Origin of the sequence: Micromonospora sp. DT15 (assembly GCF_049841475.1) — a bacterium.
Taxonomy (GTDB): Bacteria; Actinomycetota; Actinomycetes; order Mycobacteriales; family Micromonosporaceae; genus Micromonospora.
The window spans coordinates 188,825-243,508 of record NZ_JBNCKJ010000008.1 but is presented as its reverse complement, the minus strand read 5'-3'; the positions used below and the strand labels follow the sequence as shown (position 1 = coordinate 243,508).

The window sequence follows — 54,684 nt, the reverse complement described above, 5'->3', positions numbered from 1 at the left end:
GCGGTTCTCCCACTTCGTGGAGAGCGCGATGGCGGTACGGGTGGAGGCCACCCCCGGCGTCCGGTTCAACCGCACGATCAACTGCTCCAGCTCGGCGATCGTGCCGACCCGTGCCTTGAGCAGGAACGACTCCACGCCGGCCATGAAGTAGCAGGACTCGATCTCGGGCAGCACCCGCAGCGACTCCAGCATGTCGTCGCTGTCGGCACCGGAGTCCTCGACGATGCCGATCAGCGCCGTGACACCCAACCCGATCGACTCCGGGGCCACATCCGCGCGGTAACCCCGGACGACGCCGCTGCTCTCCAGCTTGCCGACCCGCTCGTGCACGGCCGGCGCCGAGAGACCCACCTGACGGGCCAACTCGGCGTACGAGAGGCGGGCGTTGCCGCGCAGCAGGTCGACGAGGCTCAGGTCGATGGCATCCACAGAGAGTCACCTTAACCGCTGACGCGTAACGTGCGGCCTTCGGCACCCGTTGGACTGAGCGGTGAGTCACTGTTCATAAACCGCCGGTCAGGGCCGAGGTAGCACCAGTAACATTACTAACTCCCCACTCAGTGCATTTTTCGCGTTTGGGCGGACAGGCCATGTCCCTGGTGCTGTAATTGCCATACGTCCCTCATGACGGCTCTGGGCTACGCACCAGCCGGGGGCAGTGTGTTCAGCCGGGGGCTTCGTCGACGCGAGGAGGGGGCTGTGGACACTGGAGATCGCCTGCTGACACCGGGTGAGGTCGCCGCGCTGTTTCGGGTAGACCCGAAAACTGTGACGAGATGGGCGGCGGCCGGCCGGATAGGAAGCATCCGGACTCCAGGCGGGCATCGCCGGTTTCGGGAATCCGAGGTGCGAGCCCTGCTTGAGGGGGAGGGCATGCTGGACGAAGTGGATGAGGTCGGTAAGCCACGCAATGTGGGGCCGGCAGCATCCACGGGGCCGGGTCCGGCCAACGCCGGCATGTACTGAACTGGTGCGGACAACGCCACGCGGACCGGACACCAGTCCGGTCCGCGTCCCGCTTCGGCCAACCGCCGGGCGGCAACACCGCTCGTGCTGAGCAGCACAACCATGCCCAGCGCGAGCGGGACGGAACAGCACGACGGGACAGCTCAGCTCCGGGCTGCGCCGAGCTGGCCGGACCACCGCCGGAACAGGGTGTGCGGGACGCCGAGCGCGTCCAGCACCTTGCCGGCCACGAAGTCGACCAGTTGCTGCGCGCTGGCCGCCGCCCCGGCGCCGTAGAAGCCGGGGCTGGCCGGCAGCACCACCGCGCCCGCGTCGTGCAGGGCGATGAGGTGCTCCAGGTGGCTGCGGGTCACCGGTGTCTCCCGGGGGACCAGCACCACGGGACGGCGTTCCTTGAGGTTGACCTCAGCGGCACGCTGCAACAGATCCTTGGAGAGCCCGATCGCGATGCCCGCGCAGGCGGCAGTGCTGGCCGGGACCACTGCCATTCCGCGTACCCGGTAGGAGCCGCTGCTCGGCCCGGCGGCCAGGTCGCCGGCCGGCCAGTGCCGTACATCCGCCGCGGTCAGGTCCCGATCCAGCCACGCGGCGAGGTCCTCGGCCCAGTGCCCGTCACGGAAGGGGCGGCCGGTCTCGTCGAGCACTGTGAGTCGCGCCGCCCGGGACACGATCAGGTCCACCGGCTCGCCCGCGTCGAGCAGTCCGCCGATGACGGCCGCCGCGTACGGCGTGCCAGAGGCACCGGAGACCCCGACCACCCATGGTTCCCGCATGCCCCCAGCCTGCCTGGTCCGGCTGATCCGCTGGTGGGCACCCCCGTGGTTGGTCCGGTCCGACATGTCGGGCGGGGCACCGGCGCAACCGGCCGATCTGACATGCTGCCGCTGGCGATTCGCACCGGCTCCATCTCGAGGAGGAGGCATCGGTGACGACCGGCGAGATCCTCCGGGCGCTGCGTGCCGAATGTCCGATCCCGCCCCGGCTTCCACCACCACACGTCGATCGTGTGCAGGACTGGCTGCTCGATCTGCTGCCCGAGCTTGGCCTTCCACTGGACGACGCCGCGCTGCGCCGGCTGTCCCAGGGCGCCTTCGCCCGGTACGCCGCGCGGCTCTACCCGGCGGCGACCGAAGCCGACCTGCGGGTGCTGGCCGCGATGTTCACCTGGTTCTTTCTGGTCGATGACGCCTGCGACGGGCCGGACCGGTTGACGCCGGAGCAGATCCGGGCGCTGCGCAACGGCACCCTGGCGCTCCTGCACGACGGCACCCGGCTACGGCAGGCCGGGCTGACCGGCCCGCTGCGCCGACTGCTGGTGCTGGCCTGGCGGGAGCCGCGCCGCCGGATGCCGGCACGGTGGCGGCAGCGTTTCGCCGACGCGGTGGCCCGGCACCTCGACGGCACCTGGCAGGAAGCCGTCAGCAAGGAGACCGGCCGCCGTCCGAGCGTGGACGAGTACGTCGAGCTACGTCGGTCGACCTCGGCGGCGGAGGTGTCGTACCCGCTCGTGGAGTTCGTCAGCGGCCGACCGTTGCCCGACCCGGTCTACCACCACCCGCTGCTGCGTCAGATCGCCCGCACCGGCAACGACCTGCTCTCCTGGTACAACGACCTGGCCTCGCTGAAACGGGACCGGGTGACCGCTGGCGGGCACAACCTGGTCCTCGCCATCGAGGCCGAACTGGGCGTTACGGAGGCGGAGGCGGCCGAGCGGGCTGCCGAGCACTGGCGGGAGGCGATGGGGCGCTTCGTCGCGTTGCGAGCCGCGGTGCCCTCGTTCGGCCCGGCGTTGGACGAGACGGTCGCCGACCATCTCGACGGGATCGCGAACGCCGTGCGCGGGACCATCGACTGGACCTTCGAGAGCGCCCGCTACCCGGTCAGCACCAGCCCGCCGACCTCAGGGCCGTAGGCCGAGCCGGATCACCAGGTCGAGCAGGGCGAAGAAGAACAGCGCGATGCCGACGAACCCGTTTGCGGTGAAGAACGCCCGGTTGACCTTGCTGAGGTCGGTCGGGGTGACCACCAGGTGCTGGTAGGCGAACGCCACTGCGGTCAACGCCAGCCCGATCCACCAGAGCCAACCGAGACCGATCAGCGCACCGAACCAGACGAACAGCGCGAAGGTCACCACGTGCGCGACAGAGGAGGCGTGCAGCGCGAAGCGCCGACCGTACCGGGCGGGCACGCTGTGCACGCCGATCTCCCGGTCGATCTCGGAGTCCTGGCAGGCGTAGATCAGGTCGAAGCCGCCGATCCACAGCCCCACCGCCGCGCCGAGCAGCCAGGCCGGCCCGGACCCGTCCAGGGTGCCGGTGACCGCCAGCCAGGCGCCGACCGGGCCGACCGCCTGGGCGATACCGAGGATGGCGTGCGGCCAGTTGGTGAACCGCTTGGCGTAGGGGTAGACGACCAGCGGCACCACGGCGAGCGGCGCGAGGACCAGGCAGAGCGGGTTGAGCAGGGCGGCGGCGACGAGGAAGACCACGAGTGCGACGGCCGCGCCGGTCCAGGCCGTCCGCACGCTCACCGCTCCGGTGACCAGTTCCCGACCGGCGGTACGCGGGTTCCGCGCGTCGATCTTGCGATCGAGGATCCGGTTGGCGGCCATCGCGAACGTCCGCGCCCCGACCATTGCCACGGTGATCAGCAGCAGGTCGAGCCACCGTACCCGGCCGCCGTTGATCTGCATGGCGGCCAGCGCGGAGAGGAACGCGAACGGCAGCGCGAAGACGGAGTGCTCGACGGCGACGAGCTTCAGGAAGGACTTGGTCCGGCCCGGCTTCGCCGCCGGTGCGTCGATGACGGCCATCAGATTCCGTACTCCTTCCAGCGCTTGTCGACCAGGGACGTGACCTCGGGACTCATGCTCATCCCCTCCGGCCAGCCGCGGGTGTAGCCCTCGGTGGGTAGCTTGCGGGTCGCGTCGACGCCCGCCTTGCCGCCCCAGAACTGCTGGTACGACGCGTGGTCGAGGTGGTCCACCGGGCCCTCGGTGAGCAGCAGGTCGCGCGAGTAGTCGACGTTGCCGAAGGCGCGGAAGGCCACCTCGTTGTAGTCGTGCACGTCGCAGTCCTCGTCGACGATCACGATCAGCTTGGTCAGCGACATCATGTGCGCGCCCCAGATCGCGTTCATCACCTTCTGGGCGTGCTTCGGGTAGCGCTTACGGATCGACACGATCGCGCAGTTGTGGAAGACCCCGGCGGCGGGCAGGTTGTAATCGACGATGTCCGGGATCAGGAAGCGCAGCAGTGGCGCGAAGATCCGCTCGGTGGCCTTGCCGAGGCCGTGGTCCTCCTGCGGCGGCTGCGACGTGACGATCGAGTGGTAGACGGGGTTTCGCTGCATGGTCATCGCTTCGATGTGCATCACCGGGAACGGCTCGACCGGCGTGTAGAAGCCGGTGTGGTCGCCGAACGGGCCTTCCGGCAGTCGCTCGCCCGGCTCGATGTAACCCTCCAGCACGATCTGCGCGTGCGCCGGCACCTGTAGCGGCACGGTCAGGCAGTCGACCATCTCCACCCGCTCGCCGCTCAGGAAACCGGCGAACAGGTACTCGTCGATGTCCGCTGGCAGTGGCGCGCTGGCCGAGTAGGCGACCGCGGGGTCGGCACCGATGGCGATCGCGACCGGCAGGCGCTGCCCGAGCCGCTCGGCGACCGCGTGGTGCGCCGTGGAGTTCTTGTGGATCTGCCAGTGCATGCCGATGGTGTTGTGCGAGTGCTGCTGGAGGCGGTAGAGCCCGAGGTTGCGCTTGCCCGTCTCGGGGTGCTTGGTGTGGGTCAGCCCGAAGTTGTGGAAGATCCCGCCGTCGCCCGGCCAGACCTGCAGCCCGGGCAACCGGTTGAGGTCGACGTCGTCGCCGCGGTAGACCACCTGCTGGCAGGGGGCCGTCTTGACCTTCTTCGGCGGCATGGACTTGAGCTGCATGACCTTGCCGAGCCCGCCCATCATGCCCGAGAAGCCCTGCGGCAGTTCCGGCTTGAGCATCTCGCCGATCCGCGCGCCGATCTCGTCGAGGTTCTCCACCCCGAGTGCCATCGCCATCCGCTTCTCGGTGCCGAACAGGTTGATCGCCACCGGCATCTCGCCCCGGGTCGGACGCTCGAAGAGCAGCGCCGGGCCGCCGGCCCGCACCGTCCGGGTGACCACCTCGCTGATCTCCAGGGTCGGATCGACCGGGACGTCGACCCGGCGCAACTCCCCCGCGCGCTCCAGCGCCGCGAGGAAGTCCTTGAGATCGGTGTACGGGAAGCCACGAGCCGCCATGTCACCCAGTCTCCCGCACGGGCTCCCGAACGGCCCAAGCCGGGTGCTGTGACGCTCGCGATCGCCCCCCTGTCAGCGGCGGGCGGCGGGCGGCGCGCCTAGATCGACTCGGCTTTCAGGACGTCGCGGTGTCCCAGGCCGCCGGACACCGCGACTTCAAGGAAGGCGAGTGGATCAACCGGCAGAACCCGAACCTCGCGGGCATGGCGGGCGGTTGAGCGGGTAGCCGGGCAGACGGACGGCGGGCGGAGGCGGCGATGGGCGTGGAACGGGTTCCGGCGGGGTTCACCGAGCAGCGGGCTCGGGTCGGCCAGATCACCATGAACTACGTTCGTGGCGGCGCCGGCCCGCCGCTGGTGCTGCTGCACGGGTACCCGCAGTGCTGGTACATGTGGCGGCACCTGCTGCCCGAGTTGGGGCGCTCCTTCGACGTGGTAGCGCCCGACCTGCGCGGCTTCGGGGGCAGCGACGCCCCGGACACCGGGTACGACAAGAAGACGGTCGCCGCCGACCTGCACGGCCTACTCGACCAGCTCGGCCTGGTCAGTGACCTTCGACTGGTCGGACACGACCTGGGGACCATGGTGGCGTACGCGTACGCCGCCGCCCATCCGCAGCGGGTGAGCCGGCTGGCGCTCACCGAGGCGCCGATCCCCGACGAGAGCATCTACACGTTCCCCGCGCTCACCTCGGCCGGGCCCGGGGTGTGGAACTTCGGCTACTTCTCTCTCGGCAACGGGCTTCCGGAGGCACTGGTCAACGGGCGGGAGTCGCTCTGGGTGGACAGGTTCACCGACGCGCTGATGGTGCGCAAGGGCAGCATCAGCGCACCCGACATCGAGGAGTTCGCCAGCCATCTGCACGATCCGGCACATCTGCGGGCCAGCTTCGCCTACTTCCGGGCGTTCGAGCAGGACATCGCGGCCAACGCTGCGTACCGAGGCACGAAGCTGACCATGCCGGTGCTGGCCGTCGGATCGGCGGCCAGCCTTGGTGGGCAGGTCGCCGAGCAGGTCCGCCGGTACGCCGACACGGTCCGCGGCGAGGTGATCGAGGACTGCGGGCACTGGCTGTACGAGGAGCGTCCGGACGAGATGCTCGCCCTGCTGCGTGACTTCCTCCAGGCGGCCTGAGCAGGGGTCCGCAGGTGTCAGCGATCAGGCGGCGGGCGTCCAGGCGTGGGCGGCCAGTGGCGGGTCGAGCGGTGCCCGGGTGAGCCGGTTGGCGAAGGTGGACATGGTGTACGCACCGACGCCGAGCACCACGTCCAGCGCGTGCCGGGGCTGGTAGCCGGCGGCCAGGAGGTCGTCCAGTTCGTCGTCCGGCACTGCGCCCCGGTGGTCGAGCACGGCCAGTGTGAACCGACGCAACGCCTCCAGGCGTGGTTCGGGCAGCGCCGAGCCGGCACGCAGCGCGGTGATCAGCTCGGCGGTCGCGCCGAGTTGGGTGAGCTTGCCGCTGTGCAGGGCGACGCAAAATTGGCATTCGTGACTGGTGGAGACCGTCAGGATGACCACCTCCCGCTCCAACGGGGCGAGGTCGGTCTGCTCGAAGCCCGCGCTGGCGGTGAGGAAGCCGGTGAGCAACTGCGGCGAGTCGGCTATCAGCGCCACTGCGCTGGGCAGCCAGCCGAACCGGCCGTGTACGCCCTCGATGGCTCGTCGGGCGGCGGCTGGCGCGGTCCCGGCGGTGTGAGCGGTGAATACGGGCATGGTTACCTACCTTCCACAGTGCAGTAGGATGGTCAACGTGGTTGACGAAATAGTAAACGTGGTTGTCGAACATGGCAAGCGCTGATCCCGCGCGCCCCGGCTTCGCGCTGCCGCTGTTGCTGCTGGCCGGCTTCCGGACGCTGATCGACGATCTGCACGCCGAGCTGGCCCGTGAGGGGCATCCGGAGCTGCGACCGCTGCACGGGTTCGTGCTCCAGGCGGTCGGCGCGGAGGGCACCACCGCCACCGAGCTGGGCCAGCGGCTGGGCATCTCCAAACAGGCCGCCGGCAAGACCGTCGACCGGTTGGTGGCCGTCGGCTACCTGGAACGGGTCGACGACCCCACCGACGCCCGACGGCGGCTGGTCCGGGTGACCCCGCGCGGCGCCGACGGGCTACGCCGCTCGGCCGAGATCTTCGACCGGCTGCGTGCACAGTGGGCGGACACGCTCGGCCCGGAACGGGTCACCGCGATGGAAGACGACCTCGGCACGATGGCCTCGGCCAACTGGTTCCGGCTCGACGTGCCCGGCTGGTTCGGCGGCTGATCGTCGGCTGCCGATCGGCTGCGCGTGGTTGGCGGCTGATCGCGGGCCGCCGCGCGACTGCGTGGTTGGCGGCTGATCGCGGGCCGCCGCGCGACTGCGTGGTTGGCGGCTGATCGCGGGCCGACGACCGGCTGCGCTGCTCGGCGGGCAGTCAGTGGGTGCGGGCCAGCTCGACGAAGGCCCGCCACGCGGCCGGGCTGAAGGTCAGCAGGTCGCCGTCGCGGTCCTTGGAATCGCGGACGTGCACCCGGCCGGGCAGGTTGTCGGCGACCTCGACGCACGCGCCGGCGTCGTTGCCGCTCCGGGTGGACTTGCGCCAGCGGGCTCCGGTCAGATCCATGGCTTCACGATCTCCTCGAGCAGGTCGATCGACTGCTGCCGGGGCAGCGCGTCACTGCGCAGACTCTCCCACCTTCCGAGCAGGGTCGCCACCTCGAAGATGTCGTCCACGGCGGTGCCGCCGGTCTGGTTGTCGAGGAAGCCGAGCCAACTGCCGTCGACGGTGCGGCCGAGGATGAACGGCCCGAAGAGGCCGGCGTGCAGGCCCACACCCTGCGGCAGCACGTGCACCCTGATGTGCGGGCGGCGGGCGCACGCCACCAGGTGCCGGAGCTGCCCGGCCAGCACCCCGGCGCAGCCCTCCGCGAAGCGCTGTAGCGCGGCCTCGTCGATCACAGCGGTGAGCTGCGGCGGGTGCTCCCGGTCGAGGATCGTCTGCCGCTCCAGCCGGGCCGCCACCAACTCCTCCACCCGGTCGGCGGTCAGCCCCAGGTCGAGCCGGAACACCGCCCGGGCGTAGTCGGCGGTCTGCAACAGCCCGGGAATCATCGTCGCGCCGAAGCAGCGCAGCTGGGTGGCGACCCGTTCGACCTCCAGCCAGGGGCGGAACCAGATCGGCTCGCCGTCGCGCCGACCCAGCTCGCGCAGCGAGGTCAGCAGGCCGCCAGTGTCGAGCACCTCGTCGGCCCGGGTCAGGTACGCCTCGTTGGGCGCCGTGTGCCCCAGCTCGACGGCCGACACCATGGACGGCGAGTAGTGCGCGCGTTTGCCGTACTCCTCCTGGGTCAGCCCGGCCGCGAGCCGGGACCGCCGGAGCTGCTCCCGGATCAGCGCTGCCGTGGACACCACTGTGGTCACCGCACCCCACCTTCCGCCGCAATTGTCGGGTCGTGCGACCCACCTGCCGCACGGTAGCGAGCACTCAACGCTGCGTCATGCCGTGACGCGCATATCGGGGTAACGCGAGCTGCGACCCGCCCCGGGGTGGCCGGCAAGCACAAGATCCACTCGGGTTTCGCGAAGTCGCGGTGTCCCGGGCCGCAGGACACCCCGACTTCCTGAAAGCCGAGTGGATCAATGGGTGACCAGGCGCGGGCCACCGCCACCTCGCCGCCCAGGGCCGGGTCAAGCCCGGCAGACACATCTCACCGTGCCTGGCCGGACGGCGGGACGCAGGAGCAGAGTGGATTCATGTCGGACGCGTACGTCGTCGGCGACCCGGACGGGTTGTCGCCCCTGCTGGTCGAGCTTCGTGACGCCGTCGCTCGGGAGCTGCACGCCCAACTGGCGATGCGCGGTGAGCGGATCGAGTTGGCTGATCTACCGGAGGTGTCCTACCAGGTCACCGTCCAGGTCGAGCGGGCCACGCGGGCCTGGCGACCCACCCCGTAGACGCGGGCCGGTCACTGACGGAATCCGTGATCGGCCCGCGCTCCACGTCCAGATCAGTCCAGCCCGCCGTACGAGTGCAGGCCGGTGAAGAAGATGTTCACGCCGAACAGGTTCATCAGCACGGTGAGGAAGCCGAGCACCGCGATCCAGGTGGCCACGTTGCGCTTCACGCTGGGCGTCGCGCGGGCGTGCAGGTAGCCGGCGTAGACCACCCAGGAGATGAACGCCCAGGTCTCCTTCGGGTCCCAGCCCCACGGCCGACCCCAGGCTGCCTCGGCCCAGATGGCACCGGCGATCACCGCGAAGGTGAAGATCGGGAACGCGAAGGCGTGCAGCGCGAAGGTCAGCCGCTCCAGGCCGGCCGCACCGGGCAGCCGCTTCGCCAGGATGTACGGGAAACTCCGCTTGCCCTGCTCGTACCCGCTGCGCATCAGGAAGCCGACCGCCGGCACCACGCCGAGCAGGAAGATGCCGGACGCGAAGACGATCGTCGAGACGTGGATGATGAACCAGTACGAGTTCAGTGCCGGCACCAGCGGCACGATCGGCACGTACAGCACCAGCTCGGCGGTGGCGACCAGCAGCACCATCACCAGGGTGAGGAAGAGCCCGAGCTTACGCAGCGACGGCCGCTTCCAGAGCACCCCGAGCCAGGCGGCCACCCCGATGAACGTCACGGTGAGCACGAACTCGTACATGTTGCCCCACGGCATCCGGTCCGCGGCGAGCCCACGGGTGACCAGCGCCCCCAGGTGCAGCGCGGCGGCCACCGCGGTGGCGCCCACCCCGATCAGGCCCGCGAGCCGGGCCCGCCCGGCCGAGCGGTCGACCGTCGGTGGCGAAGGGACCGGCGCGGACGGCGTCGGGACGCCACCGGCACCTACCAACTCGCGCACCGGAGCCGCCGTGGCGACCCGGGTACGGGCGTTGCCCAGCGCGTACTCGACGGCGTGGCCGATCATCGCGACCAGGTACGCCAGGATCGCGAATGTCACCAGATTGTCGGAGAGTGCGGACATCACTCGGCTCCTTCTCGCACGCCGGCCCGGTCAGCGGAGTCAGCGCCAGCACCAGCCCGTTCGGCACCGCTGACGGCGGCGACCAGCTGGGTGAACTCGTCGGCAAACCCTGGATAGTCGGTGCGCGGCAACCCACCGACCTCCATCAAGCTACTACCGCTCGTCGGAGATCCGTCCCCGGGGTCGGCCGGCGCCACCCGGAAGAACACCCGGCGGCGCTTTCCGAACAGCGAACCCATCAGCCCGATCAGCAGGACGCCGCAGCTGACCAGCAGCATCGTCGAGCCGGGATCGTGCCGGACGGAGAGGGTGACGTAACGCTCGGTGCCCAGGAACTCGACTGTCGTGCCGTCGTCCAGCCTCCAGGTCTCGCCTTTGCGGAGCAGTTTGGTGCCGACCTCCTTGACCTTGCCGGCCCGCACCTGCCGCTGGTCGAGCTGGTAGACCGAGCCGGGGATACCGGCGTCCAGGCCGAGGTTGCCGCGGTAGGCGACCAGGTTCAGCGCAGGGTTGCGCTCGGTCGGGTACTGCGAGCGGACGAACGGCGCCTGCTCGGGCGCGGTGGGAAGGTAGATGCCGGTGAACGCCATCTGCAGATCCGGTGCGCGCTGGCCGGTCGCCGGGTCGACGTTCGCGTCCGGGAAGGCCGCCAGCCCCTCGCTGGTCAGGCCCATGTCGCCGGTGGTCAGGAACGGCTCGTCACTGATCTGGCTGTTGCCGAACCGGTCGGTGTAGCGGATCACCGGGGCGTACCCGTGGCCGAGCAGGTAGACGCTCGCGTCGTTCAGGCGCAGCGGCGAGTTCACCGAGAAGTCGGCGCTGCGGGTCGGCTCGTCCGGACCGTTGACGGTCACCCTGGCGTTGAAGAACTCCGGCTGGCCGGACGCCAGGAACCGGGCCTGGAAGTCGTCCAGCCGCAGGCAGAAGCCGGGCAGGTCGGCGCTGTCCACCTGGGGGCCGAGCTTCGCCTCGGCGTACTGCTGGCGGGTGTTGCAGAACGCGTTGTCCGCGCCGGCCACCAGCAGCCGGTTGCCGCTCCAGCCGTACCAGGAGCCGAGCGCCACCCCGATCAGCACCGCGATCAGCGAGGTGTGGAACAGCAGGTTGCCGGTCTCCTTGAGGTAGCCCTTCTCGGCGGAGACCTCGTCGCCGCGCACCTCGACGCGCCAGCGCCGCTTGCGCAGCACCTCCGCGATCGCCGCCGCCCCACCGGGCGGGGCGGGCAGCACCGTGTGCTGCGGCAGCCGGGCCATCCGCTTCGGCGCAGCCGGCGGACGGGACCGCAGCGTGCGGACGTGGTCGCGCAGTCGGGGCGTGATGCAGCCGATCAGGGAGGTGAACAGCAGCAGGTAGATCGCGGAGAACCAGACCGACCCGAAGACCTCGAACGCGCCGATCCGGTCCAGTCGGGGGGCCCAGTCCGGGTGGTCGACGAAGTACTCGTTGACCTTCTCCGGGCTGATTCCGCGCTGCGGCAGCACCGAGCCGGGAATGGCGGCGATCGCGAGCAGGAAGAGCAGGATCAGCGCCGTACGCATGCTGGTGAGCTGCCGCCACGAGTTGCGCAGCAGGGCCAGCAGCCGGTTCGGCCGGCGGCGTGGCGCGGGCGCCGCGGTCTCCGGTCGGTCGTCGACGACCGTCATCAGATGCTCACCTCGCCCACCCCGACGGTGGTTTGCAGCCAGATCACGAAGCTCTGCCATCCGCCGGTGACCAGGGCCAGACCGATCAGGATGAGCAGGGCGCCGCCGACCCGGGTGACCCAGCGGCTGTTGCGCCGGACGGCGCGGAAGACCCCGAGCAGGCGTTCGAAGCCCAGCCCGAAGACGACGAACGGTATCCCCAACCCGAGGCAGTACGCCACGGCGAGCACCACGGCCCGGTCGCTCTGGCCGCTGGCGGTGGCCATGCCCATCACCGCGCCGAGGGTGGGGCCGGTGCAGGGCACCCAACTGAGCGCGAAGACCGCCCCGAAGACCGGTGCGCCAAGCAGCCCCGCCGATGGCAACCGGGAGATCCGGAACTCCCGTTGCAGGGCCGGGATCATCCCGAGGTAGCTCAACCCCGCCACGATGATCAGCACACCGACGCCGATCTGCAACTCGCGCTTGTAGTCGAAGAACACCCGACCGATGCTGGCGAAGAGGATCGCGGTGGCCACGAAGACGACTGTGAAGCCGCCGATGAAGAGCAGCGTCCCGGCGAGCACCCGACCCTTGACCGCGCCGACCCGCGCGACCCGTTCCTTGACCGCGACACCCCCGCCGGCCGGCACGGGATCGGCCTGCGGCCGCCGGCCCTCCAGGTCGGCGCCGGCCAGACCGGTCACGTACGACAGGTAGCCGGGGACGAGCGGAAGGACGCACGGGGAGAGGAAGCTGACCAGGCCGGCGAGCGCCGCCGCGCCGATGGCGAGCAGCAGCGGCCCGCTGAGGGCCAACTCCCGGAAGGTCTCGCCCATCAGTTCGGCGCCGGCTTCTCGGCGGCGACCCGTTCGACGATCGGCCGTAGCTCGTCCCTGGTCACGGCGCGACGGATCACCGCGGCGATCCGGCCGTCGCGATCGAGGACCACCGTCGCCGGCGTGGAATTGGGCGGGATGTCGAAGTTCAGCGCCTGGCTGCTGGACGGGTCGAAGATGCTCGGGTAGGTGACCCGCCCCCGCTCGAAGGCGATCGCCTTGTCCTTGCTGTCCTGCACGTTGATGCCCAGGAAGGTCACCCCGGACGCCTTGGTGGCCTGGTAGGTGTCCTCCAGGTCGTCAGCCTCCGCGCGGCAGGGCGCGCACCAGGAACCCCAGAAGTTGACGACGACGACCTGACCGCGTGCCTGGGAGACGTCGTACTGGCCACCGGTGAGCAGTTCGCCGACCACCTTGGGCGTCTTCGACCGCTGGTCCGGCGCGCAGGTGATCGTGAGGCCGTCGCTGGTGCACTGCTTCTCCCCGCCGCCCCCGGACGTGCAGCCGACCAGCGCCACCGCGGCGACGGTGGCGAGCAGACCGGCGGTCCACCTCCGGGCGTTCATCAGGCCCCCTTGGCCGTCCGGGCGGTCGCGGAGAGGGCGATCAGGTGCGCGGCCGGCTCGCTGTAGCCGATGCCCGCCACCTTCGCGCCGTCGAAGTGGAACGAGGTGAGACTCGCCAGGCCGCACTGCCGCTTGCGCGGGTCGTGCCAGAGCCGCTTGCGCTCTACGTGACGGCGCAACGTCCAGATCGGGAGCTGGTGCGACACCAGCACCGCCTCGCGTCCCTCGGCGGCGACCCGGGCGGCGTGCACGGCGGCGAACATCCGCTCGGCGATCACCCGGTACGCCTCACCCCAGGAGGGGGTCACCGGGTCGCGCAGCACCCACCAGTTGCGCGGGTCGCGGAACGACCCGTCACCCGGGGAGACCTTCTTGCCCTCGAACCAGTTGGCGCTCTCGATCAGCCGCTCGTCCACCCCGACCGGCAGCCCGAACTGGGCGGCGATCGGCTCGGCGGTCTGCTGGGCGCGCTCCAGCGGGCTGGCCACCACGTGCACGATCTCCCGCTCGGCCAGGCCCTCCGCAGCGGCCTTGGCCATCTGCACACCCAGCTCGGAGAGGCGGAAACCGGGCAGCCGGCCGTAGAGGATCTGGTCGGGGTTGTGCACCTCGCCGTGCCGCAGCACGTGAACCACAGTCTTGCTCAAGGTTGTCTACCCCCCGTGACCAGCCGCTGCCGCCGCGTTCGCTGCGGTGGGCAGCGCGGCGGCGATGTGCTCCAGAGCGGCGTCGTCGAGCGCCGCCGAGACGAACCACGACTCGAACGCGCTCGGCGGCAGGTAGACGCCGGCGGCGAGCATCGCGTGGAAGAACGCCTTGAACGCGGGCACCTGCTGGGTGCGCGCGCTGTCGTAGTCGACCACGTCGGCGTCGGTGAAGAAGATCGAGAACATGCTGCCCGCGTACGACAGTTGGTGCGGGACCCCGGCGGCGGCCAACGCGTCGGACGCGAGCTTGCCCACCACGGCGGCCGTCTCGTCGAGGCGCTGGTACAGCGCGTCGTCGGCGAGCCGCAGGGTCGCCAGGCCGGCGGCGCAGGCCAGCGGGTTACCGGAGAGGGTGCCGGCCTGGTAGACCGGGCCGGCCGGCGCGAGCCGCGCCATGATGTCCGCGCGCCCGCCGAACGCCGCGGCGGGCAGGCCGCCACCCATGACCTTGCCGTACGTCCACAGGTCCGCGTCGGAGGCGTCGAGGCCGTGCCACCCGGCGCGGGAGACCCGGAACCCGGTCATCACCTCGTCCACCACCAGCAGGGCGCCGTGGGCGTGCGCGATCCGGGCGAGCTGCTGGTTGAAGCCGTCGCGGGGGGCCACCACACCCATGTTGCCGGCGGCGGCCTCGGTGATCACCGCGGCGATGTGCGGGCCCTCGGCGGCGAAGGCCTCTTCGACGGCCCGGATGTCGTTGTACGGAAGCACTATCGTCTCGCTGGCCGCCGCGCCGGTCACGCCGGGCGAGTCGGGCAGGCCCAGGGTGGCCACGCCGGAGCCGGCGGCGGCGAGCAGCGCGTCGACGTGGCCGTGGTAGCAACCGGCGAACTTGATGATCTTCGAGCGGCCGGTGAAGCCGCGGGCCAGCCGGATCGCCGACATTGTCGCCTCGGTGCCCGAGTTGACCAGGCGGACCTGCTCGACAGGGGTCCGGGCGACGATCTCGGCGGCCAACTCCACCTCACCGGGGGTGGGCGTGCCGAAGCTGGTGCCCCGGGCGGCGGCGGCCTGGACGGCCTCCACCACCTCCGGGTGGGCGTGCCCGAGGATCAGCGGACCCCAGGAGCAGACCAGGTCGACGTAGCGGCGACCGTCGGCGTCGTACAGCCACGGGCCCTCACCACGGACCATGAAACGCGGGGTGCCGCCGACCGCCTGGAAGGCGCGCACAGGGGAGTTCACCCCGCCCGGCACGATGGCGCGGGCGCGGTCGAACAGGGCCTCGGAGGCCGGCGCATCGGCTGGGTAGCGGCCGGATCCGGCGGAGAAGATGTCGGTCACGATGCCGCCATTGTGACAGCGCCGGACGGTCAACCAGCAGCCACCCCGTGGTGGGGTTACCCGGCTCACCTGTGACCCGCGCCGGTCGGCAGCGCCGACACGGGGGCCCCGTGGCCTGGACGGTGACGGCTCGCGGCCTCGACAGGCCAGGTCGGTCGGATCGCGCTAGGCTGACCGGGTGGATCGTGCCGAACTGTCCATCACGCTACACCGGACGGGCGACGAAGCAGTCTTGCGCCTGGCCGGTGAGATCGACATGCTCACAGCGGCCCAGCTCTCCACCGTCGTCAACGAGGTGCTGGCCGACCCACCCCCGAAGATCATCCTCGACCTCGGTGGCGTCACCTTCTGCGACTCGCAGGGGCTGGGCACCCTGGTCGTGCTCAGCCGCAAGGCCAGCCACGCGCAGAGCCTGCTGATGCTGACGCACGTGGGCGACTTCCTGATCCGCGTACTGGACATCACCGGCCTGCGCAGTGCCCTGATGATCCGCAACGACCAGCCCACCGGCTGAGCCGCCCCGCCCCGCCGCGTCAGGCGGTGTTGCCCCAGCGGGCCTGTTCGAGCAGCCTCACCGCCCGGTCGCGGACCTCCGGGTCGTCCGAGCGGAGCTGGGCGGTCGCCTCGTCGACCGCTTCGGTGAGCCGCCGCCACTGCGTGTCACGCTCCCGGACCAGATCCGACTGGGCGGCCAACTGGCGGGTCTTCACCCACAGCTCGACGAAGACCGACACCTTGGCGCGGAGCACCCACGGGTCGAACGGCTTGGTGAGGTAGTCCACCGCGCCCACCTGGTAACCCCGGAGGGCGAGCTGGGCGTCCCGGTCGGCGGCCGTGAGGAAGATGATCGGCACGTGCCGGGTCCGCTCGCGGCGCTTGATGTGGCTCGCCGTCTCGAAGCCGTCCATGTCCGGCATCTGCGCGTCCAACAGGATCACCGCGAAGTCGTCCACCAGCAGCTGCTTGAGCGCCGCCTCGCCGCTCTCCACCGCCACGGACTGGACCGGCAGGCCCTGAAGAATCGCCTCCAGGGCCGTCAGGTTCTGCCGCCGGTCGTCAACGAGCAGCGCTTTGGCCATCTGGGTCACGAAGTCTCCTCGGTCCGGCTGCCGTTGATCCAGGACGACATCAGTTCGATCAGGTCGTCCAGGTCGACCGGCTTGGTGATGTAGTCGCTGCCCCCGGCAGCGAGCGCCGACTCACGGTCACCCGGCATCGCCTTCGCGGTCAGGAAGACCACCGGAAGGTCGGCGAACCGGTGGTTGCGGCGAATCTGGCGGGTGGTCTCGTAACCGTCCTGGTCGGGCATCATGGCGTCCATCAGCACGATGTCCACCTCCGGATGCTCGGCCAGCAGACGGACACCGTCCGCCCCGTTGTCCGAGTACAGCACGGTCATCCCGTGCAGCTCCAACGCGCTGGTCAAGGCGAAGACGTTGCGTACGTCGTCGTCCACGATCAGCACCGTGGCGCCGTCCAGTTGACGGGTGGCCGGCGCCTCCGGCCGTTCCGGCAGCAGCTCCAGCGGCGGCATCAGCAGCGACGACGGCAGCCCGGCGCGCTGCGGCGACGGCATCTGCGGCACGACCACCGCGTCCGGGGCCAGCACCTGCGGCACGAACAGCGTGAAGGTCGAGCCCTGGCCGGGCGCGGACGAGACGGTGATGGTGCCGCCGATCAGTCGGGCCAGATCGCGGCTGATCGACAGGCCCAGCCCGGTGCCGCCGTACCGGCGACTGGTCGTGCCGTCGGCCTGCTGGAACGCCTCGAAGATGATCGACAACTTGTCGTCGGAGATGCCGATCCCGGTGTCGATCACGGTGAACGCGATCACCTGCTGAGCGTTCGTCAGCGCCGGCACGTCGAACACCGCGTTCTCCGCCGCCGGGGCGATCCGCAGCGTCACCGCACCGTTGTCGGTGAACTTCACCGCGTTGGAGAGCAGGTTGCGCAGGATCTGCTGCAACCGCTGCGCGTCGGTCACCAACGCCGGCGGCAGATCCTTGCTCACCCGTACCTGGAAGTCCAGGTTCTTCTCCTCGGCCTGCGGCGCGAACGCCTGCTCGACGTAGCCGCGCAGCTCGGTGAAGCGGATCTCGGTCGGCTCGACGTCCATCCGGCCCGCCTCGATCTTGGACAGGTCGAGGATGTCGTCGATCAGTCGCAGCAGGTCGGAGCCGGACCCGTGGATGGTCCGGGCGAACTCGATCTGCTTCGGGCTGAGGTTCTGCTCCGAGTTCTCGGCCAGCAGACGGGCCAGCAGCAACAACGAGTTCAGCGGAGTCCGCAGTTCGTGGCTCATGTTGGCGAGGAACTCCGACTTGTACGCCGACGCCCTGGTCAGCTGCTGCGCCTTCTCCTCCAGACCCAGCCGCGCCAGCTCGATCTCCCGGTTCTTCGTCTCGATGTTGCCCTTCTGCTCGGACAGCAGAGTGGCCTTCTCCTCCAGCTCGGCGTTGGTGCGCTGCAACTCCGCCGACTGCTCCTGCATCTCGTGCGCCAGCCGCTGCGACTGGGCCAGCAGCTCCTCCGTACGCCGGTTGGCCTGGATGGTGTTGACCGCGATGCCGATGGTGAGCACCAACCGCTCCAGGAACGACAGGTGCAGTTCGGAGAAGGCCGACACACTGGCGAACTCGATCACCCCGAGCAGCTCGCCCTCGAACAGGACGGGGAGCACCACCAGGTCGGACGGGGGTGTCTCGGCCAGGCCGGACCGCAGGGTGAGCCGACTGTTCGGGGAGGCGCTGACCCGGATCGTGCGACGGGAGAGCGCGGTCTGCCCGACCAGCCCCTCACCCGGCCCGAAGGTGACGTCGTGCCCCCGCGCCACGTACCCGTACGAGGAGGTCAGCCGCAGCCGCATGCTGCCGTCGGTGTCGTCGGCCAGGAAGAAGGCGCCGAGCTGGGCGTCGACCAGCGGGGTCACCTCCGTCATGATCATGCGGCAGACCTCGCCGAGGTCGCGCTGGCCCTGCAACAGGCCGCCGATCCGGGCGAGGTTGGAGTCCAGCCAGCCCTGCTCGGCGTTCTTCTTGGTCGTCTCCCGGAGGGTGACGATCATCTGGTTGATGTTGTCCTTCAGCTCGGCGACCTCGCCCTGGGCCTTGACCGCGATCCGCTGGGTCAGGTCGCCCCGGGTCACCGACGTGGACACCTGGGCGATGGCCCGCAACTGCGTGGTCAGCGTCGAGGCGAGCTGGTTGACGTTCTCGGTGAGGTCGCGCCAGGTGCCGGAAACGCCCTTCACCTGCGCCTGACCACCGAGCTTGCCCTCGATACCGACCTCGCGGGCCACCCGGGTCACCTCGTCGGCGAACGACGACAGCTGGTCGACCATCGTGTTGACTGTCGACTTCAGCTCCAGGATCTCGCCCTGGGCGTCCACCGTGATCTTCTGCGACAGGTCACCCTTCGCCACGGCGGTGGTCACCGAGGCGATGTTGCGAACCTGACTGGTCAGGTTCGACGCCATCGAGTTCACGTTGTCGGTCAGGTCCCGCCAGGTGCCGGAAACGCCCTTCACCTGCGCCTGACCACCGAGCTTGCCCTCGGTGCCCACCTCACGGGCCACCCGGGTCACCTCGTCGGCGAACGACGACAACTGGTCCACCATCGTGTTGACAGTCGACTTCAGCTCCAGGATCTCGCCCCGCGCGTCCACCGTGATCTTCTGCGACAGGTCACCCTTCGCCACCGCCGTCGAGACCTGGGCGATGTTGCGGACCTGGGCGGTCAGGTTCGACGCCATCGAGTTCACGTTGTCGGTCAGGTCGCGCCAGGTGCCGGCGACCCCGCGCACCTGCGCCTGACCGCCCAACTTGCCCTCGGTGCCCACCTCACGCGCGACCCGGGTCACCTCGTCGGCGAACGACGACAACTGGTCCACCATCGTGTTGACTGTCGACTTCAGCTCCAGGATCTCGCCCCGCGCGTCCACCGTGATCTTCTGCGACAGGTCACCCTTCGCCACAGCGGTGGTCACCGAGGCGATGTTGCGAACCTGACTGGTCAGGTTCGACGCCATCGAGTTCACGTTGTCGGTCAGGTCCCGCCAGGTGCCGGAAACGCCCTTCACCTGCGCCTGACCGCCCAGGTTGCCCTCGGTGCCCACCTCACGGGCCACCCGGGTCACCTCGTCGGCGAACGACGACAACTGGTCCACCATCGTGTTGACGGTGTTCTTCAATTCCAGGATCTCGCCCTGGGCGTCCACCGTGATCTTCTGCGACAGGTCACCCTTCGCCACGGCGGTGGAGACCTGGGAGATGTTGCGGACCTGGCTGGTCAGGTTGCCGGCCAACTGGTTGACGTTCTCGGTGAGGTCCCGCCAGGTGCCGGAGACGCCGCGCACCTGGGCCTGGCCGCCCAACTTGCCCTCGATGCCCACCTCACGCGCGACCCGGGTCACCTCGTCGGCGAACGACGACAACTGGTCCACCATCGTGTTGACGGTGTCCTTCAGCTCCAGGATCTCGCCCTGCGCCGCCACCGTGATCTTCTGCGACAGGTCGCCGCGCGCCACCGCCGTGGAGACCTGCGCGATGTTACGGACCTGGGCGGTCAGGTTCGACGCCATCGAGTTGACGCTGTCGGTCAGGTCCTTCCAGGTGCCGGCCACGTTCGGCACCTCGGCCTGGCCGCCCAACTTGCCCTCGGTGCCCACCTCACGGGCCACCCGGGTCACCTGCTCGGCGAAGAGCCGCAGCGTGTCGGTCAGGTAGTTCATCGTGGCGGCCAGCTCGGCCACCTCACCACGCGCGCCGACGGTGATCTTCTGCGACAGGTCGCCCTTGGCCACCGCCGTCGCCACCTGCGAGATCGATCGCACCTGGCCGGTCAGGTTCGACGCCATGGTGTTCACCGAGTCGGTGAGGTCCTTCCAGGTGCCCGCGACGCCCCGCACGTCGGCCTGGCCGCCCAACTTGCCCTCGGTGCCCACCTCACGGGCCACCCGGGTCACCTCGTTGGAGAACGACGACAGCTGGTCCACCATCGTGTTCACGGTGCGCCCGATGCGCAGGTACTCACCGCGCAACGGCCGACCGTCGATCTCCAACGCCATGTGCTGGGACAGGTCACCGTCGGCGACCGCAACGATCACCCGGGCGATCTCCGTGGTCGGTCGACCCAGGTCGTCGATCAGCGAGTTGATCGCCCGCTGCCCCTCCGCCCAGGAGCCGTCCAGCCCCTCGTCGTCGAGCCGCTCGGTGAGCCGGCCGTCGCGACCGACGATCCGGCTGATCCGCCGCAAATCCAGATACTGCCGCTCCTGGAGCGACACCACCTCGTTGAAGGCGTCCGCCACCTCACCGGCCGCGCCGGCCCGGCGGGGAAGCCGGACCTTCAGGTCGCCCCGCCCGATCCGTCGCAGTGCCTCGGTCAACTCACCGAGGAGCGCCTCGTTGTCGAGCGCGGACGGATCCGCCACCGACTGCTTCGACGTGGTCATCATTCCTCGCTCAACTCGGGGGGCGCCGGTCCGTGCGGACACACCGGCACCCCATATTGTGCCCGCGCGCGCCGTGGTGCCAGGGTGTGCGACCCGCCAGGTGCCATCGATCGCCCCGTCGACCCGCCCGATCGGCGTCGAGCCGGCACGCCGCGCCGCAAACCTCGCCCGGCTCCCGCGCCAATCGATTCGACGCGTCCGCCCCCAAGCGGTGCCGCTGAGCGACGCGACAGCACCGGATCGTTGATCGGCTTGGCACCCGGCAGTGCGACGGTGGAGGATACGGGGGTGTCAGGCGAGGTTGGGCCCGCGACGGCCGGGGCCCAGGACGGGGCCGTCCGGCGTGTCCGGCTGCCCGCCGACCGGCGCACGCCGGCCGCCGCCCGCGCCGTGGTCCGCTCGGTGTTGACCGAGTCACACCTGGACGAGCTGGCCAACGAGGCGCTGCTGCTCACCACCGAGCTGACCACCAACGCCGTCGAGCACGCCCGTACCGAACTGGACATCGAGGTCGTCGCGGACGAGATCGGGCTGACCGTCACGGTCTCCGACTTCGCCCCCGGTTCCGGCGACGAGCTGACCGTCGGCGACCGCAACGACTCCGCCGAGATCAACGAGGTCTCCGTGCGCGGCCGGGGCCTGCTGCTCGTCGACCACTTCGCCAGCCGCTGGGGCACCACGTACCTGCCCACCGGCAAGGGCGTCTGGTTCCGGCTGGACCGCCCCGGCACCGACCTGCCCACCAGCGGAACCATCAGCGAATCGACGCCGGCCAACGCCGGCCCCCGGACGGGCACCGACGGGTCCGCGCCGAGCGCCAGCGCGATGAGCGAACTCATGCAGACCGCCCCCGACCTGTACGGGGACGACCCGTTGCCCGACTTCGCCACCAGCCTGCTCAGCCGGGTCGCCGAGATGGTCGGCGCAGCCGGCGGCACGATCCGCCTGGACCGGGGCGACGGGCAGGGCAGCCAGGTGCTGGCCCGCTTCGGTCGGCCACCCCGCCCCGGCAGCGAACTGCTCCGAGTGCCACTGACTGTGCAGCGCCCGTACGCCGGGGAGTTGGAGTTGGACGCCGCGCCGTCGGCGTACGCCCAACCGTTGGCGGTGCTCACCGCCGAGCGGCTGTCGTTGCACCTGGAGAACGACCGGCTGCGCCGGGCCGACGTCCGCCGGCAGGTGTGGCTGACCTTCCTGGCCGAGGCGAGCGAGCTGCTGGCCCAGTCGCTCGACGTCGACCTGACCATGGCGCTGGTGCCGCAGTTGGTGGTGCCGCGACTCGGTCAGTGGTGCGCGGTGCACACCACCGACGAGTGGGGTCGGCTCCGGCTGGCGGCGGCCAGCCACGCCGACGAGTCGATGCTTCCGCAACTGCACAAGGTGCTGGCCGAGACCGGTCCGGACTCGATTCAGGCCCGCCTGCGCGAGGCGTCCCGCAGCGCGGCGCAGATTCCCCTGGGCGGGCCGATGGAGGGTTTCGCCGTTCCGCTGATCGCGCGCGGGCAGCGACTCGGGACCCTGGCGGTGGGGCGGCACCAGCGGCACCGGCACGACCCGGACGAGGTGGCCGTGTTGGAGGACGTGGCCCGGCGGGCCGCGCTGGCCATCGAGAACGCCCGGATCCACGCGGAACGCCGTCGGGTGGCGCAGACGCTCCAGCAGTCTCTGCTGCCGCCGGTGCTGCCGTTGGTGGACGGGATCGGTTTCGCCGCCGAGTACGTCCCGACCGGCGACGACGCCGAGGTGGGTGGCGACTTCTACGACGTGGTGCCGCTGCCCGACGGGCGCTGGCTGGTGGTGATCGGTGACGTCTCGGGCAAGGGTGTCCAGGCCGCCGCGGTGACCGGGCTGGTCCGGGACGTGATCCGGGTGCTGGTCGGCGACGGCAAACCGTTACCGGAGGCGCTGGCGCGGCTCAACGAGACACTTGTCGAGCGCGGTGGCGGTCGCTACTGCACGCTGGCGCTGGCAGCGGTCGGGCCGGGCGAGGGTGATCAGTTGGACGTCTCGCTGCACCTGGCAGGGCACGACCGGCCGGTGCTGCTTGCCGCAGCGGGCGGCGCGGAGTTCGTCGGCACGGGTGGCACCGCGCTCGGCCTGCTCGACACGATCACCTCGCCGACGGCGGAGATCACGCTCGCGCCGGGCGACTCGCTGATCTTCTACACCGATGGCGTCACCGAGCGGAGGCGCGGCCGGGAGCTGTTCGGCACCGACCGGCTGCGGGACGCCGCCGCGCCCCTGGCCGGATATTCGGCCGACGTGGTGGCCGCCCGGCTGCGCGCCGCGGCGATCAACTTCTCGGTCGAGCCGCCCCGGGACGACATCGCCGTCCTGGTGCTCCGCAACGACGCGACCTGACCGCCGCACGGGCCCCCGGGCGTCGGCCCGCTGGGTAGATTGACGGCCATGACGAGCGTTGCGCAGGTCACGTCGTACTCTCGGCCGGCGGTCCGGGCCCTGATCGCCGCGCAGTTCGCGACCATCGGCGGGTTCCTCGCCGTGCTGCTGCTCTACGTCGGGCGGATGACGAGCGCCGGCGTCGGCCCGGCCGAGATGCTGACCGGCGCGTACGACCCGAAGGACATCGCCTTCTTCGGTGTGCTCCACCCCGTGGTGGCGGTGCTCTACCTGACGGGTGCGGTGCTCGGGCTGCCGTTGGCGATCGTCGCGGGGGCGGTGGTCGCCCGGGAGCGCGCGGTCCTGCCCCGGGTGACCCGGTCACTGCTGCTGGCCGGTGCGGTGGGCGGCCTGCTGGTAATGGTGGCCCGTCTCACCCCGCCGCTGCTGGACATGCACCGGTGGTGGATGGACTGACCCTCTGCCGGCCCGGCCTCACAGGCCGCCGGGGAGCCGGCCGGGCGCGAGCCGGTGCTCCGGATCCAGGTGCCGCTTCGCGGCCCGCAACTGGGCCAGGCCGGCCAACTCGCCCCAGAGGTCGACCGCCTGGCGGACCGCCGCCGGAGCGGAGACCACCACGCAGCGACCCTGCCGGGCCAACAGCACCCCTCTGACGGCGGCCAGGATGGACGCCACCCGGTCGGCTGCCAGCGCCCCGGGCAGTGCCGCGTGCACCACGCCCAGCCCGGCGGAGCCGCGCACCGGCACCGGCGCTCCGGCCGCGTCGCGCAGCGCGTAGACGGCTGCGTGCAGGTCGCCGATCGGCACCTCCAGCCGCAGCGCCGTGTCGCCGGGGGCGAACGGGTACCGGCGCCACCACGTCGGCGCGGAGTGGGCGATCGTCGCCTCCCCGTGCAGCAGCCCGACCAGCCGCTCGGCGCGCTCATTGACGTCGGCGGGACCGCCCTCCAGCAGCACCACCAGGCTGCCGGCCCGGGACGGGGCGCCGGCCCGGCCGGACATCGACGGGTGGCGTTCCCGGGCGGTGGCGGCCGGGTGACCGGGCGGGTACGACGTACGAGGGCGGGGGGTGCCTCCGGGCAGGTCCAGCTCGATGGCCGACGGCTCCAGCCGAGCGGCGAGGATCGTCCGGACCAGGTCGTGCACCTCCAACGGCGTCCACACCGGGCGGGACACCCAGAGCCTGCTCGCCGGCACCGGCTGCACCCGCAGGCTCGCCGACACCAGCACGCCGAGCGCGCCCTGGGAGCCGCAGAGCAGTCGGGCCAGGTCGAGCCCGGGCGCGCCGCCGCCGACGCTGATCAGCTCGCCGTCGGCGGCGAGGTAACGCACACCGAGCAGTTGGTCGCAAGGGCTGCCGTGGCGGTGGCGCAGCGGGCCGGCCTCGCCGGCGGCGAGCACACCGCCCAGTGTCGCGCCGGGTGAGGGTGCGTCCATGGCGAGCCGCTGCCCGGTGCGCTCCAGGGTGGCCTGCACCGCCCGCAGTGGAGTGCCGGCACCCACGTCGGCCACGAGCGAGTCGACCGGCTCGTGACCGATGCCGGCCAGCCGGCCGGTGTCGAGCAGGATGTCGACCTGAACGGGGGCGGCGCCCCAGTCGATCTTCGTGCCCGCGCCTCGGGGCACCACAGTCAGATCGTGCACGGCGGCCAGCCGCAGCACCTCGGCGGCGGCGTGCGGGCCGCCCGGGACGGCGACCCAGCGCGCCGGTCGCCCCGCCACCTCATCGGCGGGCCCGGCCAGCCGGGAGAACGGTGGACCGCAGATCGCCGCCAACCGCCGGCTGATCTCGAGGGCTCCGGACCGGCCTAGGGAACTCGCTGCTGCCGCCATGCCGGCCATCGTACATGTGTTCGAAAGCCGTGGCGGCGAGTATCGGGATGCCGCTGGTCCGGCGCGCTGCGGCTGCCGGCCGGTAACGTGGCCGCCGTGACCACCGAGACTGCCCCGCCCGCGGCGAAGCGGGTGCCCAGCGAGCGCACCCACCACGGCGACACCGTCGTTGACGAGTACGCCTGGCTCGCCGCCAAGGACGACCCGGAGACGATCGCCTACCTGACCGCCGAGAACGAGTACACCGACGCGCGCACCGCACACCTGGCCGACCTGCGGGCCGACCTGTTCGAGGAGACTCGCCGACGCACCCAGGAGACCGACCTGTCAGTGCCGACCCGCAAGGGCGGGCACTGGTACTACACCCGGACGGTCGAGGGACAACAGTACGGAGTGCAGTGTCGCCGGGCGGTCCGCGACGGTGAGACCGACCCGCCGGTCAGCGCGGACGGCGCCCCGCTCGACGGCGAGGAGGTGCTGCTCGACGGCAACCTGCTGGCCGAGGGGCACGACTTCTTCTCGCTCGGCGCGTTCGACGTCAGCCCGGACGGTCGCTGGCTGGCCTACTCCACCGACTTCTCCGGTGACGAGCGGTTCACCCTGCGGGTGAAGGACCTGACCACCGGCGAGCTGCTGCCGGACGAGGTTCCTGACACGTTCTACGGCACCGCCTGGTCGTCGGACGCCTCGGTGCTGTTCTACGTGACTGTGGACGACGCCTGGCGACCGAACCGGGTCTGGCGGCACACCATCGGCTCCGCCGCCGCCGACGACGTGGTGGTCCACCAGGAGGACGACGAGCGGTTCTGGGTGGGGGTGGAGCTGACCCGGTCGGAGAAGTTCATCCTCATCGACGTGCACAGCAAGGTGACCAGCGAGGTGCTGGTGATCCCCGCCGGCAACCCGACCGGCGCGCCGGCTGTGATCGCCCCCCGCCGACAGGGCGTCGAATACACGGTGGAGCACCACGGCCACCGTTTCCTGATCCTGCACAACGACGGCGCGGAGGACTTCGCGCTGGCGTTCACCTCGGCGGACGTACCGGGCGACTGGGTGCCGCTGATCGAACACACCCCCGGCACCCGACTGGAGGCCGTCGACGCCTTCGCCAATCACCTGGTGGTGTCGCTGCGCACCGACGGGCTCACCGGGCTGCGGGTGCTGCCGGTGGGCAGTGACGACGGGTACGACATCGACTTCCCCGAGCCGCTCTACAGCGTCGGGTTGGACGCCAACCCGGAGTACCGCACCGGCCAGGTCCGGCTGCGCTACTCCTCGCTGATCACCCCCGACTCGGTGTACGACTACGACCTGGTCACCCGGCAGATGGTGCTGCTCAAGCAGAAGCCGGTGCTGCCCGGTCCGGACGGGCGACCGTACGACCCGGCCGAGTACGAGCAGCACCGTGACTGGGCGCTTGCCGATGACGGCACCCGGGTGCCGATCTCACTGGTCTGCCGCGTCGGCACCCCCCGGGACGGCTCGGCGCCCTGCGAGCTGTACGGCTACGGCTCCTACGAGGCCAGCATGGACCCGTGGTTCTCGGTGGCCCGACTGTCCCTGTTGGACCGGGGCGTGGTCTTCGCGGTGGCGCACACCCGGGGCGGCGGTGAACTGGGCCGACGGTGGTACGACCAGGGCAAGCTGCTGGCCAAGAAGAACACCTTCACCGACTTCGTGGCGTGCGCACAGCACCTCGTCAAGGCCGGCTGGACGGCCAGCGACCGGCTTGTCGCCCGGGGCGCATCGGCTGGTGGCCTGCTGATGGGCGCGGTGGCCAACCTCGCGCCGGACGCGTTCGCCGGGATCGTGGCGCAGGTGCCGTTCGTGGACGCGCTCACGTCGATCCTCGACCCGTCGCTGCCGCTGACCGTCACCGAGTGGGAGGAGTGGGGCAACCCGCTCGACGACCCCGAGGTGTACGCGTACATGAAGTCCTACACCCCGTACGAGAACGTGGCCGCCGTTGACTATCCCGCGATCCTCGCGGTGACCAGCCTCAACGACACCCGGGTGCTCTACTCGGAGCCGGCGAAGTGGATCGCCCGGCTGCGGGCGGTCGCCCCGGGCGGCGACTACCTGCTGAAGACCGAGATGGGTGCCGGGCACGGCGGCCCGAGCGGTCGCTACGACTCGTGGCGCGAGGAGGCGTTCATCAACGCCTGGATCCTGGACCGCATCGGCCACGCCTGACCCGACGGGTCGGCATGATCGCGTTCGGTGGTGGGAGTGGTCCCCTCGGCGGCTCGGGGAGACCACCCACTCCGACGATCGGGCGGGTTCATGGCCGGGTCGCGCAGCCGCGGCCCGGCCTTTCCGGGTCGCGGCGGATGTCGCGGCCTAGACTTCCGGGGTGACCGGGGCTACGGATAGTGACGGCGGAGCGGCCGAGGACGTCCGCCGACCGAGCGTGGCGGCGGTGGCGCGGGACCGCCGGGTCTGGCTGATCCTCGCGGTGGTCGCCGGGCTGCTGGTCTGCTGTTGTTCGGCAGTGGTCGGCGCCTTGATCGCACTCTCCTCCGGCCTGCTCGCCGCCTGACCCGAGGGCTGGGTCAGGCCGGCCGGCGGGGGCGGTTCGGATCAGGTCGTCCGCAGCTCGTCCAACGCGGTGCTGGCGCGCAGGAAGAGCAGGCCGACACCGACCGTCACCAGCACCGCCGCCAGGGCGCCGGCGCCGAGCCACGCCAGGTGCTCCAGAGGTACGGGAACGGCTCGCTGCACCGCGGGGTAGTACACGATCCGGGAGTACTGGTCCCGGGTGGCAGGGTCGTCGCAGAGCGCGGCCGGGGCATCGCAGATCAACGTCGACCCGCCTCCCTCCGACACGTCCGCGACGAGCCCTCGGCCGAGCAGCGTGCCAACGGTGAGCGCGAGCAGGATCGCCGGCACGGCCGGCGCCAACGCCTGCCAGGCCACCGAACGGCCCAGCGTGGCGCGGGGCACCCCGGTGGCGACCAACGCGGCGTAGGCGCGGCGTCGGGCGACGATCCCCTCGACCAGCGCGACGATCAGCCCGCCCGTCGCGATCAGGATGGCCACGGCGATCGCGCCGTCGACGAGATCCATCGTCGACAGGTAGAAGGGGTTGGCGCCACCGTCCGCCCCGGCGAGTCGGCTCTGCTCCCGCTCGATCTGGTCCTTGGTGGCGAAGTAGGCGCGCTGGGCTGCCGCACCCGCGCCGAAGATCAGGGCGGCGAGCAGCGCCGCGAACGTGCGGCTGCCCGCCCACGGATCGGCCATCAGCCGGCCCGCCGCGAGCAGGGCAGCCGGCCTGCGGGCGTGCCGACGTAACAACCGCCCGCAGTGGTACGACAGCCAGCCGGTGCCGATCACCACACCGATCATCGCCGCGAGCGCGCCCACCACGAACAGCAGTGGCACCAGCCGGTCCGCCATCTGCACGTCGGCGACCCTGTTGACCACCGGGCGGATCAGCGCGAACGAGACCACGCCGAACCCGATCAGGAGCCCGGCCCACGGGCCCGGCCCGCGCTCGCGGGCGGCCTTACGACTCAGCCCGAGCGGGCTGGTGGTGACCGTACGCAGCATCAGGGCGGTGGCCAGCGCCGCCACGACCGGCAGACCGAGCACCACGCCGGCCAGCGCGCCGGTCGACGGCAGCACGTCGGTGGGCAGGGCCAGTCGACCTTGCGCGTCCGGGCGGTGCAGCAGGTCGCGGCCGACCAGGTGGACACCCAGCCCGACGAGCGTGCCGAGCAGCGCGGCCACGCCGGTCTCCAACACCACCAGTCTGGTGACCTGCCCCGGAGTCGCGCCAGCCAACCGCAGCGCGGCCAACCGGCGGTCCCGGGCCGGCGCGCCGAGCCGCGCGCACTGACCGGCCAGCGCCAGCACCGGAATCATCAGCATCAGCAGCGCGAACGCCGTGCCGCCGCGCAACCCGGGCTCCCGCAGCAACGCGTTGCGGTACTGCTCGGACTGCTCCCAGGCGTCACCGGAGGGTTTCTCGATGGCCAGCACGGTGAGCGCCGCGAGCCCGGCCAGGGTGGCCAGCAGGGCGCTGAGCGCGGTGAGCACCACCCGGGCGGTGTCGGTGCGGGTGCCGGCGAGCGCGAGGCGGAGCAGGGTCGTCGGCCTCACCGGGCGCCGCCGGCCAGCGGCACGTCGAGCCCCAGGCCGGTGTGGTCCACCAGGCCGTCACGCAGCACGATCTCCCGATCCGCGTACGCGGCGATCCGCGGCTCGTGGGTGACCAGCACGACGGCGGTGCGCTGCTCGCGGGCGAGCCGGACCAGTTGGGTGAGGACCTGCTCGCCGGTGAGCGTGTCCAGTGCGCCGGTCGGCTCGTCGGCGAAGAGCACCCGAGGCTCGGTCACCAGCGCCCGTGCCGTGGCGCAGCGTTGCTGCTGACCCCCGGACATCTCACCCGGCCGGACGTCGGCCACCTCGGCCACCCCGAACCGTTCCAGCCAGGTGAGCGCCGCCGTCCGTGCCTCTCGCCGCCCCGTGCCGGCGAGGAGCAGAGGAAGTGCGACGTTCTCGGCGGCGGTCAACTCGGCCACCAGCTGACCGAACTGGAACAGCACCCCGAACTCGGTGCGCCGCAGCCGGGACCGGGCCGCCTCCGACCAGGTGTCGATGCGGTGCCCACGCCAGGTGACCTCGCCGGCGTCCGGCCGGAGAATCCCGGCCAGGCAGTGCAGCAGTGTCGACTTGCCGCAGCCACTCGGCCCGGTGACGGCGACGATCTCGCCCTCGGCCAGGTCGAGCGTCACGCCGCGCAGTGCGGGCGTCGGGCCGTACGCCCGAACCACGCCGCGAGCCTGGAGTTGCGTCACGGATGCACCTCCCGGTGCCAGTCGGCGACCCGGAGCAGGGTGGCGTGCAGCCACCGCAGATCCGCGTCGAGGTGGGCTATCGCGAAATCGGCCGCGACCACGTCGCTGAGGGTGGCGGCCGGTTCGCCCTTGACCGCGGTCAACTCACGCAGCCGTGCGGTGTGCGCGGCCCGCTGGGCGATCAGGTACGACCGGGCCCGATCGACATCGGCGACCAGCAGCGCGACCACGACCTTGGCGAAGAGCGTGCTGGCCACGTACGGCATTGGTGCTTCCACAGTGGACAACCACTGGTCCAGCGCGTCCCGCCCCTGGTCGGTCAGCTCGTACGCCGTGCGATCCGGCCCGGCCACCCGATCCTGGCCGGCGGCAGCCACCAGCCCGTCCCGTTCGAGGCGGCCGAGAGTGGCGTAGACCTGCCCGAAGGCCAACGGCCGAGCGCGCGGCAGCCGCTCGTCGTGCGCACGCTTCAGTTCATACCCGTGCCGGCTGCCCCCAGCGAGCAACCCGAGCAGAACATGCGGCGTAGACACCCCGCCCACTATTCACCCAGCGAATACCCAAGTCAACAACCCACCCACCCACCCCGCCCCCCACCCCCACCCCCACCCCCACCCCCACCCCCACCCCGTTGATCATGAAGTTATTGCGCCGACACGCCGAGATCGAGGGCAATAACTTCATGATCAACGAGAGAAGGGCGTACCCCCGGGGGGTTAGGGGGTTTGGGGCCAGGTGGGGGTGCGGCCGGTCTGGGTCAGGAGGTGGGCCAGGTTGGGTGCCAGGTCGGGGGTTGGGCCGGGGGTCGGGGTGGCGGGTGGGTCGGCGAAGACGCCCATCTTGCGGGCGGTGGGGCCCAACCGCTCCACCAGCGCGTGCAGCTCGGCCACCGCCTCCGGGGCTGGCTGGTACGGCTGGCCGGTGGCGACCGCGAGATCCCAACCGTGCACGGTCAGGTCCAGCAGGGCCATGCCGCCGATGACGGGTTGTGGCATGCCCATGCCCGGCGACACACCCTCCAGGGTGGACGGATCCGACCAGGCGGTCACCAACCGGCCGGTCTCCGCCTCGAAGCGGTCCCGCCAGCCGTCGCCCAGGTGATCGGGCTTCTCGGCCCACTCCACCTGTCGCTTCTCGGCCAGGTCCTGAAAGTTGACCACCACCTGGAAGAGGTGGTTGAGCAGATCACGGACCGAATAGTCGCTGCACGGGGTGGGCAGATCCAGTTGGTCGTCGGAGACACCGCGTACGACGTCGACGGTTCGCGGCGCGGCGGCCGCCAGCAGCTCGCTAGTCTGAGTGGACATAGGGCCAGCGTATGAGGGTGGTCTTGAACAAATGCGACAGCGACCGCGTGGCGACAGCCGGGGAATTCTCGACCCCGGACGCCTGCTGCGCGAGATGCGCTTCCGCCGACACCTGCCGGCGGAGTCGCTGCGCCAGTGGGTCGAGCACTACTGGTTGATCGACTGGGCGTTGAGCGCGCCGTTCGAGCAACGGGTCGTGCCGCACCCGGCGGTGAACGTGGTGTTCCGACGGGACGACGACGGGCCCGAGTCCGGCGAGGTGGCCGGGGTGGGCCGCGACCTGTTCCGGATCACGCTCAACGGCACCGGCCGGGTGTCCGGGGTGCAGTTCCGCCCCGGCGGCTTCCACCCGTTCTGGCGGCGGTCGGTCAGCGAACTGACCGGCCGTAGGGAGCCGCTGCCCTTCGGCCGGTTGGCCCACCCGGACGTCCCGGTGGGCGCGGGCGCATCCCCCACCTCGGGTGCCAGCGACGACGAGCGCTGCCGGGCGATGGACACCCTCCTCACCGCCTGGCAGCCGGAGCCGGACCCGCTGGCCGAGGAGGCCGTCCGACTGGCCGAGGCGATCCGTACCGACCGCACTGTGCTGCGCGTCGACGACTTCGCCGCGCGGCACGACGTTCCGGTCCGCCGGTTGCAGCGGCTGTTCATCGAGTACGTGGGGGTCGGGCCGAAGTGGGTGATCCGCCGCTACCGGCTCCAGGAGGCGGTCGAACAGGCCACCGGTGGCCCGCTGAGCTGGGCCGATCTCGCCGCCGACCTCGGCTACAGCGACCAGGCCCACCTGGTCCGTGACTTCACCGCCGTGGCCGGGGTGTCCCCCGCCGCGTACGCCCGCTCGGTGCGCTGAGAAGGCCGGGAAGCTTGCAGAGCTGCGAAAGCCGCAGGTCAGCGACGCCGCAGGACGACCACGGCGACGTCGTCCTGGATCTCCGGTGGGGCCAGTTCCACCAGCAGGCGGGCGCAGAACTGGTCCAGGTCACCGTCGACAGTCGCGGCGACCCCGGCCAGTGCGGCCAGCCCCTCGTCGATGGTGGCGTCCCGTCGCTCGATCAGCCCGTCGGTGTAGAAGACCAGCGTGGCCCCGGCCGGCACCACGAACTCCAGGTCGGCCGGGCGCGGGGCGCGGACGCCGAGCAGCGGCGCGGAATGCTGCACGAACTCGACCTTGCCGTCCGTGACCAGCAACGGTGGAAGATGCCCGGCACTGGCCAGCCGGACCCGTCCGGTCGGCGGGTGCAGCAGCAGCACGCAGAGCGTCGCCAACTCGTCCGGCAGCAGCGTCCGCATCAGCTCGTTGACGCGGTGCAGGATCTCGCCGGGCTGGTGGCCCTCGACCGCGTACGCCCGCACCGCGTGCCGCAGCTCGGCCATCACTGTCGCCGCGTGCAGCGAGTGGCCGGCGACGTCCCCGATCGCGAGCAGCAGGTGACCGTCGAGCATCACCAGCTCGTAGAAGTCGCCGCCCACCTCGGTCTGCGCGCTGGCCGGCTCGTAGCGCACCGCGAGGTCCAGGCCGGCCACCCTGGGCAGCCCTCGCGGGAGCAGGCTGCGTTGGAGCGTGACAGCGATCCGGTGCTCCTCGTCGAACGAGCGCTGCCCCTCGACGGCCGCCGCCACCGCCTGGGCCAGTTGCTTGAGCACCGGGGTCTGCGCGGTCTGGGTGGCGGTCGGAACCACCACGTACAGCGGGGCCCGGTCCTCGCGCAGTCGGGCGGCGGCGACTGTCACTGTGTCGTCCGCCGGCCAGTCGACAAGCGCCCAGCTCTCCGGGGCCTCCACCCGCACCGTGGCGCCGGTGGGTACCCCGGTGTCGTCGACGACCCACGGCACCACGATGGCCGCCGTGCCGGGTCCGGCGCAGACGCCCGCGAGGCAGTCACCGTCGAAGGTTTCGGCGACCACCGCCGCCGGGCTTCTGAAGATCTGGGCGGCGCCCTCGGCGGCGGCCTCCAGCAGACGCGCGAAGGTCGGCGCGGCGTGCACCGCGACTGTCGTGTCGGCCAACCCGAGCAGCCGCTCGGCGAGCAGTTCGGCACGCTGCCGCGCCTGGTAGTAGCGCAGCACCGCCCGGGTGGTGGCGATCAGCTCCTCGGGCTCGATCGGCTCGGTCAGGTACGCGTCAGCGCCCCGGGTCAGCCCCTGGGCACGGTCGGACACGTCCACGGCGTGCGCCGACACATGGATCACCGGCATCGCCGGGTGCCGCATCTTGATCTGTTCGCAGACCTCGTAGCCACTCAGGTCGGGCAGCCGGACGTCGAGGACCACCAGGTCGATCCGGTCCACCTCGACCCGAGCCAACGCCTCGGCGCCGTTCTCGGCCTCCAGCACTGTGAACCCGGCCCGGGTCAGCCAGCTGACCAGCAGGTAACGCTTGGTACGACTGTCGTCGACCACCAGGATGGTTGTCGGCATGCCGTCCACGCCGTCACGCCCCGCCTGTGGGTAGGGAGACGGTGAACGTGCTGCCCTCGCCCTGCGCGCTGGTCAGCTCCAGTGACCCACCGAGCAGCGTCACCAACCGCCGGGCGTACGGCAGACCGAGGCCGGTGCCGCCGACCCGGGTGGCGCCGGGGATCTGGTAGAACTCCTCGAAGATCCGGTCGTGCAGCTCCGGGGCGATGCCCGGCCCGGTGTCGCTGACCTCGAACTGCCAACGGTCGCCGTGTTGACTGGCCCGCAGCCGCACCTCGCCGCGCTCGGTGAACTTCAACCCGTTGTGCAGCAGGTTGCGCAGCACCTGACCGAGCAGCACCTCGTCGGTGCGCAGCAGGGCTGGCCCGGTGAGCTCCTCCACGACGAGCTCCACCTCCGGGCGGGTGGCCAGCGCGCGCAGGGTGCCGCGTAGTTGACCGAAGAGCGGCCGCAGGTCGACCTCGGTCACGTCCGGCTCGATCCGACCGGACTCCGCCTTGGCCAGGTCGAGGAGTTCGTTGACCAGGTTGAGCAGGTCCGCCGCCGATGAGCGGATCAGATCGACCTGGCGGCCCTGCTCGTCGGTGAGCGGGTCGGAAGCGGAGTCGGTGAGCAGCCGCCCCAGGCCGATGATCGCGGTGACCGGCGCGCGCAGTTCGTGGCTCACGTTGGCCAGGAACCGGCTCTTCGACTCACTCGCCGCGCGGAGCTGGGCCGACTTCTCGTCCAGCTCGGCGTAGAGGGCGACGACGCCCCGGTTGGTCTCCTCCAACTCCTCGGTGAGCTGGTTGTAGAGCGCCAGCACGCCGCGGTTGGTTTCGGCCAGCTCCTCGTTCAGCACGGCCAACTCGTCGCGCTGACTGCGCACCTCGTCCAGTGCGGAGATGAGTTGGCCGTTCTGCACCGTCAACTCGTCCAGCGCACTGCTCGGCGCGGTGCGGCCGAGTTCGGTACGGAACTCGGCGAGCCGCTCCGGGGTCGGCATCGGCGCGTTGGCCGGGACTCGTCGGGACATCCGTACGACCGTAACCCCCTCGACGGTCGACACGCTCAGTGTGTCGACCAGTCGGGACACCGCGCCGGACTGCGGTTGGTAGCGGTCGTCCGGCAGCGGGGACACCGGGGCCAGGTCGGCGCGCAGGTGGAACCGGCCGTCGGCGCCCGCGTCGACGTGGAAGGAGACGTCCGCTCCCCCGGCCGTCCGCAGCAGGTCCCGGGCGACCTCGCTGAGCGCTGTGGCGATCCGCACCTGGTCCTGGTGTTCGAGGCCGACCACCGCGGCCACCTCGCGCCCCCGCTGGCGGATCACGAAGATGTCCTGTTCGACCCGCAGCGCCATCTGCAGCAGCGGCTGGGCCGAAGGTTCGTCGGTCATACCAAGGACCTTGCGACAAGTACGCAGGCGTCGTCGCGCCGCACACCCGCGTCACGCAGCAGCGTCGCCGCCATCACCAGTGGTGACTTCTCCGTCAGGCCCGGGTAGTCGGCCAACCGCCACCGGTCGGCCACCCCGTCGCTGTGCATCACCAGTCTGGCGCCCGGACCGAACGGGTACGCGTACTCCCGGATCGTCGGCCGCTGGTGCCCGGCGATGCCGGGCAGCGAGACCAGCCCGCGACGCTTGTCGTCAGCATCGACGACCACGCCGGAGATGTTGCCCAGGCCCGCGTAGTGCAGCACCCCGGCCTCGGGTGCCAACTCGGCGACCGCGAGTGCGGCACCACGGGTGTGCGACATGCCGCGGTGCAGGTGACCGACCACCGTCGCCGGTGGGCCGGCCGGGGCGTTGCGGAACGCGGCGAGCGCCGCGTCGGTGGCGGCCCCGGCCAGCGGGCCGTGCCCCAATCCGTCGCTGACCAGCACCTGGTGCCGCCCGTCGGCGACCCGGACGGCGTACCCGTCGCCGCTCACCGTCTCGCCGGTCAGCGGTCGGGTGAGAGCGCCCGCCCAGGACGGGGACGGCCGTGCCTCGGCAGGCCAGACCTGCACGGCGAGGACTGTGCCCCGGCCGGGCAGCGAGTATCCGTCGAACCAGCTGGCCTGCCGGACGATGGCACCCAGACCGATGCCGAGTGTGCCGGTGGTGGAGTGCCCGTCCTGGGAGGAGACGGTCAGGTCGGCCATGCCGGGCCCGGAGTCGATCGCCACCAGCTCCACGCCGGCCAGCCCGTCCCGGCGTACCGGTCGGAGCAGCAGGACACCGTCGTCGGCGTGCTTGACCAGGTTGCTGGTCAGCTCGGCGGCGACGATGGCCAGGTCGGCGATGCGCGCCCCGCTCATCTCCACCTGCGCGCCGAGCCGTTCGGCGGCACGCCGGACGGCACTCGCGGCGCTGCTGGACTCCACTCGGAACCAGATGCCACTGTCGGTGACCGCGTCGGCGTTCACCTGGACCACTTGGTGACGGTGATCCGCGTACCGGTCTCCGCTGACGTCTCGATCTGGAACTCGTCGACCAGGCGTCGCGACCCACTGAGCCCGAGGCCGAGGCCGCCGCCGCTGGTGTAGCCGTCGGTCATCGCCAGATCGAGGTCGGCGATGCCCGGCCCGGAGTCGGCGAACACGATCTGCACGCCCTTGCGTCGGCCGTTGTCCACGACTGTCACCTCGACCGAACCGCCGCCGCCGTACACCAGGGTGTTGCGGGCCAACTCGCTCGCCGCGGTGACCACCTTGGTCTGGTCGACGAGGGACAGTTTGCTGGCCACCGCCACGGCGCGGACCAACTGCCGGACGCGCACCACGTCCTCATCGCTGCGGACCGACTGCGCCTGTGGCTGGCCCAGGTCGACGCCCGCGGTCATGGCGTGGCCGTCTCGGCGTCCGGATCGTCGTCGAGCTGGTGGTCGAGCTCGTCGGCGTGGGCAGCCGCGATCAGTTCCATGCCGCGCTCGACGTTCAGCGCGGTACGGATGCCGTTCAGCGACAGCCCGAGTTCGACAAGGGTGATGGCGACGGCCGGACGCATCCCGACCACCACCGTCTCGGCGTCGAGCACCTTGGAGATCGACGCGATGGCGGAGAGCATTCGCCCCACGAAGGAGTCGACGATGTCCAGCGCGGTGATGTCGATGATGACGCCGTGGCAGCCGGTGTCCACGATCCGCTCGGCCAGATCCTCCTGGAGCTGGACCGCCGTCTGGTCGGACATGTCGAGCTGGATGGAGACGAGCAGGATGTCGCCGATCTTGAGGATCGGTACGCGTTCCATCAGAAGCCCCGGCGCGGCTGGCGACGGGCGGTCTCCACCCCGGTGAGCCGCAGCACGTGGCGCAGCGCGTCGGCGAGGCTCGCCTTGGTGGCGATGTCACCGAACTCGATGCCGAGCGCCACGATGGTCTGCGCGATCTGCGGGCGGATGCCCGAGATGATGCAGTCGGCGCCCATCAGTCGGGCGGCCACCACGGTCTTCAGGATGTGCTGGGCGACCTGGGTGTCCACCGCCGGTACGCCGGTGATGTCGATGATCGCGTACGGCGAGCCGGTGTCGACGAGGGTCTGCAGCAGGCGCTCCATGACCACCTGGGCCCGGGCCGAGTCCAGGGTGCCGACCAGCGGCACGGCGACGACGCCCTCCCAGAGCTTGACCACCGGTGTGGAGAGCTCGAGCAACTGCTCGGCCTGGTCGGCGATCAGGCTCTCCCGGGTGCGGACGAAGCTCTCGAACGTGAACAGGCCCATCTCGTCGACGAGCCTGGAGAAGGCGACGTAGTCCGACAGCGCGTTCGGGCCCCCGGCCTCCTGCAACAGTTCGGCCAGCACGTCCTTCAGCGCGAAGACGCTGATCGTGGTCTCGGTGGCGGAGAAGCCCTGCCGGGCCCGGCCACGAGACAGCTCGGAGAGCGCGGCGCGCAGTTCGGCGGCGCTTTCGGCGGACAGGTCGATGGTGCCCTGCTCGCTCGTGGCGACGATGGCGCCGTGCAGATCCTGGACCTGCCGGCGCAGCTCTGCCTGGCTCAGCCGGCCCCGCAACGAACTGGTGACGATCTCGGTCCACCGAGTCGTGACCCGTTCGTCCTGCCCGCTGAGCAGCGCGGCGAGCCGACCACTTTCTTCGGTGCTCAACGCCATTTCGAACCCCCTTGACCTGGACCGGGCGGACTCTATCACCGGGGTCTGATCAACTACTTGCCCCGTAGCAACGGAATGACGATGACCACCGGAGGACGGCTCCCGTTCTACCTCCGGGGGTGGTCGTGGGATACCGTTCCCCCGATAACAGGAGGTCTGGCGAATGTCGTTGACGGTGCACACGGAACAACGCGGCGACGTGGTCGTCGTGGCGGTCGCGGGCGAGCTGGACATGGCCACCGCACCGCAGCTGCAGGACCAGATCACCGACCTGCTCGACAAGGGCCGCAACCGGCTGGTGTTCGACCTGGCGGACGTCTCGTTCTGCGACTCGACCGGCCTGTCGGTCTTCGTCCGCGCCAAGAACAGCTGCGACGAGGCCGGCGGCGTGGTCCGGCTGGCCGCCCCGCAGCGCGGCGTGCTGCGCATCCTTGAGGTGAGCGGGCTGGTCGAGGTGCTGCACACCTACCCGACGGTGGATGAGGCAGTCGCCGGCGAACCGACGCCGGCTTCCTCCTGACCTGACCGTCGGCGTGCGTCACTCGTCCTCGACGTAACGGGGACGAGCGATCGCCATGCCCGCCGTCGTCTGCACGGCGAGGGCACCCAGCAGGAACCCGATCGGCGCGGTCCAGCCGCCGGTGGCCTCGTAGAGGATGCCGACCATCAGCGGGCCCAGGGCGGCGATCACGTACCCCGTGCTCTGCGCGAACGCGGAGAGCGCGACGGTGCCCTCGGCGGTGCGGGCGCGTAGGCCGATGGCGGTCAGGATCATCGGGAACGCGCCCTGCCCGATCGCCAGGAGGGCGACCCAGAGCAGCGCGGCGCCGTGCGGTGCGAGCGCCAACCCCAGGTAGGCCAGTGCCGACGCGGTGGTCAGCCCGAGCACCAGCGGCCGCAGGCTGCCGAGCCGACCGGCCAGGGTGGGCATCAGCAGCGCGATCGGCACGCCGAGCGCGGTCACCCCGGCGAGCAGCAGCCCGGCCGACTCCGGCTGGTAGCCGGCGTCACGGAACAGTTGGGCCAGCCAGCCCATGATCGCGTACCCGCTGAGCGACTGCGCCCCGAAGTAGACGGCCATCGCCCAACCGAGCCGGGTCCGCGCCGGCCGGACCCGCGTGGGCGTGGCGACGACCGCCGTCGGGGTCACCCGCCGCGCCGCGGCGCGGGCCCGCAGCGCCAGTGGCACCCACGGGAGTACGGCCACCGCGGCCATCGCGGCCCACACGCCGAGCCCGGCCCGCCACGACCCGAAGGCGTGCGCGATCGGCACCGCGGAGGCGGCGGCCACCGTCGTACCCACTGTCAACGCCATCGTGTACGCGCCGGTGACCAGGCCGGTGCGGTGCGGGAAGTGCTGCTTGACCAGCATCGGCAGCAGGATGTTGGCGACCGCGATGCCGGACAGCGCCAGCGCGCTGGTGAGCACGAAGATCAGGGCCGAGTCGGTGGCGACCCGGAGCACCTGGCCAACGGCGAGGGCAAGCATGGCGACCACCAGCACCCGGGCCGGCGCCACCCGGCGGACCAGCCACGGGGTGAGCGCGCCGAGGCCGGCGAACGCGATGGTCGGCAGGGTGGTGACGAGGCCGGCGGTGACGCCGGAGAGGCCCAGCCCGTCGCGGACCTCGTCGAGCAGTGCGCCGAGGCTCGTCACCACGGCGCGCAGGTTGAGCGCGACCAGCAGCATCCCGACCAGCACCAGCGCGCCACCGGTCGCCGGGTGCGTCCGCCGGCCGGTGCCGGGGTCCCGCGTCGGACGACTATCGATGGCGACGGGGGCGGGCAGCGCCGGAGCGGCGGTTGGTGGCGGGGTCATGACCCTTAACCTACAATCATGGGATGAATTTGGGACCGGTGATGTAACCAGTGCCACCGTCGGTTGAATTCCCCTCCGCGCCGCCGGCACCGCCCCGCGGCCAGCCCGCCGTGCCACCGCGCGGCCACCGGGTCCGGCAGACCACCGAGCAGCTCCGCGCCCGCATCCTCGGCGGCGAATGGCCCGTCGGAGGGCGCATCCCCACCGAGCCACAACTGGTCGCCGCGCTGGGCGTCGGGCGCAACACGGTCCGTGAGGCGGTCCGCGCCCTGGTGCACGCCGGGGTGCTGGAGTGCCGGCAGGGCTCCGGCACCTACGTGGTGTCCACCGACGAACTGGCCCCGGTGGTCGCCCGCCGACTCGGCGACGACCGGATGACCGAGGTCATCGAGGTGCGCCGCGCGTTCGAGGTGGAGGCCGCCCGGCTCGCCGCGTTGCGGCGTACCCCGGAGGACCTGGCGGCGCTCGACGGCGCGCTCGCCCAACGCGAGGCCGCCTGGCACGGCGGCCGGGTCGACGCGTTCGTCGAGGCCGACGCGGCACTGCACACGGCGGTGGTCGCCGCCGCGCACAACGCCATGCTCGCCGAGCTGTACGCCTCGGTGGGCACCGCCCTGCGCAGCACAGTCGCCCAGGCCATGGGCGATGAACTCACGCCCGAGCGCTACGTCGACCACACCCGGCTGGTCGAGGCGATCCGGGCCGGCGATCCCGGCCGGGCGGCGCTCGAAGCCGGCGCTTTTCTGGAACCCGCCGAACGGGCATAGGTTGTGCCCGACAGAAAAGCGGACACCTCGGGAGTACGAATGCTCAAGGGCTTCAAAGACTTCATCATGCGCGGCAACGTCGTCGACCTGGCGGTCGGTGTCGTCATCGGCGCCGCGTTCACGGGCGTGGTCACCCAGCTGACCAAGTCGTTCCTCGAACCGCTGGTCCGGGTGATGATCGTGCTGATCACCGGGAACAAGAACGGCCTCAGCGGTTCGACCCCCAAGTTCCGGGAGATCCCGTTCGACTGGGTGGCGTTCGTCAACGCGGCCATCACCTTCCTGCTTACCGCACTGGCGCTCTACTTCCTGGTCGTCTACCCGATGAACCGGCTGGCCGAGCGGCGCAAGCGGGGCGAGGAGCCGCCGCCCTCGGCGCCGAGCGAGGAGGTCAAGCTGCTCACCGAGATCCGGGACGCCCTGGTCTCCGCCGGCCACACCACCCCCGGCCAGCAGCGTGGGGCGCTGGACGACGTGCTGGGCCGCCGCCCGGAGCCGCCGACGCAGCGCTGACCCGAACGGATGCACATCGGCCCCTGCGGGATTCCCGCAGGGGCCGCATCTTCTCGTACGTGTGTTCGATAGAGTCCCGCCATGGAGCAGCGAAAGCACTGGTGGAACGGGAAGTGGGGGCGGCTGGCCCGGCGGGACGTCTTCCTGCGGGTGGACGCCGACCGCTGGCACGTCGAGCAGCGGGCCGGCGGCGCCGAGGGCATCTCCCGTTTCTACGAGTACGGCAGTGCGGACGAGGCCGAGGACACCGTCCGGGCGCTGCTCGACGGCCCGGACACCTGGCGGGAGCTGTCCCCCCGCCCGCCCGGCGGCTGGACCCTCCCGAACACCTGAGTGCGCGGAACACCGTGCACGGGCGCGAGGGTGCCGGATGCGTCTGCTGCGTGCCGTCTCTGCTGGGTGCTGGAGGCCGCCTGCTGCGTGCCACTGGTGTGGCGGCCCGCCGCCGCCACCTTTTGCGCGGGCCGTGGAGGCGGCATTGCTTTTGGCGGTGATGACTGTGAGGCATCAATATGACTCACAGTCATCACGCTCCCGAGCCCATCGCCTCCGGACCAGCCACCTCCGAGCCCATCGCCTCCGGACCGGTCACCTCCGAGCCACTGCTCTGGAACGAGGTGCGACCACACCGAGGCCACCGCTGCCGCTGCGCGGCGGGTGGGAGGGACGGGCAGGCGGGCCGGCAGCGGACGGACGGGGTGGGTGGGCGGCGGCGTTTAGCGGCGCGCTGCTCTGGGAACCGCACCGGGATGGACCAGCAGGACGAGCAGCAGGCGACCATCTCGCGGATCACCACCGGGATGCCGGTGATCGACTCAGCTGGCACCGAGGTCGGCACCGTGGACCTCGTCCAGCGGGGTGACCCGAACGCGGTGACCGTCCAGACACCGACCGCCGACCCGGGCAGCAGCCTGGACGAGCTGATCGAGGCGACCGCGGTCGAGGAGCCGGACGTCCCAGCCGATCTGGCGGCGCGACTGCTGCACAGCGGCTATCTGAAGGTCTCGACCGACCTGACCCGCACGGGCGCGGTCTACGTACCGGCCGACCGGATCGGGTCGGTGGCCGACGGCCGGGTCCTCCTGGCCGTCGGGGTGGCCGACCTGCCGCCCGAGGAGTGACCCAACCGCCCTGATCGACTCGGGTTCACGGAAATCGGGGTGTCCGGAGCCTCGGGACGGCCCGACTTCATGAAACCCGAGTGGATCTGCCCGGCGCGGCGGAGACGGACTCGTCCGGCGGGGCGGGGGCAGGCTCGTCCGGCGGGGCGGGTTGGCGGCGGTGGAAGAGAAGCAGCATCAGGCAGCCCGCGACCAGGCCCCAGAACGCGCCGCCCACGCCGATCAGCGTCACCCCGGACGCGGTCACCACGAAGGTGACCACGGCGGCCTCCCGAGTCGCCGGGTCGGTCACCGCCGCGGCGAGCGCGGTGGCGAGGGCACCCAGCAGCGCCAGCCCGGCGACCGCCTCAATGAGGATCGGTGGGGCGACCGCCACCAGCGTGGTGGCCACGCCGGCGCCCAGTCCGAGCACGGCCAGCCCGACACCTGCGGTGACCGAGGCGATCCATCGCCGCTCCGGGTCGGGGTGCGCGTCGGGGCCGGCGGCCAGCGCGGCGGTGATCGCCGCGAGGTTCACCGCGTGCCCACCGGCCGGGGCGGCGAGCAGACTGGCCAGGCCGGTGGTCCGCAGTGCGGCGCCGAACGGCGGCCGGTAGCCGTAGCCGACCAGCACCGCCATGCCGGGCACGTTCTGCGCGGCCATGGTGACCAGGAACAGCGGCAGGGCCACCCCGACGAGCGCGGACGCGTTCCAGGCTGGCGCGGTCAGCGTGACCGACGGGATCAGCGCGGCAGCGGTAAGGCCGGTCGGCGGTGCGGTCAGTGCGATCGCCGCCACGGCCACCACCAGCGCACCGGGCACCGCCCAGCGTCGGGCGAACCGGTGCAGCAGCAGCCAACCGACCACCACCGATCCAGCCACCACCGGCAGCTCGACCAGCGCGCGGACCGGGGCGGTGCACAGCGGCAACAGCACCCCGGCGAGCATGGCGCCGGCCACCGGCTTGGGGATGGCGGCTACCGCGCGGCCGAGCGGCGGGAACAACCCGGCCGCGACGATCAGCACACCGGAGACGAGGAAGGCGCCCACCGCTACCGGCCATCCTCCCGGCGGTGGCCCGGTCGCCACCAGCAGCGCCGCGCCTGGAGTGGACCAGGCCACGCTCATCGGTATCCGGTACCGCCAGCCCAGCCAGGCGGCGGCGAACCCACATGCCACGCAGAGAGCGAGCAGGCCGGAGGCGGCCTGTGCGTCCGACGCGCCTGCCGCTCGGAGCCCGGCCAGCACGACGGTGAACGAGCTGGCGAAGCCCACCAGCGCGGTCACCACCCCAGCCAGCACCGGTTGCACGCGTCCGGCCACCACACCCCTCCCGACTGTTCCGTTTACGGAACGGAAGCGTGTAGCACGATAGCCGGGTGCCGCACCCACCACCAGCCCCGCGCCCGGGCCTCGACGTGGATCCCGCCGTCGTCGGGCGCCGCGTCCGCGCCCTGCGCGAGGAGCAGGGGATGTCGCTGTCCACACTCGCCCGGCTCGCAGGTGTCGGAAAGGCCACCCTCTCCGGCCTGGAGCACGGCACCCGCAACCCGACCCTGGAGACGCTCTGGGCGGTCACCGCGCAGCTCGGCGTACCGCTGACGGCGGTGCTGGCGGAGCCGGCCGCCGGGCCCACAGTGCACGGCACCGCGGTCACCGCCACCCTGCTGGAGGTGTTCACCGACACCGACGCGACCTACGAGCTGTACCGGATGCGGGTCGCGCCCGGGCCGGGCCAGCTCTCCCCCGCCCACCCGGCGGGAGTCACCGAGCACGTCACCGTGTTCGCCGGGGTGCTGCGCGCCGGGCCGGCCGACGCACCGCTGACGGCCACGGCCGGTGGCCACCTCCGCTGGGTGTCGGACGTGCCACACAGCTACGCGGCGGTGGGCGACGAGGAGGTCGCCGCTAGCCTGCTGCTGCGCTATCCGCGCCGCTGAGACCGCGCCGATCGGTCACGGACCGTCGACCTCGTCGACGATAATCGCAATCATTTCTCGACCTAGGTAGGAGGCGTAGAGACGAATGCCGGTTGTTCTTGGCAAGCTTGACCCCATGACGCTGATCCTCCGCTCGGTCATCCTCAACGACATCGGCTTGGTGCGCACCAACAACGAGGACTCCGCCCTCGCCGGTGACCGCCTGATCGCGGTCGCCGACGGCATGGGTGGGCTGCCTGCGGGCGAGGTGGCGAGCGAGATCGTGATCCGGATCCTGGACGAGCTGGCTCCCCCCACCGACCCCGACGGCGCCGCCGACGCGCTGCGTGCCGTGGTCAGCACCGCCAACCAGCGCATCCACGCCGCCATCACCGTCGACCCGAGCCGGGACGGCATGGGTACGACGCTCACCGCGGCGCTACTGGCCGGGGAGACGCTGGTGCTGGCCCAGGTAGGCGACTCCCGCTGCTACCTGCTGCGTGAGGGGGAGCTGACCCAGCTCACCCGGGACGACACGTTCGTGCAGGCGCTTGTCGATCAGGGGACCCTCTCTCCCGAGCAGGCCCGCCACCACCCGCAGCGGTCCCTGGTGACCCGGGCCGTGCAGGGCGCCGACACCCCACCGGCGGTCGGGGTGCTCACCGTGGTCGCCGGTGACCGGCTGCTGCTGTGCAGCGACGGGCTCTCCGACTACGTCGAGGACGAGGCCATCGCCGCGGCCCTGGGCATGTACGCCGACCGCCAGCAGTGCGGTGAGCAGTTGGTGAAGCTGGCTCACCACGCCGGCGCACCGGACAACGTCACAGTCGTGGTCTCCGACGTCGTCGCCCGCTGACCCCGTACGGCTCCCTCGGCGGCTCACCCGAACCGACTGGTTCGGGTACCGCTGCCACAGTAGGTGGTTGTGCCATCTAGCTAGCGCCGCTACTGTCCGACGCGTGGATTCCGACCGGCGCGGGCAGTGGCTGCGGGGGGTGCTCGACATCTGCGTCCTGGCCCTGCTGTCCAAAGGCGAGTCCTACGGCTACCAACTCGCCCAGGCGCTCGACGCGGCGGGCGTCGGGCCGATCCAGGGCGGCACGCTCTACCCGGTGCTGCTGCGCCTACAGAAGACCGGCCTGGTGACCGCGCAGTGGCGGGAGGGCAGCGCCGGGCCGGCCCGCAAGTACTACCGGCTCACCGACGACGGGCACGCGGCGCTCCACGCCGGCGGCAGCGCCTGGCTCACCTTCGTCCGGCCGGTGAACGACATCGTCACGAAGGGGGTCACCCGGTGAACGCCGACGATTGGCTGCGCACGCTCACAGCCGAGCTGCACCAGCGCCGGGTCGCAGCGGACGCCGCACGGCACGTGGTCGCCGAGGCCGCCACGCACCTACGCGAGGGCGGCGGCGACCCCTGGGTCGTCTTCGGCCCACCCCAGCAGTACGCGGGCGCTGTCGTGGAGAGCATCGGCACCGCGCCCGGCCCGCGCCCCGGGCCGGTCCGGCTGCACGCGGCAGGCATCACCAAGCGGTACGGACGGCGAACCGTGCTGCGCGACGCCACGCTCACCGTCCGGGCCGGACAGATCGCCGCCGTCGTCGGCGCGAACGGCTGCGGCAAGAGCACCTTCCTCCGGATCTGCGCCGGCCTCATGTCACCGGACGCCGGTGAGGTGACCGTCTCCGGGCGGCTCGGCTACTGCCCGCAGTCTGGCGGCACCGCCGACTTCCTGCTCGCCGACGAGCACTTCGTGCTGGTCGGCGCCGGTCAGGGTGTGGCCCGGGGCCCGGCCCGCCGCGCCGGTCGGGCGGCGGCCCGGCAGCTCGGCTGGGAAGCGGGCGGCGACGTGCAGGCCCGCCACCTGTCCGGCGGCACCCGACAGAAGCTCAACCTGACCATGTCCACGCTCAGCGCCCCCGACGTGCTGCTGCTCGACGAGCCGTACCAGGGCTTCGACCAGGGCACGTACGTCAACTTCTGGGACCAGCTCAGCAGGTTGCGCGACGCCGGCGCGGCCATCGTCGTGGTGACCCACCTGCTCAACCAACTCGACCGGGTGGACATCGTGCTCGACCTGACCCCGGCACACGAGTCCGGGTGGCACGCGCCCGGCATCCAGGGAGGCCGCCCGTGAACCGGCTCGTCACCGTCGCCGAGATGACCCTGCGGGAGCTGCTGCGGCGTCGAGGCGTACTCCTGCTGTTGTTGTTGATGCCGTTGACCTTCTACCTGATCCGGCGGGACGCCTACCTCGGGCAGTCGGTTCGCTCGCTGCTGCTCGGCGTGGGTTGGGCGGTGAGCACCGCCGCGCTGTTCGCCACGACCGCGGCCCGCGAGCTGGAGCCGAGGCTGCGGCTGGCCGGCTACCGCCCACACCATCTCTATCTCGGTCGGATGCTCGGCCTGTGGACGGTGGGACTGGTCATCTCCGTACCCTTCTTCCTGCTCCCGATGATCGACGGCGCGGACCTGCGGTACGGCGGCCTGGCCGCGGCGCTGCTCTGTTCCGTCGCGGTGGCGGCGCCGTTCGGAATGCTGATCGGTGCGCTGCTGCCCCGCGAGTTGGAGGGCACGCTGCTGCTGCTCACAGTGGTGACGGTGCAGATGCTGATCGACCCGGCCGGGTCGGGGGCGAGGTTGACGCCGTTCTGGTCGAGCCGGGAGATCGCCACCTGGACGGTCGACAACACCGACCAGGGCTACCTCTCCCGTGGCCTGCTGCACGGGGTCGCCGTCACCGCCCTGCTGGCTCTGGGCGTGGCCGCGGTGGCCAGCGTCCGCCTGCGCCGCCGTCGCCACCTGCGGCACCTGCCGGTCGGCTGACGCCGGGCCGGCCGCGGATCGGGCCAATCCGGTTGCTGCGACCCGCGCGGCGGGTTGAGATGGGCGAATGACCATTCGCCGGGTGACCGACGACGACCGTCTCACCACCAGCTTTCCGCTTGCCGCGTACGCCTTCGAGTCCTCGCCGCTCAGCGCCGCCCGGACGGCGGAGTTCCGCGACTACCTGCCCTACAACCAGGGCAACCGGACGTTGATCGCCGAGGAGGACGGCACCACGTTGGCCGCCGTCTCGGCCATCCCGATGCGACAGAACCTGCGCGGGGTGGTGCTGCCGATGGCCGGTGTCGCCGGGGTGGCTACCCATCCGCTGGCCCGCCGGCAGGGACACGTCCGGACGTTGCTGCACCAACTCCTCGACGAGATGCGCGACGAGGGCCATCCGCTCAGCGCGCTCTATCCGTTCCGGCCCAGCTTCTACGCCCGGTTCGGCTACATCGGGCTGCCCAAGCCGCGCCGGGTCACCTTCACCCCGGCCAACCTGGGCTCGCTGCTCCGGGTGGACCTGCCCGGCGAGGTCAGCTGGGAACGCGTCGCCGCCGGCTATCCGGCATGGCGGGCGTTCACCGAACGCAACCTCCAGGAACGACACGGCTTCGCAATCTTCCCGGAGAACCGGGCGGTCGGGATGCGTGACCGCGACGAGTACTGGCTGCTCACCGCCCGGGTCGGCGGGGAGGTCACCGGCGCGGTGACGTACCGGATCGACGAACACGGCGGCACGCTGCACGGCAACGAGCTGCTGGTCACCGACCCGCTCGCGCGGGCGCTGCTGTTGCAGTTCTTCGCCCGGCACGTCGACCAGATCGAGCGGATCACCGTTCAGGTTCCGCCGGACGAGTTGCCCGAGCTGTGGCTGACCGACCTGGACGTGCACGTCGAGGCCCGTACCCAGGTGCCGGGCTCGTCCGCGCCGATGGCCCGACTGCTGTCGCTGGACGCGCTGAGCGGGCTGCCCGCGGGCCCGGGCCGGGTGCGGATCGAGCTGACCGGGGACCGCTGGTTGGCCGGCACCCACCTGCTCGACGGCACAACCGGGGCGCTGGAGTTGGTCGACGACACCACCGGCCACGCGCCGACCGCCACGCTCACCGCCGCCGGTCTCTCCGCCCTCGCGTACGGGGTGCTGGACCCGGCCGAGCTGCCACTGCGCGGTCTGGGCGAGGTGCCGGTGGACGCCGCCACGGAGTTGCGCAGCCTCTTCCCCCGGCGGGTGCCGTACCTCTTCGCCGACTTCTGAGCCCTCCTCACAAAACGGGTTTGTCGCCTCGGCGAACGTGGGTACGGTCCCGCGAATGCCGGAGTGGTTACAGGCGGGTGGATGGGGGTTGCTGGCCGGGTCGGCTCTGCTGGTCGGGGCGGCGGTCGGCTGGTTCGCCCGGGTGCCGCAGCGCCTCATCGCGTCGATCATGGCGTTCGGCGCGGGAGTGCTGCTCTCCGCCGTGTCGTTCGAGTTGATCGCCGAGGCGCACGCGCAGGGCGGGCTCCTGCCCACCGCTCTCGGCGCTGCCGCCGGCGCGGTGATCTACACAGTGGCCAACCTGGCTCTCGCCCGGCACGGCGCCCGGCACCGGAAGCGGTCCGGCGATCAGCAACCCTCCGAGAGCGAGCAGCCCGGTTCCGGCTCGGCGCTCGCCGTCGGCGCGCTGCTCGACGGCGTACCGGAATCGGTCGTGATCGGCGCCAGCCTGCTCGGCGGCGGCGCGGTCAGCCTGGTCACGGTGGCGGCGGTGTTCCTCAGCAACGTCCCGGAAGGGCTGTCCAGCGCCGCCGGCATGCGCCAGGCCGGCCGCACCCGACGGTACGTGTTCCTGCTCTGGACCGGGATCGCGCTGATCAGTGGCGTCGCCGCGCTGGTCGGCAACACGCTGCTGGGCGGCGCGCCGCCGGAGGTGATGGCCGCCATCACCGCGTTGGCCGCCGGCGCGATCCTCGCCATGATCACCGACACCATGGTCCCGGAGGCGTTCGAGAACGCGCACCTGCTGGTCGGTCTGATCACAGTCGCCGGCTTCCTGACCGCCTTCGCCCTCTCCCACACCTGATGACGGCGTCTTAGCGGTGCATTAAACCGGCCCGGCGGATTCGTCGTGACGCCGTAGCGGCTCCTAGCATCACGGGGTGCGCATGAGTTCGCTTGCCGCTCTCCTCGTTCTCGGTGTCGCCACCGCGACCCTGCCCGCCTGCGCGCCCAACGACCCGGCCCCCACCTTCGAGGCCGGCTCGACCGCCTCGCCGACGGTCCTGCCCACCGGCGGTCAGGGTGAGGCGCCGGGGGCTCGCGACGGCCTCGGCGGCCCGGGGGTCAGCGCCAGCCCGAAGCCCGCCAGTAAGGTGCTCGCCGCCGGCAACCCGAACGGCAGGGCCACCGTGCCGGCCGAGGCGCGAGCGGTGGACACCTCGAAGCCGACCCGGAGAATCGGCACTGGCACCCCGGCGAGTTGCACCTCCGCGGCGGTGGTGAAGGCCGTCGCGGCCGGCGGAGTCATCACGTTCAACTGTGGACCGGCCCCGGTGACGATCAAGATGGCCGCCACCGGCAAGGTCCGCAACGCCAACGGGCCGAAGATCGTGCTGGACGGCGGCGGCACCGTCACGCTGAGCGGCCAGGGGCAGCGCCGGATCCTCTACATGAACACCTGCGACGAGGCCCAGGGCTTCACCACCTCGCACTGCCAGAACCAGGATCACCCGCAGCTCACCGTGCAGAACCTCACCTTCGCCGACGGCAACTCCACAGGCGAGAAGGCCGAGGGCGGCGGCGGTGGGGCGATCTTCGTACGCGGCGGGCGGCTGAAGGTGGTCAACTCGCGCTTCGTCCGCAACCGCTGCGACCGCACCGGCCCCGACCTGGGTGGCGCGGCCGTCCGGGTGCTGAGCCAGTACGAGAACAAGCCGGTGTACGTGGTGGGCAGCACCTTCGACGGCGGCTCCTGCTCCAACGGTGGGGCGCTGAGCAGCATCGGTGTGTCGTGGGTGGTGCTGAACAGCCTGCTCAGGAACAACGAGGCAATCGGCAGCGGTGCCAACCCGGCCAAGTCCGGTACGCCCGGCGGCGGCAGCGGCGGCGCGATCTACTGCGACGGCAACGAGTTCACCGTACGGATCGCCGGCACGATCATCGAGAACAACACTGCCAACGAGGGCGGCGGCGCGGTCTTCTTCGTGAGCAACAACCGCACCGGCACGATGAGGATCGAAAACTCGACCCTGCGGCGCAACCCCAGCGCCACGTTCGAGACCCGTGGCTTCCCCGGCATCTTCTTCCTGGGCGCCCGCAACCCCACCCTCACCAACTCCAAGCTCTCCTAACCCAACCCCGCCCCCACCCCACCCCGCCCCTGCCCTCGTGCCCCCCGGCGCTGGTGATCAAGAGGTTTCGGTCATCGGGGCGGGTTCTCTGACCGAAAGCTCTTGATCAACAAGCTGAGGGGTGGGGCGGAGCGGGTGGGGTGGGGTCAGTAGGGGTTTCCTTCGCCTGGAGGGCGGGCGTGGAGGAGGGCGGATGGGCGGCCGGGCAGGTTCGGTGCGCCGGACATCGGAGGGCTCGACGTGTGGTCGCCGTCGGCCATTCCGGCGAAGAGTTCCTTGAGCGCCGTCAGCGCGCTGATCTTTGGCTGCCAGCCCAGCTCGGTCTCCGCGCGCTCGCTGGACATCAGCGGGGCGTTCAGACCCAGCTCCACCCAGCCCGCGTCGACCGGTTGCAGCCGCGCCCGCCAGGTCAGCGCCGCCGCCGCCCGCAGCACCGGCGCGGCGACCGGCACCGTCCAACCATGGAAGTGCCGGGCCACCAGCTCCGGAGTGAGCACCGGGTCCGCGGCGACGTTGAAGGCTCCGCGCGCATCACCCAACACCGCCCGCGCGTACGCGTCAGCCACGTCATCGGCGTGCACCGCCTGCATCCGCAACCGGCGGTTCGCCGGCACCAGCGGGATCCGGCCGAAGCGCAGCAGCCGTACCGGCGCCAACGGGCCGAGGAAGTAACGCGTGATCTCCGCACCGGCGGCCCGCTGGAAGATCAACCCGGGGCGCATCCGTACCACCCGCAGCGTCGGGTGATCCCGTTCGAGGCCGTCCAGCAGCGCCTCCACCTCCGCCTTGTGCTCGCTGTACGACGAACCGGGCACACCGGTGGCCGGCCAGCGCTCACTGATCGGGTGGTCCTTCGGGCCGGGCGCGTAGGTGCCGACCGACGAGGCGTACACCAGGGCTGGCACGCCGGCCTGGACCACCGCGTTGATCACCGCCCGGCTGCCCTCGACGTTGGTTCGGCGCAGCACCCGCTGGTCGTGGCTGGGCTGGATCTGCCAGGCCAGGTGCACCACCGCGTCCGCACCCGCGAACACCTCGGCGAGCTGCCCGGCCGCGCCCGGCGCGCCGATGTCGCAGGAGTGCCACTCCACCTGGTCGTACGGCTCGCCGGCATCCGGGCCGGGCAACCGTCGAACGACACCGGCCAGCTCAACGCCCCGCTCCCGGCGCAGCCGCCGCAGCAGCGCCGTACCGACGTTGCCGCTCGCCCCCACCACCACGATCCGCATGCCCGACCCCGTACCCGCCCAGCAGCAGCTCAACCGCCCACCAGCGCGGCGGAGGCCCGCCGCCCCGCCGCTTGATCCACTCGACTTCCTGAAAGTCGCGGCATCCGAGCGCCCAGGACACCCCGACTACCGGGATCCCGAGTCGATCAAGGGCGAGGAGACTCGCGTACCCAGCCGTGCTTTTCCTTGCCCCGCCTACCGGCGGTGGCGGCCAGGCAGCGTGGGCAGATCCAGCCCACGGCGTCCGCCTCGGTGAGCACATCGGTACCCGAGTAGTCGAAGCGCACATGCGGAAAGCGACGCAGACGGGTCCGGCTCAGCGCCAGGCCGCAGACCGTCTGGTTCTGGCCGGGCAACCAGGCGTGCACCTCGCCACCCGGCTGGCGTACGCCAGCGCGCCCGACCTCCTCCCCGGAGGCCGCCACGGCCGGCACGCGGCTTGATCCCATGCCGGTCCTGGTTCCCCACCGGCCGCCACCCATGCGCCACCGTGCGGACCACGCCAGATCACCGACCCCACACCTCGGACCCCGCCACCCGGAGGTCCTGCCCGAAGTCAGGCCCGTGCCGTAGCGGTCGAGCGGTGTCCGCAGGTCGGGCAGGCGTCGTCGAGCACTCGCCGACGTACGGTCTGGTGTCGCGCGGCCTGGCCGGCGAGGGCCGCTGCCAGCAGCGCCGCGCCGACAAGAAGGATCGACCCGGTCGTGGTGGCGTAGGCCGCCGCGGTCGGTCCCCCTCCCTGGCTGCCCCAGATCCCCTGGCTGAGCTGGTTGGCACCGAACAGGGCGGCCGGGGTGGCGAGCAGCGCTGTCGCCCAGAGGCCGGCGTCGTCCGCTCGCAGGGCGCGACCGAGGCCGACGAGCAGGACCAGTGCGAACATCAACCCCCCGACCATCGCCAACAGCTCGGGGATCGAGCCGTACGAGGTGAACATGTTCCCGCCGTTCTCGGCGGCGCTGAATGCCACCGATGCGACAGTCACACAACCGGCAGTGAGCGGCGGCAGGCCACGCGCCACCCAGCCGGGATGGGAGGGCAGCGCGAGCGTGGCCAGGCCGAGCGCGACGGCGGGAACCAGCACGAACAGCGGTGGCCCCGGCTGCCCGGTTGCGGCGGCCACGGGCGGCACGACGACGGTCAGCAGGAGACCGCCGGCCGCGACAGAGCGGGCCCAGGCCCCTGGCAGCGCCGTCGCGGTGACGGCGACGAGCAGCCAGCCCAGCCAGATCACGGCCCCGAGGGTCTGGAACGGGCCGACCGGATCCAGCCCGGCGAAGCGGGGATCTTCGAACTCGACCTGCAGGAGCAGGAAGACGGAGACCGCGACCAGGGTGTTCAGCGCGGCGGTCGCGGCCAGCGGGAGAGCCGCAACCAGCCCGAGAGCGCCGTACCCGCGCAGTCGCTCCCGGAGCCCGGCGCCGAGCAGGTCGACGGCGTCGTGTGGGGATGGCCAGCGCCGCCCCGGATCGACGGTGTCGAGATACGTCCCGACGATCTCGTCGCCCCGCTCAGACCGGTAGTCACCCGGGTAGGCCCAGAGCAACCGCCGGTAGCGGGACTCCAGCGGCGACCCGGCCTGATCCTTTGCGGGGTTGGGCTGGTTCATGCCGGGCCTCCGGTCGGTCGAAGGATGGGACGGGCGACCGTCAGGGGGCCGCGTGAGGTGCCGCCGGCGGCGCGGGTGCCCGCAGGTCGAGCACGTAACCGCTGCGTGGCGGCCTCGACGTTGCGGCGCAGTCGTTCGGTCTCGGCGGTGAGCACGGATCGGCCAACCTCGGTGAGCCGGTAGTAGCGGCGCAGCCGACCCTCGACGACCTCCTCGCGGTCCCGCTCGACCAGTCCCTCGTCGGCGAGGCGGTCGAGTGCGCCGTAGAGGGTGCCGGGCCGCAGCGCCAACCGCCCACCGGAGAGGGCCGCCACGTCGCTGGTGATGCCGTAGCCGTGCATGGGTTCCCGCGCGAGCGCGGTGAGGATCAAGAAGGTGGGTTCCCGCAGCGGCGTGGGTGTGGGCATGACGTCAATATATCGGTGATGAAGCTATACCGGTGACAAAGCGGTGCGGAAGTTGGCGGAGACGTCAGGCCGGTGCGCCAGCGGGTCACTGAGCCCTGCACCGTAGACGGAGGTCCTGTGGCGCGGGCGTAGACCGGCATCGCTCCGCCGGACCGGGGGCGGACATCAGCCGGGCCGCAGACGGTCGGGTAACCTGAGCGCGCGGGCCGCTAGCTCAATGGCAGAGCTGTGGACTTTTAATCCATAGGTTCAGGGTTCGAGTCCCTGGCGGCCCACTCCGTTCCAGCTCAGCGGCCCTCCACGGGGTCGCTGTCTTTGTCAGCACGGCTCGGCACAGCAGTGGGGTCTCTTCGGTCCCAATCTTGTCGAGCACCCCTCACGCCAACTACCGGCACAGTGAGCCGATCAGCTCATCAAAGCCGGGGAACTCTTCGCGCGCTGCGGTAATGACGTCATCTGCCGACCTGCGACGCGACGGTGCCCAGCGTTGGGCGATCTCTGTGAGGCGGGCATCCGTGCGAGGTTCGTGTTCGTGATCGGGATAGGCCGTCACTTCCCACGGACCGAAACCGTCGGCGAGAAGCCACAGGTAGTCCCACAGGTTTTGCGCCACGACTCCCGTTTCGCCCTCCGAACCGAGAAACACCACCGGCTGCTGCTCGATTGGCTCACCGTGACGCACCAGCCAGAACGCGGCGAGGCCTCCGGTGCCGTCCTGCCCGAAGACCCGGAACTCGGAACCGTCCAGTTCCGCGTTCCCGGTCCACGCCCTCCACCACTCGGCAATCTCGCCCGAGTCGAGGAAGTTCGGGTACGGCTCGAAGTCGACGCCGACGCCGTCCCTGTAGTCGAAGCCGACTTCGTGAGCTTCGGACAGAGGAGTCGGCAGGGTACGGCTGTCCATCTTGACTACCGGGCTTCCGTGGAGACCGGGTCGAGGAAGAAGAGGCACTGGGCGGGGTTGAACTCACCCACCTCGGCGACGAAGCGGAATTTGTCGCCTACGCCGACGGTGGTGGGGATCTTCTTGCCGGTCAGCTTCAGGTCGAGGATGTTGACGTCCTCGTACTTGAAGGCCGGGCCGACCGTCGTGTTCGGTCCCATGTCGCCGGGGCCCAGGAGGAAGTCGTAGCGGGTGTCGTAGTCACCGTGGGGCGCCATGTTCACGATCGAGCCGTTGAACGCGACCGTCTTGCCCTCGTACCTGGTCGCGAAGGCAAGATTCGCGTCGTCGCAATCGTCCGCCTTCAGCAGCGCGGCGAACTCCGGATTGTTCTGCGGCGTGATCACCTCAGTGGCAGCCACCTCGACAGCGGTCGGAGCCGGCGTAGCAGACGGTTTCTCACTCATCGCAGCCGTCGATTTTTCCGACCCGTCCTTCTTTTCGTCTCCGCCACTGAGTGCCGAGGCGGTGCCGATGACGATGGCCAGGATCACGAGGACGGCGGCTGCCGCGCCGATCAGGAGCCACGGCTGTGGCTTCTTCGGCCGACGGAAGTTGACGGTGGAGCGGAGCGTGCCTGGAACCTGTTGCACGAGCTCCCAGCCATCGTTCTGCATCTTCGAGATGACCCAGCCGTCGGTGCCGCGAACTGGCCGTACCGTCTTGTACTCGTACTTGATTTCGTCGGCCATGCGGCTCCGCGCCCCCTGAGTGGACTGCTCACACCAACTGCCTGGCGCAGCATAGGGGACAGGCACAACTGACACCGGCCGT

At 71.2% G+C, this 54,684-nt stretch carries 58 protein-coding genes and 1 tRNA gene (1 of these 59 running past the window's edge); 25 read left to right on the top strand and 34 right to left on the bottom strand.

From position 1 onward, the window contains the following. Positions 1-429, bottom strand: partial view of an Lrp/AsnC family transcriptional regulator gene (locus ACLQ3F_RS19630; protein ID WP_091395696.1) — the 5' portion only. The gene continues 30 nt to the left of window position 1, outside the view; the window shows 429 of its 459 coding nt (coding positions 1-429); its start codon is at positions 427-429; the stop codon falls past the left edge of the window. 270 nt (positions 430-699) lie between these two features. On the opposite strand from ACLQ3F_RS19630, the gene ACLQ3F_RS19625 reads away from it, so the two are divergent. Then, a complete protein-coding gene (locus ACLQ3F_RS19625) occupies positions 700-966 on the top strand; it encodes a BldC family transcriptional regulator (RefSeq protein WP_007454516.1) in 267 nt (88 codons plus the stop codon). A gap of 143 nt (positions 967-1,109) precedes the next feature. On the opposite strand, the gene ACLQ3F_RS19620 is transcribed toward ACLQ3F_RS19625, so the two are convergent. Next, positions 1,110-1,739, bottom strand: coding sequence for a UbiX family flavin prenyltransferase (locus tag ACLQ3F_RS19620; protein ID WP_355004816.1), 630 nt, complete (start codon positions 1,737-1,739; stop codon positions 1,110-1,112). A gap of 152 nt (positions 1,740-1,891) precedes the next feature. Between ACLQ3F_RS19620 and ACLQ3F_RS19615 the strand changes: the two genes are divergently transcribed. Then, a complete protein-coding gene (locus ACLQ3F_RS19615) occupies positions 1,892-2,878 on the top strand; it encodes a terpene synthase family protein (protein WP_425850611.1) in 987 nt (328 codons plus the stop codon). Here ACLQ3F_RS19615 and mqnP read toward each other — a convergent pair. Then, the gene (mqnP, locus tag ACLQ3F_RS19610) at positions 2,867-3,778 is read right to left on the bottom strand and encodes a menaquinone biosynthesis prenyltransferase MqnP (RefSeq protein WP_357257629.1); all 912 of its coding nucleotides are present in this window, start codon (positions 3,776-3,778) and stop codon (positions 2,867-2,869) included. The genes ACLQ3F_RS19615 and mqnP overlap by 12 nt on opposite strands. Further along, entirely contained in the window at positions 3,778-5,238 is a 1,461-nt protein-coding gene (locus ACLQ3F_RS19605; RefSeq protein WP_124854289.1) for a menaquinone biosynthesis decarboxylase, read from the bottom strand. Before ACLQ3F_RS19605 ends, mqnP begins: the two co-directional genes overlap by 1 nt. Positions 5,239-5,495: 257 nt before the next feature. Here ACLQ3F_RS19605 and ACLQ3F_RS19600 point away from each other — a divergent pair, with 257 nt between their 5' ends. Continuing rightward, positions 5,496-6,371 carry an alpha/beta fold hydrolase gene (locus ACLQ3F_RS19600; RefSeq protein ID WP_425850609.1) on the top strand — a complete coding sequence of 292 codons (876 nt, stop codon included), beginning with the start codon at positions 5,496-5,498 and terminating at the stop codon, positions 6,369-6,371. A 24-nt stretch (positions 6,372-6,395) separates the two neighbouring features. On the opposite strand, the gene ACLQ3F_RS19595 is transcribed toward ACLQ3F_RS19600, so the two are convergent. Then, on the bottom strand, positions 6,396-6,950 hold the full coding sequence (locus ACLQ3F_RS19595; RefSeq protein ID WP_425850607.1) for a carboxymuconolactone decarboxylase family protein: 555 nt from the start codon (positions 6,948-6,950) through the stop codon (positions 6,396-6,398). Between the two features lie 71 nt (positions 6,951-7,021). Here ACLQ3F_RS19595 and ACLQ3F_RS19590 point away from each other — a divergent pair, with 71 nt between their 5' ends. After that, the gene (locus tag ACLQ3F_RS19590; RefSeq protein ID WP_357197902.1) at positions 7,022-7,498 is read left to right on the top strand and encodes a MarR family winged helix-turn-helix transcriptional regulator; all 477 of its coding nucleotides are present in this window, start codon (positions 7,022-7,024) and stop codon (positions 7,496-7,498) included. A 151-nt stretch (positions 7,499-7,649) separates the two neighbouring features. On the opposite strand, the gene ACLQ3F_RS19585 is transcribed toward ACLQ3F_RS19590, so the two are convergent. Both ACLQ3F_RS19585 and ACLQ3F_RS19580 read right to left on the bottom strand, forming a co-directional pair. After that, positions 7,650-7,838, bottom strand: coding sequence for a DUF397 domain-containing protein (locus tag ACLQ3F_RS19585; protein WP_357197899.1), 189 nt, complete (start codon positions 7,836-7,838; stop codon positions 7,650-7,652). Beyond that, positions 7,829-8,635, bottom strand: coding sequence for a helix-turn-helix domain-containing protein (locus ACLQ3F_RS19580; protein WP_425850603.1), 807 nt, complete (start codon positions 8,633-8,635; stop codon positions 7,829-7,831). The genes ACLQ3F_RS19585 and ACLQ3F_RS19580 overlap by 10 nt, the downstream gene beginning before the upstream one ends. A gap of 333 nt (positions 8,636-8,968) precedes the next feature. On the opposite strand from ACLQ3F_RS19580, the gene ACLQ3F_RS19575 reads away from it, so the two are divergent. Continuing rightward, positions 8,969-9,169: a hypothetical protein gene (locus ACLQ3F_RS19575; protein ID WP_425850601.1), complete on the top strand. Its 201-nt coding sequence runs from the start codon at positions 8,969-8,971 to the stop codon at positions 9,167-9,169. Between the two features lie 53 nt (positions 9,170-9,222). Here the strand turns inward: ACLQ3F_RS19575 and ccsB are convergent, their stop codons facing one another. The 6 genes from ccsB to hemL are packed head-to-tail and all read right to left on the bottom strand — an operon-like array spanning position 9,223 to position 15,206. Then, positions 9,223-10,188: a c-type cytochrome biogenesis protein CcsB gene (gene ccsB, locus ACLQ3F_RS19570; protein WP_425850598.1), complete on the bottom strand. Its 966-nt coding sequence runs from the start codon at positions 10,186-10,188 to the stop codon at positions 9,223-9,225. Next, positions 10,188-11,831: a cytochrome c biogenesis protein ResB gene (gene resB / locus ACLQ3F_RS19565; protein WP_425850595.1), complete on the bottom strand. Its 1,644-nt coding sequence runs from the start codon at positions 11,829-11,831 to the stop codon at positions 10,188-10,190. The genes ccsB and resB overlap by 1 nt, the downstream gene beginning before the upstream one ends. Next, a complete protein-coding gene (locus ACLQ3F_RS19560) occupies positions 11,831-12,649 on the bottom strand; it encodes a cytochrome c biogenesis CcdA family protein (protein ID WP_425850593.1) in 819 nt (272 codons plus the stop codon). The genes resB and ACLQ3F_RS19560 overlap by 1 nt, the downstream gene beginning before the upstream one ends. Then, on the bottom strand, positions 12,649-13,215 hold the full coding sequence (locus ACLQ3F_RS19555; RefSeq protein ID WP_425850591.1) for a TlpA family protein disulfide reductase: 567 nt from the start codon (positions 13,213-13,215) through the stop codon (positions 12,649-12,651). The genes ACLQ3F_RS19560 and ACLQ3F_RS19555 overlap by 1 nt, the downstream gene beginning before the upstream one ends. Further along, positions 13,215-13,862 carry a histidine phosphatase family protein gene (locus tag ACLQ3F_RS19550; protein ID WP_355004800.1) on the bottom strand — a complete coding sequence of 216 codons (648 nt, stop codon included), beginning with the start codon at positions 13,860-13,862 and terminating at the stop codon, positions 13,215-13,217. Before ACLQ3F_RS19550 ends, ACLQ3F_RS19555 begins: the two co-directional genes overlap by 1 nt. A gap of 6 nt (positions 13,863-13,868) precedes the next feature. After that, positions 13,869-15,206, bottom strand: coding sequence for a glutamate-1-semialdehyde 2,1-aminomutase (gene hemL, locus ACLQ3F_RS19545; protein ID WP_357197881.1), 1,338 nt, complete (start codon positions 15,204-15,206; stop codon positions 13,869-13,871). A 178-nt stretch (positions 15,207-15,384) separates the two neighbouring features. Between hemL and ACLQ3F_RS19540 the strand changes: the two genes are divergently transcribed. Continuing rightward, entirely contained in the window at positions 15,385-15,720 is a 336-nt protein-coding gene (locus ACLQ3F_RS19540) for an STAS domain-containing protein (protein ID WP_355004798.1), read from the top strand. A 19-nt stretch (positions 15,721-15,739) separates the two neighbouring features. On the opposite strand, the gene ACLQ3F_RS19535 is transcribed toward ACLQ3F_RS19540, so the two are convergent. After that, a complete protein-coding gene (locus tag ACLQ3F_RS19535; RefSeq protein WP_357197877.1) occupies positions 15,740-16,294 on the bottom strand; it encodes a response regulator in 555 nt (184 codons plus the stop codon). Further along, complete coding sequence (locus ACLQ3F_RS19530) at positions 16,291-20,658, bottom strand: HAMP domain-containing protein (RefSeq protein WP_355004796.1); 4,368 nt, start codon at positions 20,656-20,658, stop codon at positions 16,291-16,293. The genes ACLQ3F_RS19535 and ACLQ3F_RS19530 overlap by 4 nt, the downstream gene beginning before the upstream one ends. Before the next feature lie 288 nt (positions 20,659-20,946). Here ACLQ3F_RS19530 and ACLQ3F_RS19525 point away from each other — a divergent pair, with 288 nt between their 5' ends. Both ACLQ3F_RS19525 and ACLQ3F_RS19520 read left to right on the top strand, forming a co-directional pair. Continuing rightward, entirely contained in the window at positions 20,947-23,019 is a 2,073-nt protein-coding gene (locus ACLQ3F_RS19525) for a SpoIIE family protein phosphatase (RefSeq protein WP_357197874.1), read from the top strand. Positions 23,020-23,067: 48 nt separating this feature from the next. Next, positions 23,068-23,475, top strand: coding sequence for a hypothetical protein (locus tag ACLQ3F_RS19520; RefSeq protein ID WP_357230358.1), 408 nt, complete (start codon positions 23,068-23,070; stop codon positions 23,473-23,475). Between the two features lie 18 nt (positions 23,476-23,493). Here the strand turns inward: ACLQ3F_RS19520 and ACLQ3F_RS19515 are convergent, their stop codons facing one another. Continuing rightward, positions 23,494-24,852, bottom strand: coding sequence for an FAD-binding oxidoreductase (locus ACLQ3F_RS19515; protein WP_425850584.1), 1,359 nt, complete (start codon positions 24,850-24,852; stop codon positions 23,494-23,496). A 96-nt stretch (positions 24,853-24,948) separates the two neighbouring features. On the opposite strand from ACLQ3F_RS19515, the gene ACLQ3F_RS19510 reads away from it, so the two are divergent. Both ACLQ3F_RS19510 and ACLQ3F_RS19505 read left to right on the top strand, forming a co-directional pair. Continuing rightward, positions 24,949-27,045 (top strand): S9 family peptidase, encoded by a 2,097-nt coding sequence (locus ACLQ3F_RS19510; RefSeq protein WP_357197868.1) that lies wholly within the window; start codon positions 24,949-24,951, stop codon positions 27,043-27,045. A 160-nt stretch (positions 27,046-27,205) separates the two neighbouring features. After that, positions 27,206-27,391: a hypothetical protein gene (locus tag ACLQ3F_RS19505; protein ID WP_328651407.1), complete on the top strand. Its 186-nt coding sequence runs from the start codon at positions 27,206-27,208 to the stop codon at positions 27,389-27,391. Between the two features lie 41 nt (positions 27,392-27,432). On the opposite strand, the gene ACLQ3F_RS19500 is transcribed toward ACLQ3F_RS19505, so the two are convergent. The 4 genes from ACLQ3F_RS19500 to ACLQ3F_RS19485 form a co-directional block, all read right to left on the bottom strand. After that, a complete protein-coding gene (locus ACLQ3F_RS19500) occupies positions 27,433-28,953 on the bottom strand; it encodes an FtsX-like permease family protein (RefSeq protein ID WP_425850581.1) in 1,521 nt (506 codons plus the stop codon). After that, positions 28,950-29,651: an ABC transporter ATP-binding protein gene (locus tag ACLQ3F_RS19495; protein ID WP_355004789.1), complete on the bottom strand. Its 702-nt coding sequence runs from the start codon at positions 29,649-29,651 to the stop codon at positions 28,950-28,952. Before ACLQ3F_RS19495 ends, ACLQ3F_RS19500 begins: the two co-directional genes overlap by 4 nt. Beyond that, positions 29,648-30,184, bottom strand: a complete 537-nt coding sequence (locus ACLQ3F_RS19490; protein WP_357197860.1) for a PadR family transcriptional regulator — start codon at positions 30,182-30,184, stop codon at positions 29,648-29,650. The genes ACLQ3F_RS19495 and ACLQ3F_RS19490 overlap by 4 nt, the downstream gene beginning before the upstream one ends. A gap of 183 nt (positions 30,185-30,367) precedes the next feature. Further along, the gene (locus ACLQ3F_RS19485) at positions 30,368-30,958 is read right to left on the bottom strand and encodes a TIGR03086 family metal-binding protein (protein ID WP_425850578.1); all 591 of its coding nucleotides are present in this window, start codon (positions 30,956-30,958) and stop codon (positions 30,368-30,370) included. Between the two features lie 31 nt (positions 30,959-30,989). Here ACLQ3F_RS19485 and ACLQ3F_RS19480 point away from each other — a divergent pair, with 31 nt between their 5' ends. Further along, positions 30,990-31,808 carry an AraC family transcriptional regulator gene (locus ACLQ3F_RS19480; RefSeq protein WP_425850576.1) on the top strand — a complete coding sequence of 273 codons (819 nt, stop codon included), beginning with the start codon at positions 30,990-30,992 and terminating at the stop codon, positions 31,806-31,808. 38 nt (positions 31,809-31,846) lie between these two features. Here ACLQ3F_RS19480 and ACLQ3F_RS19475 read toward each other — a convergent pair whose 3' ends face one another. The 6 genes from ACLQ3F_RS19475 to ACLQ3F_RS19450 are packed head-to-tail and all read right to left on the bottom strand — an operon-like array spanning position 31,847 to position 37,447. Then, on the bottom strand, positions 31,847-33,376 hold the full coding sequence (locus ACLQ3F_RS19475) for a SpoIIE family protein phosphatase (RefSeq protein WP_425850573.1): 1,530 nt from the start codon (positions 33,374-33,376) through the stop codon (positions 31,847-31,849). A 13-nt stretch (positions 33,377-33,389) separates the two neighbouring features. Continuing rightward, entirely contained in the window at positions 33,390-34,751 is a 1,362-nt protein-coding gene (locus tag ACLQ3F_RS19470) for a sensor histidine kinase (RefSeq protein ID WP_357201048.1), read from the bottom strand. Next, positions 34,748-35,764, bottom strand: coding sequence for a SpoIIE family protein phosphatase (locus ACLQ3F_RS19465; RefSeq protein ID WP_425850744.1), 1,017 nt, complete (start codon positions 35,762-35,764; stop codon positions 34,748-34,750). The genes ACLQ3F_RS19470 and ACLQ3F_RS19465 overlap by 4 nt, the downstream gene beginning before the upstream one ends. Continuing rightward, positions 35,761-36,180: an anti-sigma regulatory factor gene (locus ACLQ3F_RS19460; RefSeq protein ID WP_347664737.1), complete on the bottom strand. Its 420-nt coding sequence runs from the start codon at positions 36,178-36,180 to the stop codon at positions 35,761-35,763. The genes ACLQ3F_RS19465 and ACLQ3F_RS19460 overlap by 4 nt, the downstream gene beginning before the upstream one ends. Further along, a complete protein-coding gene (locus tag ACLQ3F_RS19455) occupies positions 36,177-36,587 on the bottom strand; it encodes an STAS domain-containing protein (protein ID WP_355004782.1) in 411 nt (136 codons plus the stop codon). Before ACLQ3F_RS19455 ends, ACLQ3F_RS19460 begins: the two co-directional genes overlap by 4 nt. Beyond that, on the bottom strand, positions 36,587-37,447 hold the full coding sequence (locus ACLQ3F_RS19450) for an STAS domain-containing protein (protein WP_425850570.1): 861 nt from the start codon (positions 37,445-37,447) through the stop codon (positions 36,587-36,589). Before ACLQ3F_RS19450 ends, ACLQ3F_RS19455 begins: the two co-directional genes overlap by 1 nt. 163 nt (positions 37,448-37,610) lie before the next feature. Here ACLQ3F_RS19450 and ACLQ3F_RS19445 point away from each other — a divergent pair, with 163 nt between their 5' ends. Continuing rightward, positions 37,611-37,967: an STAS domain-containing protein gene (locus ACLQ3F_RS19445; protein WP_030332365.1), complete on the top strand. Its 357-nt coding sequence runs from the start codon at positions 37,611-37,613 to the stop codon at positions 37,965-37,967. 18 nt (positions 37,968-37,985) lie between these two features. Here the strand turns inward: ACLQ3F_RS19445 and ACLQ3F_RS19440 are convergent, their stop codons facing one another. After that, complete coding sequence (locus tag ACLQ3F_RS19440) at positions 37,986-39,266, bottom strand: MFS transporter (protein ID WP_425850567.1); 1,281 nt, start codon at positions 39,264-39,266, stop codon at positions 37,986-37,988. A 50-nt stretch (positions 39,267-39,316) separates the two neighbouring features. Between ACLQ3F_RS19440 and ACLQ3F_RS19435 the strand changes: the two genes are divergently transcribed. From ACLQ3F_RS19435 to ACLQ3F_RS19420, 4 genes are all read left to right on the top strand, one after another. Beyond that, positions 39,317-40,033, top strand: a complete 717-nt coding sequence (locus ACLQ3F_RS19435) for a FadR/GntR family transcriptional regulator (RefSeq protein ID WP_425850565.1) — start codon at positions 39,317-39,319, stop codon at positions 40,031-40,033. A gap of 39 nt (positions 40,034-40,072) precedes the next feature. Beyond that, entirely contained in the window at positions 40,073-40,546 is a 474-nt protein-coding gene (gene mscL, locus ACLQ3F_RS19430) for a large conductance mechanosensitive channel protein MscL (RefSeq protein ID WP_112586336.1), read from the top strand. Positions 40,547-40,627: 81 nt separating this feature from the next. Further along, a complete protein-coding gene (locus tag ACLQ3F_RS19425; protein ID WP_030332357.1) occupies positions 40,628-40,879 on the top strand; it encodes a hypothetical protein in 252 nt (83 codons plus the stop codon). A 416-nt stretch (positions 40,880-41,295) separates the two neighbouring features. After that, positions 41,296-41,667, top strand: a complete 372-nt coding sequence (locus ACLQ3F_RS19420; RefSeq protein WP_091395802.1) for a hypothetical protein — start codon at positions 41,296-41,298, stop codon at positions 41,665-41,667. 67 nt (positions 41,668-41,734) lie between these two features. Here ACLQ3F_RS19420 and ACLQ3F_RS19415 read toward each other — a convergent pair whose 3' ends face one another. Then, entirely contained in the window at positions 41,735-42,970 is a 1,236-nt protein-coding gene (locus ACLQ3F_RS19415; protein ID WP_425850563.1) for a benzoate/H(+) symporter BenE family transporter, read from the bottom strand. A 56-nt stretch (positions 42,971-43,026) separates the two neighbouring features. On the opposite strand from ACLQ3F_RS19415, the gene ACLQ3F_RS19410 reads away from it, so the two are divergent. The 8 genes from ACLQ3F_RS19410 (at position 43,027) to ACLQ3F_RS19375 (ending at position 49,725) form a co-directional block, all read left to right on the top strand. Then, a complete protein-coding gene (locus ACLQ3F_RS19410; RefSeq protein WP_357222243.1) occupies positions 43,027-43,587 on the top strand; it encodes an XRE family transcriptional regulator in 561 nt (186 codons plus the stop codon). A 115-nt stretch (positions 43,588-43,702) separates the two neighbouring features. Further along, positions 43,703-44,422, top strand: a complete 720-nt coding sequence (locus ACLQ3F_RS19405) for a PP2C family protein-serine/threonine phosphatase (protein ID WP_355004776.1) — start codon at positions 43,703-43,705, stop codon at positions 44,420-44,422. Between the two features lie 103 nt (positions 44,423-44,525). Beyond that, positions 44,526-44,864, top strand: a complete 339-nt coding sequence (locus ACLQ3F_RS19400; RefSeq protein WP_357201024.1) for a PadR family transcriptional regulator — start codon at positions 44,526-44,528, stop codon at positions 44,862-44,864. Beyond that, on the top strand, positions 44,861-45,706 hold the full coding sequence (locus ACLQ3F_RS19395; RefSeq protein WP_357201021.1) for an ATP-binding cassette domain-containing protein: 846 nt from the start codon (positions 44,861-44,863) through the stop codon (positions 45,704-45,706). Before ACLQ3F_RS19400 ends, ACLQ3F_RS19395 begins: the two co-directional genes overlap by 4 nt. After that, positions 45,703-46,395 (top strand): hypothetical protein, encoded by a 693-nt coding sequence (locus ACLQ3F_RS19390; protein ID WP_357201018.1) that lies wholly within the window; start codon positions 45,703-45,705, stop codon positions 46,393-46,395. The genes ACLQ3F_RS19395 and ACLQ3F_RS19390 overlap by 4 nt, the downstream gene beginning before the upstream one ends. 67 nt (positions 46,396-46,462) lie before the next feature. Beyond that, positions 46,463-47,653: a GNAT family N-acetyltransferase gene (locus tag ACLQ3F_RS19385; protein WP_425850558.1), complete on the top strand. Its 1,191-nt coding sequence runs from the start codon at positions 46,463-46,465 to the stop codon at positions 47,651-47,653. Positions 47,654-47,708: 55 nt separating this feature from the next. Then, positions 47,709-48,458, top strand: a complete 750-nt coding sequence (locus ACLQ3F_RS19380; protein WP_425850557.1) for a ZIP family metal transporter — start codon at positions 47,709-47,711, stop codon at positions 48,456-48,458. 82 nt (positions 48,459-48,540) lie between these two features. Beyond that, positions 48,541-49,725, top strand: coding sequence for a hypothetical protein (locus ACLQ3F_RS19375; protein WP_425850742.1), 1,185 nt, complete (start codon positions 48,541-48,543; stop codon positions 49,723-49,725). A gap of 146 nt (positions 49,726-49,871) precedes the next feature. On the opposite strand, the gene ACLQ3F_RS19370 is transcribed toward ACLQ3F_RS19375, so the two are convergent. The 4 genes from ACLQ3F_RS19370 to ACLQ3F_RS19355 all read right to left on the bottom strand — a co-directional run bounded on the left by ACLQ3F_RS19370 (position 49,872) and on the right by ACLQ3F_RS19355 (position 52,967). Then, positions 49,872-50,954: an NAD-dependent epimerase/dehydratase family protein gene (locus tag ACLQ3F_RS19370; protein WP_425850555.1), complete on the bottom strand. Its 1,083-nt coding sequence runs from the start codon at positions 50,952-50,954 to the stop codon at positions 49,872-49,874. 146 nt (positions 50,955-51,100) lie between these two features. After that, positions 51,101-51,403, bottom strand: coding sequence for a hypothetical protein (locus ACLQ3F_RS19365; protein ID WP_425850554.1), 303 nt, complete (start codon positions 51,401-51,403; stop codon positions 51,101-51,103). A gap of 107 nt (positions 51,404-51,510) precedes the next feature. After that, a complete protein-coding gene (locus tag ACLQ3F_RS19360) occupies positions 51,511-52,560 on the bottom strand; it encodes a GlsB/YeaQ/YmgE family stress response membrane protein (protein WP_425850552.1) in 1,050 nt (349 codons plus the stop codon). Next, the gene (locus tag ACLQ3F_RS19355; protein WP_357201003.1) at positions 52,557-52,967 is read right to left on the bottom strand and encodes a PadR family transcriptional regulator; all 411 of its coding nucleotides are present in this window, start codon (positions 52,965-52,967) and stop codon (positions 52,557-52,559) included. The genes ACLQ3F_RS19360 and ACLQ3F_RS19355 overlap by 4 nt, the downstream gene beginning before the upstream one ends. Positions 52,968-53,170: 203 nt before the next feature. Between ACLQ3F_RS19355 and ACLQ3F_RS19350 the strand changes: the two genes are divergently transcribed. Next, positions 53,171-53,242 (top strand) — tRNA-Lys (locus tag ACLQ3F_RS19350). Positions 53,243-53,352: 110 nt separating this feature from the next. On the opposite strand, the gene ACLQ3F_RS19345 is transcribed toward ACLQ3F_RS19350, so the two are convergent. Together ACLQ3F_RS19345 and ACLQ3F_RS19340 are read right to left on the bottom strand one after the other, a co-directional pair. After that, entirely contained in the window at positions 53,353-53,871 is a 519-nt protein-coding gene (locus ACLQ3F_RS19345; protein WP_425850549.1) for an SMI1/KNR4 family protein, read from the bottom strand. Between the two features lie 5 nt (positions 53,872-53,876). Further along, positions 53,877-54,602 carry a DUF4839 domain-containing protein gene (locus tag ACLQ3F_RS19340; RefSeq protein ID WP_425850546.1) on the bottom strand — a complete coding sequence of 242 codons (726 nt, stop codon included), beginning with the start codon at positions 54,600-54,602 and terminating at the stop codon, positions 53,877-53,879. Positions 54,603-54,684 lie beyond the last annotated feature (82 nt).

Bases quoted from the DNA above. Each gene is read 5' to 3' on its own strand.
- ACLQ3F_RS19405 (WP_355004776.1), top strand. From the start codon at position 43,703: ATGACGCTGATCCTCCGCTCGGTCATCCTCAACGACATCGGCTTGGTG.
- ACLQ3F_RS19600 (WP_425850609.1), top strand. From the start codon at position 5,496: ATGGGCGTGGAACGGGTTCCGGCGGGGTTCACCGAGCAGCGGGCTCGG.
- ACLQ3F_RS19530 (WP_355004796.1), bottom strand. From the start codon at position 20,658: ATGACCACGTCGAAGCAGTCGGTGGCGGATCCGTCCGCGCTCGACAAC.
- ACLQ3F_RS19560 (WP_425850593.1), bottom strand. From the start codon at position 12,649: ATGGGCGAGACCTTCCGGGAGTTGGCCCTCAGCGGGCCGCTGCTGCTC.
- ACLQ3F_RS19475 (WP_425850573.1), bottom strand. From the start codon at position 33,376: ATGCCGACAACCATCCTGGTGGTCGACGACAGTCGTACCAAGCGTTAC.
- ACLQ3F_RS19605 (WP_124854289.1), bottom strand. From the start codon at position 5,238: ATGGCGGCTCGTGGCTTCCCGTACACCGATCTCAAGGACTTCCTCGCG.
- ACLQ3F_RS19340 (WP_425850546.1), bottom strand. From the start codon at position 54,602: ATGGCCGACGAAATCAAGTACGAGTACAAGACGGTACGGCCAGTTCGC.
- ACLQ3F_RS19470 (WP_357201048.1), bottom strand. From the start codon at position 34,751: ATGACCGACGAACCTTCGGCCCAGCCGCTGCTGCAGATGGCGCTGCGG.
- ACLQ3F_RS19595 (WP_425850607.1), bottom strand. From the start codon at position 6,950: ATGCCCGTATTCACCGCTCACACCGCCGGGACCGCGCCAGCCGCCGCC.
- ACLQ3F_RS19485 (WP_425850578.1), bottom strand. From the start codon at position 30,958: ATGTCCACTCAGACTAGCGAGCTGCTGGCGGCCGCCGCGCCGCGAACC.
- ACLQ3F_RS19460 (WP_347664737.1), bottom strand. From the start codon at position 36,180: ATGACCGCGGGCGTCGACCTGGGCCAGCCACAGGCGCAGTCGGTCCGC.
- ACLQ3F_RS19425 (WP_030332357.1), top strand. From the start codon at position 40,628: ATGGAGCAGCGAAAGCACTGGTGGAACGGGAAGTGGGGGCGGCTGGCC.
- ACLQ3F_RS19455 (WP_355004782.1), bottom strand. From the start codon at position 36,587: ATGGAACGCGTACCGATCCTCAAGATCGGCGACATCCTGCTCGTCTCC.
- ACLQ3F_RS19450 (WP_425850570.1), bottom strand. From the start codon at position 37,447: ATGGCGTTGAGCACCGAAGAAAGTGGTCGGCTCGCCGCGCTGCTCAGC.
- ACLQ3F_RS19360 (WP_425850552.1), bottom strand. From the start codon at position 52,560: ATGAACCAGCCCAACCCCGCAAAGGATCAGGCCGGGTCGCCGCTGGAG.
- ACLQ3F_RS19620 (WP_355004816.1), bottom strand. From the start codon at position 1,739: ATGCGGGAACCATGGGTGGTCGGGGTCTCCGGTGCCTCTGGCACGCCG.
- ACLQ3F_RS19420 (WP_091395802.1), top strand. From the start codon at position 41,296: ATGGACCAGCAGGACGAGCAGCAGGCGACCATCTCGCGGATCACCACC.
- ACLQ3F_RS19365 (WP_425850554.1), bottom strand. From the start codon at position 51,403: ATGGGATCAAGCCGCGTGCCGGCCGTGGCGGCCTCCGGGGAGGAGGTC.
- ACLQ3F_RS19585 (WP_357197899.1), bottom strand. From the start codon at position 7,838: ATGGATCTGACCGGAGCCCGCTGGCGCAAGTCCACCCGGAGCGGCAAC.
- ACLQ3F_RS19590 (WP_357197902.1), top strand. From the start codon at position 7,022: ATGGCAAGCGCTGATCCCGCGCGCCCCGGCTTCGCGCTGCCGCTGTTG.
- resB (WP_425850595.1), bottom strand. From the start codon at position 11,831: ATGACGGTCGTCGACGACCGACCGGAGACCGCGGCGCCCGCGCCACGC.
- ACLQ3F_RS19380 (WP_425850557.1), top strand. From the start codon at position 47,709: ATGCCGGAGTGGTTACAGGCGGGTGGATGGGGGTTGCTGGCCGGGTCG.
- ccsB (WP_425850598.1), bottom strand. From the start codon at position 10,188: ATGTCCGCACTCTCCGACAATCTGGTGACATTCGCGATCCTGGCGTAC.
- ACLQ3F_RS19370 (WP_425850555.1), bottom strand. From the start codon at position 50,954: ATGCGGATCGTGGTGGTGGGGGCGAGCGGCAACGTCGGTACGGCGCTG.
- ACLQ3F_RS19440 (WP_425850567.1), bottom strand. From the start codon at position 39,266: ATGACCCCGCCACCAACCGCCGCTCCGGCGCTGCCCGCCCCCGTCGCC.
- mscL (WP_112586336.1), top strand. From the start codon at position 40,073: ATGCTCAAGGGCTTCAAAGACTTCATCATGCGCGGCAACGTCGTCGAC.
- ACLQ3F_RS19575 (WP_425850601.1), top strand. From the start codon at position 8,969: ATGTCGGACGCGTACGTCGTCGGCGACCCGGACGGGTTGTCGCCCCTG.
- ACLQ3F_RS19445 (WP_030332365.1), top strand. From the start codon at position 37,611: ATGTCGTTGACGGTGCACACGGAACAACGCGGCGACGTGGTCGTCGTG.
- ACLQ3F_RS19375 (WP_425850742.1), top strand. From the start codon at position 48,541: ATGAGTTCGCTTGCCGCTCTCCTCGTTCTCGGTGTCGCCACCGCGACC.
- ACLQ3F_RS19385 (WP_425850558.1), top strand. From the start codon at position 46,463: ATGACCATTCGCCGGGTGACCGACGACGACCGTCTCACCACCAGCTTT.
- ACLQ3F_RS19355 (WP_357201003.1), bottom strand. From the start codon at position 52,967: ATGCCCACACCCACGCCGCTGCGGGAACCCACCTTCTTGATCCTCACC.
- ACLQ3F_RS19480 (WP_425850576.1), top strand. From the start codon at position 30,990: ATGCGACAGCGACCGCGTGGCGACAGCCGGGGAATTCTCGACCCCGGA.
- ACLQ3F_RS19515 (WP_425850584.1), bottom strand. From the start codon at position 24,852: ATGGCGGCAGCAGCGAGTTCCCTAGGCCGGTCCGGAGCCCTCGAGATC.
- mqnP (WP_357257629.1), bottom strand. From the start codon at position 3,778: ATGGCCGTCATCGACGCACCGGCGGCGAAGCCGGGCCGGACCAAGTCC.
- ACLQ3F_RS19345 (WP_425850549.1), bottom strand. From the start codon at position 53,871: ATGGACAGCCGTACCCTGCCGACTCCTCTGTCCGAAGCTCACGAAGTC.
- ACLQ3F_RS19555 (WP_425850591.1), bottom strand. From the start codon at position 13,215: ATGAACGCCCGGAGGTGGACCGCCGGTCTGCTCGCCACCGTCGCCGCG.
- ACLQ3F_RS19520 (WP_357230358.1), top strand. From the start codon at position 23,068: ATGACGAGCGTTGCGCAGGTCACGTCGTACTCTCGGCCGGCGGTCCGG.